The sequence below is a fragment of the Mycobacterium tuberculosis complex sp. N0072 genome (genome assembly GCF_030323725.1).
GTDB classification, from domain to species: domain Bacteria; phylum Actinomycetota; class Actinomycetes; order Mycobacteriales; family Mycobacteriaceae; genus Mycobacterium; species Mycobacterium tuberculosis.
In genome coordinates this window covers 2,356,728-2,414,398 of sequence record NZ_CP040689.1, presented here as the reverse complement: position 1 = coordinate 2,414,398, position 57,671 = coordinate 2,356,728, and the positions used below count along the sequence as shown (strand labels likewise).

The following is a 57,671-nucleotide window of genomic DNA, read 5'->3' as shown; positions in this document are numbered from 1 at the left end:
CGTTGACGGCTTCGCTCAGCCCGATCGAGCGTTCCTTCCGCAAGCGCTGCACGGCAGCGGCAACGTCGTCGGCGAGACTGACCGTGGTTCGCATCCCACTATTGTGCATCAAGATGCGAATTATAGAGCATCATGATGTGAAGCCCCATTGTCAAATGCCTGCGTTCAGCTCGGCGATACTGAAGTGGTGAGCCCTGCCGCACCTGATCTGACGGACGACCTGACTGACGCCGAGCTGGCCGCCGACCTGGCGGCGGACGCGGGAAAGCTGTTGCTCCAGGTGCGTGCGGAGATCGGTTTCGATCAGCCATGGACGCTCGGGGAAGCCGGTGACCGCCAGGCTAACTCGCTGCTGTTGCGACGGCTGCAGGCCGAACGGCCGGGTGACGCAGTGCTCAGTGAGGAGGCCCACGACGATCTGGCCCGGCTGAAATCCGATCGGGTGTGGATTATTGACCCGTTGGATGGCACCCGCGAGTTCTCCACACCGGGTCGCGACGACTGGGCGGTACACATTGCGCTGTGGCGGCGTTCCTCCAATGGCCAGCCCGAGATCACCGACGCCGCGGTGGCGTTGCCGGCCCGTGGCAACGTGGTGTACCGCACCGATACGGTGACTTCCGGCGCCGCGCCGGCCGGCGTTCCTGGCACCTTGCGGATTGCCGTCAGCGCCACCCGGCCACCGGCAGTCCTGCACCGCATCCGCCAGACGCTGGCGATCCAACCGGTGTCGATCGGTTCGGCGGGCGCCAAAGCGATGGCCGTCATTGACGGCTACGTCGACGCCTACCTGCACGCCGGAGGCCAATGGGAGTGGGATTCCGCGGCGCCGGCTGGGGTGATGTTGGCCGCCGGCATGCACGCGTCACGACTCGATGGCTCGCCGCTGCGATACAACCAACTGGACCCCTACCTGCCGGATCTGCTGATGTGTCGAGCCGAGGTGGCGCCGATCCTGCTCGGTGCCATCGCCGACGCGTGGCGCTGATCGGCGCGCGGGCTGCTCAGAAAGGCTGGAGTCACCGGGCCGTTTAGAGTCGAGGACATGCAGTCGTGGTATTGCCCACCGGTTCCGGTGTTGCCGGGACGAGGCCCGCAGCTACGGCTGTACGACAGCGCCGACCGGCAGGTCCGTCCGGTGGCGCCCGGATCTAAGGCCACCATGTACGTCTGCGGGATCACGCCCTACGACGCCACGCATCTGGGCCATGCTGCCACCTATGTGACGTTCGACCTGATCCATCGGCTGTGGCTGGATCTCGGTCATGAATTGCACTATGTCCAGAACATCACCGACATCGACGATCCACTATTTGAGCGCGCGGATCGCGACGGTGTCGACTGGCGTGACCTTGCCCAAGCCGAGGTCGCCCTGTTCTGTGAGGACATGGCGGCGCTGCGGGTGCTACCACCGCAAGACTACGTGGGGGCCACCGAAGCGATTGCTGAAATGGTCGAGCTCATCGAAAAAATGCTGGCGTGCGGGGCGGCCTATGTCATAGACCGGGAAATGGGAGAGTACCAGGACATCTACTTCCGCGCTGACGCCACCCTGCAGTTCGGCTACGAGTCAGGGTATGACCGTGACACCATGCTGCGGCTGTGCGAGGAACGTGGCGGCGATCCGCGGCGCCCCGGCAAGAGCGACGAACTCGACGCGTTGTTGTGGCGGGCCGCGCGGCCCGGTGAGCCCAGCTGGCCGTCCCCGTTCGGGCCTGGCCGGCCAGGCTGGCATGTCGAGTGCGCAGCCATCGCGCTCAGTCGTATCGGAAGCGGCCTCGACATCCAGGGCGGTGGTAGCGATCTGATCTTTCCGCACCACGAGTTCACCGCTGCGCACGCCGAATGTGTCAGCGGCGAACGGCGATTCGCGCGGCACTACGTGCATGCCGGGATGATCGGCTGGGACGGGCACAAGATGTCAAAGAGCCGCGGCAACCTCGTGCTGGTGTCGGCGCTGCGTGCGCAGGACGTTGAGCCATCGGCGGTTCGGCTGGGTTTGCTCGCCGGACACTACCGAGCCGATCGGTTCTGGAGCCAGCAGGTGCTTGACGAGGCGACCGCCCGGCTGCACCGTTGGCGCACCGCAACCGCACTTCCCGCCGGTCCGGCCGCAGTTGACGTTGTCGCTCGGGTGCGCCGCTACCTGGCCGACGATCTCGATACGCCCAAAGCGATTGCCGCACTGGATGGTTGGGTCACCGATGCGGTGGAGTACGGCGGCCACGATGCCGGGGCGCCGAAGTTGGTGGCGACGGCGATCGATGCCCTGCTCGGGGTGGACCTGTAGCCGGCGCGGCGGTACGTTTTCGGCCATGACATCGCTGCAAGGCAAGGTCGTCTTCATTACCGGTGCTGCCCGGGGAATCGGGGCTGAGGTCGCCCGTCGGCTGCACAACAAGGGCGCCAAACTGGTGCTGACCGACCTGAGCAAATCAGAGCTGGCGGTGATGGGCGCCGAACTCGGCGGCGACGACCGCCTACTCACCGTGGTAGCCGACGTGCGCGACCTGCCCGCCATGCAGGCCGCAGCCGAGACGGCCGTCGAACGATTCGGCGGCATCGACGTCGTCGTGGCCAACGCCGGCATCGCCAGCTACGGCTCCGTGCTGAAGGTCGACCCGCAGGCGTTCCGGCGGGTGTTGGACGTCAATTTGCTGGGTAACTTCCACACGGTGCGGGCGACGTTGCCCGCGCTGATCGACCGCCGCGGTTACGTATTGATCGTCTCGTCGCTTGCCGCGTTCGCGGCGCCGCCCGGGATGGCGCCCTACAACATGTCGAAGGCGGGTAACGAGCACTTCGCCAACGCGTTGCGACTCGAGGTCGCACACCTGGGCGTCAGCGTCGGCTCGGCGCACATGTCGTGGATCGACACCGCGTTGGTTCGCGATACCAAGGCCGACCTGCCTGCGTTCGCCGAATTGCTGGCGCGCCTCCCTTGGCCGTTGAACAAGACCACGTCGGTCAACAAGTGTGCGGCCGCATTCGTCAACGGCATTGAGGGCCGAAAAGATCGCGTGTACTGCCCGGGCTGGGTGGCCCTGTTCCGTTGGCTCAAGCCGTTGTTGTCCACCCGGGTAGGCCAACGTCCCATCCGCAACACCGTTGCCAAGCTGATGCCCCAGATGGATGCCGAGGTCGCCGCGCTCGGCCGCTTTGCCAGCGCCTACACCGAATCACTCGAGAATTCCTAGAGGTTCTGCCGCGCTCGATTCAGGACAGGTCGCGGAAGGCGAGTGCGAACCCGATCACTCCGATAATGGCAGCGGCGGCGTAACCGATGATCGACCACCAGCCCATGCGAAAGTACGCGGTCACGGCGACGACGGCCATGGCCAAGAAGACCATTGCCATTCCGTACAGTGGTGGCTTACTGGCGTAACGGTTGCGGATGATCGATTCACCTCTTCGAAGCATCAGTCTCTTGACCTCACGGGCGGGTTGGCGACCGCCGGAAATGGCCCGGTATGACCCAGCCTTTCGCGGGCGACGGCCATGACACGCTTGCGTACCAGGTACCAGCCTGCGGTCAGGGCCGGAATGACAATAATCAGTGTCGCCACCGTCCAGGTGCCGATCGGTTTGTCGGACGCCATCGTAACCAGCACGACAAGCAAGAAGAGCAAGGTGAGGTAGCCGCTGTAGGGGGAGAAGGGCATGCGGAACCGCGGCCGCTGCATGATCCCGGCGTTGGCCAGCTTGTGAAGTCGAAGCTGACACAGCACGATGGTGGCCCAACCCGCGATGATGCCCAGCGCGGACATGTTGAGCACAATCTCGAAGGCTTCACCGGGCTTGAAGGCGTTCAGCGCGACACCGAACAGGGTGATGACCGCGGTCAACACGATCCCGCCGTAGGGCACACCGCTTTTCGACATTCGCGCGGTGAACCTTGGGGCGCTGCCGCTCATCGCGATCGAATGCATGACGCGGCCGGTCGAATACAGCCCCGCGTTCAGGCTCGACAGCGCGGCGGTAAGCACAACGATGTTCATCAAGTCACCGGCACCGTGGAAACCGATTTTGGAAAAGAACGTGACGAACGGGCTCTCGCCGGCCTTGTAGGCGGTATACGGCAGCAACAGCGCTAGCAGGGCCACCGACCCGACATAAAAGATCGCGATGCGAGCGACCACCGAATTGATCGCCCGCGGCATGATCTTCTCCGGCTCGGCGGTCTCCCCGGCCGCCGTCCCTACCAATTCGACTGCTGAGTACGCGAACACCACTCCCGAGGTAACGATCAGCAGCGGCAGCCAGCTTGTCGGGAACAGCCCGCCATGGTTGTTCCACAAGCTCAATCCGGTGCTGTGGCCGTCGACGGGGTATCGCCCGGCCAAAAAAACGGTTCCCACCACTAGGAACGCCATCAGCGCGAGAACCTTGATCAGCGCGGCCCAAAACTCCAGCTCGCCGAACCATTCGACCGAAATCAGGTTCATCGACAACACCACCGTCAAGGCGATCAGGGCAAGAATCCATTGCGGGACCACCGTGAAGATCGTCCAACGCTGCAAGTAGGTGGCGATCGCGGTGGTGTCCACGATCGACGTCATCGCCCAGTGCAGGAAGTACATCCAGCCCACCGCGTAAGCGGCCTTCTCGCCGAAAAATTCACGTGCATACGACACAAACGAGCCTGACGACGGACGGTGCAGCACCAGCTCACCCAGCGCCCGCAGGATCAGGAAGACAAAAACCCCGCACACGCCGTACACCAAGAACAACCCAGGTCCGGCCTTGGCAAGCCGGCCGCCGGCGCCGAGGAACAGGCCGGTCCCAATCGCGCCGCCGATCCCGATCATCTGCAGTTGTCGGGGCTTGAGGCCTTTGTGATAGCCGGCCTCTTCGCCGAAGGCGTCGACACGCTGTGAGGCCGCGCTCAATTCAGGAGTCTCGGGCGGCTTCGTAATGGCGGTCCTATCGTTGTCCTACCGGCGCGGAATTTGCTCTTGCGATCCTCGCCCACTCTAGGGGTGGCGGCAACTCCACCGGAATCGTACCCGCACACACCGCAACGTCGGCTGGCGCCGTCGATGCTGCGGAGAAGATAAGAAAATCATTAGTGCTGCTTCCTAGTGTGGGGTCGCGCGAGTGCGGTCACGGTAGCGTTCGCGCTGTCGCCGCCTACTTAACGGTTCGTTAGGTCCTTGCCGGGCGGCCGTAAACGGTTGGAGACTACATGTCGTTCGTAATCGCGCAACCTTCTTTCTGACCGCGGCCGCCGCAGATGTGGCGGGGATCGGTTCGGCGATCAGCGCGGCCAATGCGCTCGTGGCAGGCCCGACGACGGCGTTGGCGGCCGACCGCCGCCGACGAGGTGTCGATGGCTATCGCGGCGCTGTTCGGCGCGAATGCGCAGGAATACCAACAGATCAGCGCGCAGGCGGCCGCGTATCTCGCGCAGTTTGTCGCGGCCCTAACCTCGGGTGGCGGGTGGTACGCGGCCGCCGAGACCGCCAACGCCACGTTGGCACACGAAGTGCTCAATGCCGTCAATGCGCCCACCCAGGCATTGTTGGCCGGCCGTTGATCGGCGACGGCGCTAACGGCGGGCCGGGCCAGCCCGGTGGGCCGGGTGGATTGCTGTATGGCAATGGCGGGCACGGTGGGGCGGGTGCCGCCGGTCAGGACCGTGGGGCCGGCAACAGTGCGGGATTGATCGGTAACGGCGGGGCCGGCGGCGCCGGTGGCAATGGCGGCATCGGAGGCGCCGGCGCTCCCGGCGGCCTCGGTGGCGACGGCGGGAAAGGTGGGTTCGCCGACGAGTTCACTGGGGGCTTTGCCCAAGGTGGCCGCGGTGGCTTCGGCGGCAACGGGAATACCGGAGCCTCTGGCGGCATGGGTGGTGCCGGCGGCGCGGGCGGGGCTGGCGGGGCCGGCGGGCTGCTGATCGGTGACGGCGGGGCTGGCGGTGCCGGCGGCATTGGCGGTGCCGGCGGTGTGGGCGGTGGGGGAGGGGCCGGCGGGACCGGTGGCGGCGGCGTTGCCAGCGCCTTTGGGGGTGGTAACGCCTTCGGTGGCCGCGGCGGTGACGGCGGCGATGGTGGCGATGGTGGCACCGGCGGCGCCGGAGGTGCCCGCGGTGCCGGTGGCGCGGGCGGGGCGGGCGGCTGGCTCAGTGGCCACTCGGGCGCCCACGGCGCCATGGGCAGCGGCGGCGAGGGCGGGGCCGGCGGCGGCGGCGGTGCGCGCGGCGAGGCTGGTGCCGGCGGTGGTACGTCGACAGGCACGAATCCCGGCAAAGCCGGCGCTCCGGGCACTCAGGGTGATTCCGGCGATCCTGGGCCGCCCGGCTGACACCGTCGTCCGCCGCAGCGCAACCTCCCTCTAGCGCCCGAACCCCGGGCGGCGCCGGCGCAGATAGCGCTCGAACTCGGCGGCCAGCGCGTCGCCGTCGATGTTGCCGAGAGCCTCGTTCATGTCCACCGCGGCGTCGCCGTGCTGTTCCAGCGTCTGCACGTACTCGGCCAGCTCGTGATCTTCGGCGATCGTCTCGGTGATCTCGCGCTCCCACGCTTCGGCCTGTGCGGGCAGGTCCGCCAACGGCACCTCGACGTCGAGCACGTCCTCGACCCGGCGCAGCAACGCAATCGTCGCCTTCGGGTTCGGTGGGTGCGACACATAGTGCGGCACCGCCGCCCAAAACGTCACCGCCGGGATGCCGGCCCCCACACAGGCAGATTGGAAGACGCCGGCGATGCCGGTGGGGCCCTCGTAGCGTGTTTCTTGAAGGCCGAACTGCCGCGCCGACGCCGCGGAGTAGGCCGCGCCCGAGACCGGCACCGGCCGGGTGTGTGGGGTGTCGGCCAGCAGCGCCCCCAGGATCACCACGGTGTCCACGTTGAGTTTGTCGATGACCGCCAGCAACTCGTCGCAAAACGTGCGCCAGCGCATATTCGGCTCCACCCCGCACATCAACACCACGTCGCGGTCGCTGCCGGGTGGGCGGCAGTGCGAGATCCGCATGGCCGGCCACTGCAGTTCCCGGGTAACCCCATCGACTTGGCGGATGACCGGCCGATTGACCTGGTAGTCGTAGTAGGCCTCGTCATCGATCTCGACAATCGGCAGTGCTTGCCAGCTGGCCGCCAGGTGTGCCACGGCATCGCTGGCCGCGTCGCCGGCGTCGTTCCAGCCCTCGAACGCAGCCACGACGACGGTGTTGTGCAGTTCGGGCAGCGGTGCGTTGCCCTCCGATGGGGTCACCTGGTCAGCCTACGGCGTCCACCCGGGCGACGATGCGAACCGTGCACGTCGTCTGAGGCGGCCCGGCTAGTAGCGATGGCCACGCTTTGTCGCGCTGAGGTGGGCACGTTGTGTGCCTGCCTCAGCTGAGACTCTTGTGGCAGCTGTGACCGATGCGACGTCGCGGTACCTGGCAGAGCGCTGTCAACGACTGAGGAAATTTCATAGGCCGACTATCCTTGCCATGTGACTGCGGCCGACAAGCACCTCTACGACACCGATCTGCTCGACGTCTTGTCGCAGCGAGTGATGGTCGGCGACGGTGCAATGGGAACCCAACTACAGGCCGCGGACCTCACGCTCGACGACTTCCGCGGCCTGGAGGGCTGCAACGAGATCCTCAACGAAACCCGCCCTGACGTGCTGGAAACCATTCACCGCAACTATTTCGAAGCGGGCGCCGACGCCGTCGAGACGAACACGTTTGGCTGCAACCTGTCCAACCTCGGCGACTACGACATCGCCGACAGGATCCGCGATCTATCACAGAAGGGCACCGCGATCGCACGCCGGGTGGCCGACGAGCTGGGCAGTCCCGACCGCAAGCGCTACGTGCTGGGGTCGATGGGGCCGGGCACCAAGCTGCCGACTCTGGGCCACACCGAATACGCGGTGATCCGCGACGCCTACACCGAGGCCGCGCTGGGCATGCTGGACGGCGGAGCCGACGCCATCCTGGTGGAAACCTGCCAGGACCTACTGCAGCTGAAGGCGGCGGTGTTGGGGTCGCGGCGGGCGATGACGCGGGCCGGGCGGCACATTCCGGTGTTTGCCCACGTCACCGTCGAGACCACCGGCACCATGCTGCTGGGCAGCGAGATCGGGGCGGCGTTGACCGCTGTCGAGCCGCTCGGTGTGGACATGATCGGCTTGAACTGCGCGACGGGTCCGGCCGAGATGAGCGAGCACCTGCGCCACCTGTCCCGGCACGCCCGCATCCCGGTGTCGGTGATGCCCAACGCCGGGTTGCCGGTGCTGGGCGCCAAGGGCGCCGAATATCCGTTGCTGCCCGACGAATTGGCCGAGGCGCTGGCCGGCTTCATCGCCGAGTTCGGGCTCTCGCTGGTCGGTGGCTGCTGCGGCACCACCCCGGCCCATATCCGCGAAGTGGCTGCCGCGGTTGCGAACATCAAGCGTCCCGAGCGACAGGTCAGCTACGAGCCGTCGGTGTCGTCGCTGTACACCGCAATCCCGTTCGCCCAGGACGCCTCGGTTCTGGTGATCGGGGAGCGAACGAACGCCAACGGCTCCAAGGGTTTTCGTGAGGCGATGATCGCCGAGGACTACCAGAAGTGCCTGGACATCGCCAAGGACCAGACCCGCGACGGCGCCCACCTGCTGGACCTGTGTGTGGACTACGTGGGCCGCGACGGTGTGGCCGACATGAAGGCGCTGGCCAGCCGGCTGGCCACGTCCTCGACGCTGCCGATCATGCTGGACTCCACCGAAACCGCGGTGCTGCAGGCGGGTTTGGAGCATCTGGGTGGCCGTTGCGCGATCAACTCGGTGAACTACGAGGACGGCGACGGCCCGGAATCGCGCTTTGCCAAGACCATGGCGCTGGTCGCCGAGCACGGCGCGGCGGTGGTCGCGCTGACCATCGACGAAGAGGGCCAGGCCCGCACCGCGCAGAAGAAGGTCGAGATCGCCGAGCGGCTGATCAACGACATCACCGGCAACTGGGGCGTCGACGAATCATCCATCCTCATCGACACCTTGACGTTCACCATCGCCACCGGTCAGGAGGAGTCCCGCCGCGACGGCATCGAGACCATCGAGGCGATCCGCGAACTGAAAAAGCGCCACCCGGATGTGCAGACCACACTTGGTCTGTCCAACATCTCGTTTGGTCTCAATCCCGCAGCGCGCCAGGTGCTCAACTCGGTGTTCCTGCACGAATGCCAAGAAGCGGGGCTGGATTCGGCGATCGTGCACGCGTCGAAGATCCTGCCGATGAACCGGATTCCCGAGGAGCAACGCAACGTCGCCCTGGATCTGGTCTACGACCGCCGCCGCGAGGACTACGATCCGCTGCAGGAGCTGATGCGGCTGTTCGAAGGCGTGTCGGCGGCCTCCTCGAAAGAGGACCGACTGGCTGAACTAGCTGGGCTGCCGCTGTTCGAACGGCTGGCCCAACGCATCGTCGACGGCGAGCGCAACGGCCTGGACGCCGATCTCGACGAGGCGATGACGCAAAAGCCGCCGCTTCAGATCATCAACGAACATCTGCTGGCCGGCATGAAGACGGTCGGCGAGCTCTTCGGCTCCGGCCAGATGCAGCTGCCGTTCGTGCTGCAGTCGGCGGAGGTAATGAAAGCCGCCGTCGCGTATCTGGAACCGCACATGGAGCGCTCGGACGACGATTCGGGCAAGGGACGCATCGTGCTGGCCACCGTCAAGGGCGACGTGCACGACATCGGCAAGAACCTGGTCGACATCATCTTGAGCAACAACGGCTACGAAGTGGTCAACATCGGCATCAAGCAGCCAATCGCCACCATCCTCGAAGTCGCCGAGGACAAGAGCGCCGACGTGGTCGGCATGTCGGGCCTGCTGGTGAAGTCGACCGTGGTGATGAAGGAAAACCTCGAGGAGATGAACACCCGGGGAGTCGCCGAAAAGTTCCCGGTGCTGCTCGGCGGCGCGGCGTTGACGCGCAGCTATGTCGAAAACGACCTGGCCGAGATCTACCAGGGCGAAGTGCATTACGCGCGAGACGCTTTCGAGGGCCTGAAGTTGATGGACACCATCATGAGCGCCAAGCGCGGCGAGGCGCCCGACGAAAACAGCCCGGAAGCCATTAAGGCGCGTGAGAAAGAAGCCGAACGTAAGGCCCGCCACCAGCGATCCAAACGCATTGCCGCACAGCGCAAAGCCGCCGAAGAACCAGTCGAGGTGCCCGAACGCTCCGATGTCGCGGCCGACATCGAGGTCCCGGCGCCGCCGTTCTGGGGTTCGCGGATCGTCAAGGGCCTGGCGGTGGCCGACTACACCGGTCTGCTCGATGAGCGCGCATTGTTTTTGGGCCAGTGGGGTTTACGCGGCCAGCGCGGCGGTGAGGGTCCGTCCTACGAAGATCTCGTCGAGACCGAGGGCCGGCCGCGGCTGCGGTACTGGTTGGACCGGCTGTCCACCGACGGCATCTTGGCGCACGCCGCCGTGGTGTACGGCTATTTCCCGGCGGTGTCCGAGGGCAACGACATCGTGGTGCTCACCGAGCCCAAGCCCGACGCCCCGGTGCGCTACCGGTTTCACTTCCCGCGCCAGCAGCGCGGTCGGTTTTTGTGCATTGCCGATTTAATCCGCTCGCGGGAGCTGGCCGCCGAGCGTGGCGAGGTTGACGTGCTGCCGTTCCAGCTGGTGACCATGGGTCAGCCGATCGCGGATTTCGCCAACGAGCTGTTCGCGTCCAACGCCTACCGCGACTACCTGGAGGTGCACGGTATCGGCGTGCAGCTCACCGAGGCGCTGGCCGAGTACTGGCACCGGCGGATCCGTGAGGAGCTCAAGTTCTCCGGGGATCGGGCGATGGCGGCCGAGGATCCGGAGGCGAAAGAAGACTATTTCAAGCTCGGCTACCGCGGTGCTCGCTTTGCCTTCGGCTACGGCGCATGCCCGGATCTGGAGGACCGCGCCAAGATGATGGCGCTGCTGGAGCCCGAACGCATCGGTGTGACGTTATCCGAGGAATTACAGCTGCATCCCGAACAGTCGACCGACGCGTTCGTCCTGCACCATCCGGAAGCCAAGTACTTCAACGTTTAATCTGACCCGTCCCACGTGTGCGGAAGCATCGGCTGCGACAGGACGTCGGCGAATCCGCCGCCTAGGTGAGTAAGCCCGGTCGCTGATCCGGGCGCCGATTTTGGGATCGTGCCGGCGAACCCCAGCGCATCCAATCCACGGTTGCCGGCGGCGACGTCTGCCATCTCCGGTGTGTTTGGCATGGTCAGGCGGCCGTCGTCGGCCAGAAACTCGAAGCGGTGTTGCCGGAGACGTCGCCGCAGTCTTGTTGCTTTGCTGGCGCTGCTCTGAGCTTGGTCGCCGGGCAGTTTGGCGGCAGGTGCGGCGGCATCGGTGGTAACACCGGCGAGTGCTGTCGTCTTGGCGATCGGGTTGAACCCTTCCCCGTCGGGACCACCGACCGCGTAAAGGCCTTGGGCGGCACTGGATCCGGGAGTCGACGGTGCCGTCGGTGCCGCGGACGTGGTCGGAGCGGGTGCGGGCGTGGTAACCAGGGCAGCCGGGTTGGTACCCACCAGGGTGACTCCGGTGGCCGCAGGCCAGCTTTGCCGGCTGGGACCATCGGAGTGCACACGTTCGACCATTGGTCCGGCCGGCCCCGATACCGCACCGAGCCCGGCAAGCCCGGTCAGCCCGGCAGGCAACAGGACCGGACTCGTCAGCGGGGCGAACGGTCCGAAATAGATCAGTGGGTCCAGCACCAGGTAGGCGAGAAACGTGAAGACTGGACCGGACACGAACGAGATGAACCAGTCCAACACCTGGGCGATGAGGTCGCCGAGCGGCCCCGGCAGCAGCTCAACAGCCAGATAGCGCAGCAGCTCCAGGAAATCCTTGAGTAGCTGCAGGATCAATTTGGTCGGGTCGGGGAAGCTGCTGCTAGCCGCCGAGCTGGCCGCACTGGTCACTATCTGCGGCGCCGGCGGCGTGCTGGGGGTCGCCGCCACGCTTTCGTGCGCGACGGCTTGATAGTGGCTCATGACGGTGGCGGCCTGGATCCACATGCGCAGGTAGTCGGCCTCGTTGAGGGCGATCGGGATGGTGTTGACACCGAAGAAGTTGGTGGTCACCAGAGCGCCGTGCATGGCATGGTTGGCCGCCAACTCGGCTAGCGTAGGCATGCCCCCCAATGCGGACGTATACCCGGCGGCGGCCGTTTCGTGCGCGGCGGCTGCTGCGGTGGCCACCGTGGCAGCGTGGGTTAGCCAATACCGGAACGGTTGATGGGCGACGACGAACCGGTCGGCGCTGGGCCCCTGCCACGAGCTTGCCTGCACCGCAGCGAGCACGCTTGCGAGTTCCGTTGCAATTTCGGTGTATTGCGCGGCCAGCGCGTGCCACGCCCTGGCCGCGGCCAGCAGCGGACCGGGGCCCATGCCGGTGGACAGCCATGCTGACGGCACTTCCGGCGGAACTGCGAACCACATCGGGAAGGTCACGTTCGGCTGCCTCCTTCGACCACAGGAATAACTAGGGTAGCCTAACCTATATTAGGATGCCCTAATGCGCGGCGCGGCGGTGGCGAACGTGTGGCGTCAAACCACCGTGACTTGGCTGGCTGACACGTGCAACAATCGCTGGCCGTGAAGACCTTCGAGGATCTGTTCGCCGAACTCGGCGATCGTGCCCGCACCCGGCCGGCCGACAGCACCACGGTGGCGGCATTGGACGGCGGGGTTCATGCTCTGGGTAAGAAGCTTCTCGAGGAGGCCGGCGAGGTGTGGCTGGCTGCCGAGCACGAATCCAACGACGCACTGGCGGAGGAGATCAGCCAGTTGCTGTACTGGACGCAGGTGCTGATGATCTCCCGTGGACTGTCCCTCGACGACGTCTATCGAAAGCTGTGAGCATGCTGCGGGTCGCGGTTCCCAACAAGGGTGCGCTGAGCGAGCCGGCCACCGAGATCCTCGCGGAGGCCGGCTACCGCCGCCGCACCGATTCCAAAGACTTGACCGTCATCGATCCGGTCAACAACGTCGAGTTCTTCTTCTTGCGGCCCAAAGACATTGCCATATATGTCGGTTCGGGAGAGCTCGACTTCGGGATCACCGGACGCGACCTGGTGTGCGATTCCGGTGCACAGGTTCGGGAACGCCTGGCGCTGGGCTTCGGGTCGTCCAGCTTCCGCTATGCCGCTCCCGCCGGGCGGAACTGGACGACTGCCGACCTAGCCGGGATGCGGATCGCCACCGCCTACCCGAATCTGGTCCGGAAAGATCTGGCCACCAAGGGAATCGAAGCAACGGTCATCAGACTTGATGGTGCCGTGGAGATCTCGGTGCAGCTCGGGGTGGCCGATGCCATCGCCGATGTGGTGGGGTCGGGTCGCACGCTGAGCCAGCACGACCTGGTGGCCTTTGGTGAGCCGCTGTGCGATTCGGAGGCGGTGCTCATCGAGCGGGCCGGTACGGACGGCCAAGACCAGACCGAGGCGCGCGATCAACTGGTCGCTCGGGTGCAGGGGGTGGTCTTCGGCCAGCAGTATCTGATGCTCGACTACGATTGCCCGCGCTCGGCGTTGAAGAAGGCCACGGCGATCACGCCGGGGCTGGAGTCACCGACCATCGCCCCGCTGGCCGACCCGGACTGGGTGGCAATCCGCGCCCTGGTGCCGCGCCGGGACGTCAACGGCATCATGGATGAGCTCGCTGCGATCGGGGCCAAAGCGATTCTGGCGTCGGACATCAGGTTCTGCCGATTCTGATCCTGTGGCGGGGCCCACGCTGTGTTAGCGTCCGCTGGGGCCTGATTGCCCATAACGTCTGTCTCAGGAGGGATCGCTGTGACGCATGTCCTTGTTCTGCTGCTGGCGCTGCTTATCGGTGTCGTCGCCGGGTTGCGTTCCCTGACGGCCCCGGCCGTGGTCTCCTGGGCCGCCTTTCTCGGCTGGATCAACCTGCATGGAACCTGGGCATCCTGGATGGGCAATTTCGTGACCGTGGTGATCGTCAGCGTTCTTGCGGTCGCCGAACTCGTTAACGACAAACGTCCCAAAACACCGCCGCGTACCGTGACGCCGGTGTTCGCTGTCCGGATCATTTTGGGCGCGTTCGCCGGCGCGGTCATCGGCACCGCGTGGGGCTACCGGTGGGGCGGGCTTGGCGCTGGGGTTATCGGCGCCGTGCTCGGCACCATGGGCGGCTATCAGGCACGTACGAGGCTGGTGGCTGCCCGTGGCGGCCACGACCTGCCGATCGCGCTGCTCGAGGATTCGGTCGCGGTGTTGGGCGGGTTTGCCATCGTCGCCGCCGCGGCGGCCCTATGACACCGCACTTCGACGCGATCGTTTATGCCGCCGGCTCGGTGGGCCACCCTGGATAGGGCGGTGGTGTTCCGCCGAAGGCCGGGCAGCGCTGTTGATGCGGGCACCAATCGCAGAGCCGCGATGGGTTGGGGCGGAAATCGCCTGTCTCGCCTGCGGATTGGATAGCACGCCAAATCGCCATCAACGTCTTTTCGAAACGCAATAGCTCGTCGCGGTCCGGTGAATAGTCGAGCAGCTGGCCGTCGGCCAGATAGATGAGCCGCAGCCGGGTGGGCGGCACGCCGCGCGACCGAAATAGCGCCACCGCGTAGAACTTCATCTGAAACATCGCCTTAAACTCCGCCAACGCCCGCGCCGCCGGCGGCGCCTTGCCAGTCTTGTAGTCGACCACCCGCAGCTCGCCGGTGGCGGCGACGTCAATGCGGTCGATGTAGCCGCGCAACAGAGTTCCGTCGGCCAGTTCGACCTCCACCCGCTGTTCGCAGCATTGCGGGTCGAACCGAGTCGGGTCTTCCAGCCGGTAGTAGCCGGACACCAACGCGCGGGCGTCCTCCAGCAGCTGGGTTGGTTGTCCGGGGTCCAGTTCGCCGGCCAGTTCGGGCTCCGCGGCGACCATCTGGTCCCAAGCGCGCTGCACCAGTGACCTCGCAGTATCCGGGCTGCGCAGCCCCGCGGGTAGCCCATAGAGCTGCTCAAGCGCGGCGTGCACCACCGAACCCCGTAACTGCGCCGCCGACGTCGCCTCGGGTAGCCGGTCGATCGCGCGAAACCGGTATAGCAGCGGGCATTGCTTGAAGTCCGTCGCCCGTGACGGTGATAACGCCGGCCGTGGTGTGGGCGGGTCCGGCTGGTCGGCCATGTCCGCAGCTTAGGGTTGGGCGCCGACAACCCCGAGCACCGATCGCGGCGAGTCGGCTGGCACGCTAGACGGCGTGTCAGCAACCGGCCCATTCAGCATCGGCGAACGTGTTCAGCTCACCGACGCTAAGGGGCGCCGCTACACCATGTCGCTGACTCCCGGTGCCGAATTCCACACTCATCGTGGCTCGATCGCCCACGACGCGGTGATCGGGTTGGAGCAAGGCAGCGTGGTCAAATCCAGCAACGGCGCCCTGTTCCTGGTGCTGCGCCCGCTGCTGGTCGACTACGTCATGTCGATGCCGCGCGGCCCGCAGGTGATCTATCCCAAAGATGCGGCCCAGATCGTGCATGAGGGCGACATATTTCCCGGCGCGCGGGTGCTGGAGGCAGGAGCCGGATCCGGTGCTCTGACCTTGTCTTTGCTGCGGGCGGTTGGGCCGGCCGGACAGGTGATCTCCTACGAACAGCGCGCCGATCATGCCGAACACGCCCGGCGCAATGTGAGCGGCTGCTACGGCCAGCCGCCGGACAACTGGCGACTGGTCGTCAGCGACCTCGCCGACTCCGAACTGCCCGACGGATCCGTTGATCGGGCCGTGCTCGACATGCTGGCGCCGTGGGAGGTGCTCGACGCGGTATCGCGGCTGCTGGTCGCCGGCGGAGTGCTGATGGTCTACGTGGCCACCGTCACTCAGCTGTCGAGGATCGTGGAGGCACTGCGGGCCAAGCAGTGCTGGACCGAACCGAGAGCCTGGGAGACGCTGCAGCGGGGCTGGAACGTCGTAGGGTTGGCGGTTCGGCCGCAGCATTCGATGCGCGGGCATACCGCGTTCCTGGTAGCAACGCGCCGGTTGGCGCCGGGGGCTGTGGCTCCGGCGCCGCTAGGTCGTAAGCGCGAGGGACGCGACGGGTAGCGGGAGACACAGCTGGGAGCCAGTCCACTTAGTCGTCAGTGCGGTGCAGGCCCCGGCGCACGGACAGCAACTCGAACTCCGGATGTGCGGCTACCAGACGTTCGGCGTTGTCGAGGACATCGACGGCGTGGCTGCGGTCACCGGACACCACGGCCACACCGATGCCCGCCCGCCGGTACAGATCATGCGAACCGGTCTCGGCGGCCGACACGCTGAATTTGCGCTGCAACTCGGCGACCAGGGGGCGGGTCACCGACCGCTTCTGCTTGAGTGAGCGCACGTCGCCCAGCAGCACGTCGAATTCCAGCCAGCCAATCCACATCGGGAGCTCAGCCAGGGGGAGTCGGTGATGGGGCCGGCGCCGGGCTGGTAGCCGACGGAGTCGAATCCGGTGAGTTACCCATGGCCAGCAGCATTTCCGCGGTCTGCCTAGACAATTGCCAGCCGCCCTTGAAGGACACGAATTCCATGGGAAACGTGAACTCGCGGTTGTCCGGATGGGCAGTGGTGACGACGACGGTGGCCATCACGTCGGACGGCTTGTTGTCCGACCATGCGATGTCGTTGGCCGCGAAGGTCATGGGCAAGTAGCTCCCGTCACGCAGTGCGGTGGTGAACCTGTCCAGGGCAGCGGCGTTTTCGGGGGTCGCGCCCTCGATGAGCTGCACCTTGTTGGTGCCCGGCACGGCCGGGTCGGCGAGCCGGGACAGCACATCGATCAGGGCTTCGGGTGCGGGCAGGGGCGTGATCGGCGCGGCCTCGAGCGGGCTCGACGTGACGGGCGGCAGTGACGGGGCAGGCGGCGACGAACGCTTGAACTCAGGGTGTGAACACCCGGAGAGCCCTAACGCCGCCACGATGGTGGCGGCGCCCAGGGTTACACGGATGTTTCGGCGCATCCAGCGACACGCTCGGCTACCGGCCGCTTGCGAATGCAGCAGAAGTCTCGGCGGCGGCCGCCGCACTGATCGCCGCGTCGCCCACTACGCCTGTGGCTAGGGATTTCGCGGTCACAGTGCTCCTCTCAAGGTCCGTTTGATCGGCCGGATTCGGGGCCGAGATTACCAGCGATACAAGTTGTTACTTTCCATCGGCATTCGACTGCCAACATGAAGCGCCGATCGCCGGTAGCGTTGGAGTATCCGCCGCGCGATTCCTGGCGTGGGAAAGGAGCGCAACATGGGTGAGTCAGAGCGTTCTGAGGCATTCGGCATCCCCCGGGATAGCCCGCTGTCCAGTGGTGATGCCGCCGAATTAGAACAGCTGCGGCGCGAGGCTGCGGTCCTGCGCGAGCAACTTGAGAACGCCGTCGGATCACATGCCCCGACGCGCTCTGCCCGCGATATACATCAACTCGAAGCCCGTATCGACTCACTTGCTGCCCGCAATTCCAAATTAATGGAAACTCTTAAAGAAGCCCGTCAACAACTGCTGGCGCTGCGCGAGGAAGTTGACCGGCTGGGGCAGCCGCCCAGTGGCTACGGCGTCCTGCTGGCCACGCACGACGACGACACGGTCGATGTGTTCACATCGGGTCGCAAGATGCGCCTGACGTGCTCACCGAATATTGACGCTGCATCGCTGAAGAAGGGGCAGACGGTCCGGCTCAACGAGGCCCTGACCGTCGTGGAGGCCGGCACATTCGAGGCGGTCGGCGAGATATCCACCTTGCGCGAGATCCTGGCCGACGGTCATCGGGCTCTGGTCGTCGGCCACGCCGACGAGGAACGCGTTGTTTGGCTGGCTGATCCCCTGATCGCCGAGGACCTGCCAGACGGCCTCCCTGAGGCCCTCAACGATGACACCCGGCCGCGCAAGCTGCGCCCCGGCGACTCGCTGCTGGTCGACACCAAAGCCGGCTATGCCTTCGAACGCATCCCCAAAGCCGAGGTAGAAGACCTGGTGCTGGAAGAGGTGCCGGACGTCAGCTACGCCGACATCGGCGGTCTGAGCCGCCAGATCGAGCAGATCCGCGACGCCGTGGAGCTGCCGTTCCTGCACAAGGAGTTGTACCGGGAGTACTCGCTGCGCCCGCCCAAGGGTGTGTTGCTCTATGGCCCACCCGGCTGTGGTAAGACGTTGATCGCCAAGGCTGTGGCCAACTCGTTGGCCAAGAAAATGGCCGAGGTCCGCGGCGACGATGCCCACGAGGCGAAGTCGTACTTCCTCAACATCAAGGGCCCCGAGCTGCTGAACAAATTCGTCGGGGAAACGGAACGCCACATCCGGCTGATCTTCCAACGGGCCCGCGAGAAGGCGTCGGAAGGCACTCCGGTGATCGTGTTTTTCGACGAGATGGACTCGATCTTTCGCACCCGTGGCACCGGCGTTTCCTCGGACGTCGAGACCACGGTGGTCCCGCAGCTGCTCAGCGAGATCGACGGGGTGGAGGGACTCGAGAATGTCATCGTGATCGGCGCCTCCAACCGAGAGGACATGATCGACCCTGCCATCCTGCGGCCCGGGCGCCTCGACGTGAAGATCAAGATCGAGCGGCCTGATGCCGAAGCGGCGCAGGACATCTACTCGAAGTACCTGACCGAGTTCTTGCCGGTGCACGCCGACGATCTCGCCGAGTTCGACGGTGACCGTTCGGCCTGCATCAAGGCGATGATCGAGAAGGTTGTCGACCGGATGTATGCCGAGATCGACGACAACCGGTTCCTGGAGGTCACCTATGCCAACGGCGACAAGGAAGTCATGTACTTCAAGGACTTCAACTCCGGGGCGATGATCCAGAACGTCGTCGACCGAGCCAAGAAGAACGCCATCAAATCGGTGCTGGAGACCGGCCAACCGGGACTGCGTATACAGCATCTGCTCGATTCGATCGTCGACGAGTTCGCCGAGAACGAGGATTTGCCCAACACCACCAACCCCGATGACTGGGCGCGGATCTCGGGCAAGAAGGGGGAGCGGATCGTCTACATCCGCACCCTGGTCACCGGAAAGAGTTCGTCGGCCAGCAGGGCTATTGATACCGAGTCCAACCTCGGCCAGTACCTGTAGGGCTCAGGCGGTCACCAGTGAGTAGCTGTTGGTGAGGTCGTCTTGCAGGACGCGGGCCTCCCGGTTGGTAGTGTCGACCCGCAACTCGCTGGTAAGCACGCGGGTATGATAGGACCACCCGGCTGGCAGGTTGAGCCGTTCACCCAGCTTGGGCAGGTCGGCTCGGGACAGGTTGGGGTCCACCACTTGACTCCACGTCTGCATCACCCAGCGCTGTCCCTTGGGGTCCTGCAGTTCGTAGACCTCTTCGCCGGCGTTGAACACAAAGACCGTGTTGCGGCTGACCTGGCTGACGGTGTATGGGGCAGGGTTCATCGATGACAGCAGCACCGTGGCCTGCTGGAGCATCTCGATCCCGCCGAAGGTCTTCGTCACCGGCGGGCCCTGGGGCGCCTTCTCGATGGCGTTCATCAACCAATAGCGCGGACCGTTGAGCAGGGCGGTGGCCGCTTTGTGTTCGGTGGCTAGGGCTTGCGGATCGAGCGCGGACCACAGCTCGGCCGGACAATCGTTAAGCGGGAAGCTGTTGTAAACGGTGGCCTGTGGACCGGCCTCCCCGGGTGTTACGAGAAGGACTTCCCCGTAACGTTGCCCGGACAAGCCGGTTACCCGTTCGGGAGCCGACATCAGGGTGAACCTAGTCATCGACGTGACCGGCGTCAACACCGGCGCACGGCGCGGTCACCACGTTGTTGCGGTAGCGGTTGCGCGCGAGCAGCGCGGTGTGCAGGTCGTCGATCAGAGGGTCGAGGAACATCGCGCGGTACTCGGCGTCGTCGACCGCGCGGGCGCTGATGTACATGAACGTCAGCGCGCCCAGGAAAAGACACATACGGATGAGCGAATCCGGCGCCGGGAACGTCATGCCGAGCACCGTCGTGGTCATCGAATCGTAGTGCGTCCATTCCCGAAGCAGCGGCGGAGTGAGAATGATCATGCCCAGAACGAGGTATATCGCGGCGCCGACCGACGCCACTACCAGGATCTCGACGAGTTGCGAGGCCGCCAGCAGGAAGACCACGTTGAGGCGTTCGGCCCGGGTGAGGGGGAAGCCGGGAGAGGGGTCGCCCATGGTCGCGAAGGGTGTGCCGGCCAGGCTTTGGCTGCCTTGGGGCATCACCGTCGTTGAGCGAAGCAGCGGACGCACCCGTTCCACCGTCTTGGACACGACGAACGCCCCGGCGATGGCGAGCAGAAAAACCATCGCCAGCGTCAGCCGCTCGCCGTTGATGTTGGCGGCCATCAGCCAGACATAGGTGTTGAAGAACACCAATGCCGTCAGTAGCACGATCGGCAGGGCCCGGACCGCCAGCGTGCCGACCGTCGCAAGGTGCTCCAGCGTCATCCGCACCGCCCAGCCAAGCACCGACCCGACGCCGCAGCCGGTCTGCAGCAGCACCAGGCCCACCACGACGGCGGTCCGCAACAGCTGGATCGGGCCGGATTCGATGACGTCGGATGCGGCCGCGAAGGCCACCGCCATGGTCGCCACCGCCGCTTGGCCACGCCCGCTTGATATCTGCGACACCAACCAGCCGACGAGGGAGGCCAGCGGAAGAGCAACCGCGAGCAGCGCCAGGATCACCCATTGCGCTGTCGTCGGCGTCGCGCTGATGAAGACTTCGCCGCCGTCGGTGACGAAGAAGACGGCCATGAGGCAGCCCTCGACCACCGCCCAGGCGGCCAACATCGGAGCCGACCGCGGCCACAGCCGACGGCACCGGCCCCGCATGGTCAGCACCGAGGGCAGACCACGCTTCAAGAACCAGCTTTCAGCCTCCACAATGGCCGCTGCTCGGGCCGCCGGGGGGCGACGGACGGAAAGGCTCATGCCGGCCTACCCTAGCGCCGGGCCCTGCTTGATTGTCCACCTCCTGCGCGGCCCGCTCCGATGTTCTGGGTCGGCGGGCCTTGCTTGATGCCCGCCTCCTCAGCGGCCCGCTGCGCGGCCCGCATCGTCGGCGGGCGTTGCTTGATGCCCGCCTCCTCAGCGGCCCGCTGCGCGGCCCGCATCGTCGGCGGGCCTAGGCTCTACGGCATGCAGCGGATTATCGGAACGGAGGTCGAGTACGGCATTTCCTCGCCGTCGGACCCGACCGCCAACCCGATCCTCACCTCGACGCAGGCGGTGCTGGCATACGCCGCCGCCGCCGGCATTCAGCGTGCCAAACGCACCCGTTGGGACTACGAGGTGGAATCGCCGCTGCGCGACGCCCGGGGCTTCGATTTGAGTCGCTCGGCCGGGCCGCCGCCGGTGGTCGACGCCGACGAGGTCGGCGCGGCCAACATGATCCTGACCAACGGGGCGCGGCTGTATGTCGACCACGCGCACCCGGAATACTCCGCGCCCGAATGCACCGACCCGCTGGACGCAGTGATCTGGGACAAGGCGGGCGAACGCGTGATGGAGGCCGCTGCCCGCCATGTCGCCAGCGTGCCCGGGGCCGCGAAACTGCAGCTGTACAAGAACAACGTCGACGGCAAGGGAGCCTCCTACGGGTCGCACGAGAACTACCTGATGTCGCGGCAGACACCGTTCTCGGCGATCATCACCGGGCTGACCCCCTTTCTGGTATCCCGGCAGGTGGTGACCGGCTCGGGCCGGGTCGGCATCGGGCCCTCGGGTGATGAGCCCGGCTTCCAGCTATCCCAGCGTTCGGACTACATCGAGGTCGAGGTAGGGCTGGAAACAACGCTCAAGCGCGGCATCATCAACACCCGCGACGAACCGCACGCCGACGCCGACAGGTACCGCCGGCTGCACGTCATCATCGGCGACGCCAACCTTGCCGAGACGTCGACCTATCTGAAGTTGGGTACCACGGCGCTGGTGCTCGACCTGATCGAAGAAGGACCAGCCCACGCAATAGATCTGACCGACCTGGCGCTGGCCCGCCCGGTACATGCGGTGCACGCAATCTCCCGCGATCCGTCGCTGCGAGCGACCGTTGCGCTGGCCGACGGCCGGGAACTGACCGGTCTTGCGCTGCAACGGATCTACCTGGACCGAGTGGCTAAGTTGGTGGATAGCCGCGACCCGGACCCGCGGGCGGCCGACATCGTGGAAACCTGGGCACACGTGCTGGATCAGCTCGAGCGTGACCCGATGGATTGCGCGGAGCTGCTGGACTGGCCGGCCAAACTGCGGCTGCTCGACGGTTTCCGGCAGCGGGAGAACCTGAGCTGGTCGGCGCCCCGGCTGCACCTCGTCGACCTGCAGTACTCCGATGTCCGGCTGGACAAGGGCCTGTACAACCGGCTGGTCGCGCGCGGCTCGATGAAGCGTTTAGTCACCGAACACCAGGTGCTGAGTGCGGTGGAGAACCCGCCGACCGACACCCGCGCGTATTTCCGCGGCGAATGCCTGCGCCGGTTCGGGGCTGATATCGCCGCGGCTAGCTGGGACTCGGTGATCTTCGACCTGGGCGGCGACTCGCTGGTTCGCATCCCGACGCTGGAGCCGTTGCGGGGTAGTAAGGCGCATGTTGGTGCGTTGCTGGATTCGGTGGACAGTGCCGTGGAGCTGGTAGAGCAACTGACCGCTGAGCCTCGCTAAGCCTGGTTAGGCCGGGAAACGTTGGTGTTGACCGGTAGGGTAGAGAAAGACAGCGGGCGTGTGACGCGCACCCGCGGCCTTTTGAAAGGCCATGAGGAAGCAGGAGGCGGCGATGGCGCAAGAGCAGACCAAGCGTGGCGGTGGCGGCGGCGATGATGACGACATCGCCGGCAGCACCGCCGCGGGCCAGGAGCGTCGCGAAAAGCTGACCGAGGAGACCGACGATCTGCTCGACGAAATCGACGACGTCCTCGAGGAGAACGCCGAGGACTTCGTCCGCGCATACGTCCAAAAGGGCGGACAGTGACCTGGCCGTTGCCCGATCGCCTGTCCATTAATTCACTCTCTGGAACACCCGCTGTAGACCTATCTTCTTTCACTGACTTCCTGCGCCGCCAGGCGCCGGAGTTGCTGCCGGCAAGCATCAGCGGCGGTGCGCCACTCGCAGGCGGCGATGCGCAACTGCCGCACGGCACCACCATTGTCGCGCTGAAATACCCCGGCGGTGTTGTCATGGCGGGTGACCGGCGTTCGACGCAGGGCAACATGATTTCTGGGCGTGATGTGCGCAAGGTGTATATCACCGATGACTACACCGCTACCGGCATCGCTGGCACGGCTGCGGTCGCGGTTGAGTTTGCCCGGCTGTATGCCGTGGAACTTGAGCACTACGAGAAGCTCGAGGGTGTGCCGCTGACGTTTGCCGGCAAAATCAACCGGCTGGCGATTATGGTGCGTGGCAATCTGGCGGCCGCGATGCAGGGTCTGCTGGCGTTGCCGTTGCTGGCGGGCTACGACATTCATGCGTCTGACCCGCAGAGCGCGGGTCGTATCGTTTCGTTCGACGCCGCCGGCGGTTGGAACATCGAGGAAGAGGGCTATCAGGCGGTGGGCTCGGGTTCGCTGTTCGCGAAGTCGTCGATGAAGAAGTTGTATTCGCAGGTTACCGACGGTGATTCGGGGCTGCGGGTGGCGGTCGAGGCGCTCTACGACGCCGCCGACGACGACTCCGCCACCGGCGGTCCGGACCTGGTGCGGGGCATCTTTCCGACGGCGGTGATCATCGACGCCGACGGGGCGGTTGACGTGCCGGAGAGCCGGATTGCCGAATTGGCCCGCGCGATCATCGAAAGCCGTTCGGGTGCGGATACTTTCGGCTCCGATGGCGGTGAGAAGTGAGTTTTCCGTATTTCATCTCGCCTGAGCAGGCGATGCGCGAGCGCAGCGAGTTGGCGCGTAAGGGCATTGCGCGGGCCAAAAGCGTGGTGGCGCTGGCCTATGCCGGTGGTGTGCTGTTCGTCGCGGAGAATCCGTCGCGGTCGCTGCAGAAGATCAGTGAGCTCTACGATCGGGTGGGTTTTGCGGCTGCGGGCAAGTTCAACGAGTTCGACAATTTGCGCCGCGGCGGGATCCAGTTCGCCGACACCCGCGGTTACGCCTATGACCGTCGTGACGTCACGGGTCGGCAGTTGGCCAATGTCTACGCGCAGACTCTAGGCACCATCTTCACCGAACAGGCCAAGCCCTACGAGGTTGAGTTGTGTGTGGCCGAGGTGGCGCATTACGGCGAGACGAAACCCCCTGAGTTGTATCGTATTACCTACGACGGGTCGATCGCCGACGAGCCGCATTTCGTGGTGATGGGCGGCACCACGGAGCCGATCGCCAACGCGCTCAAAGAGTCGTATGCCGAGAACGCCAGCCTGACCGACGCCCTGGGTATCGCGGTCGCTGCATTGCGGGCCGGCAGTGCCGACACCTCGGGTGGTGATCAACCCACCCTTGGCGTGGCCAGCTTAGAGGTGGCCGTTCTCGATGCCAACCGGCCACGGCGCGCGTTCCGGCGCATCACCGGCTCCGCCCTGCAAGCGTTGCTGGTAGACCAGGAAAGCCCGCAGTCTGACGGCGAATCGTCGGGCTGAGTCCGAAAGTCCGACGCGTGTCTGGGACCCCGCTGCGACGTTAACTGCGCCTAACCCCGGCTCGACGCGTCGCCGGCCGTCCTGACTTTTGTCACTGCGGCAGGTTCGGCGACTCTGCGGGGCTATGACCTGCGAAGTCGCATGGCGGCTGGTGCGGATTTGTGTACTAGATTCGTACCGCGCGTTGTGGCGATGTGCTCGGTACCAAAGCTGTCGACCGCGATCACCCACATGGTGATCCACGTAATCAATAATCACATCGGCCACGGGAGTACGGGAGCCGGCTGTTAGGCGATATCGCACATGGAACTCACCCTATTGGTCGGTCGCGCGACAGCCGGGACAATGAAATCTGTTGATACACAGCATGGTTAGCGGTGATGGGGGTGCACGCCTTGAGCCGAGGCGGGAAAATATATGCGCACTCTAGCCGGGTGTTGGGGATCGCACCGTGGGCCCTTCACTGTTGCCCTTGGGACTGCGGACACGTTGCGACGTCTCCAACGGCGACGCCCCCCGTTTCTTAGGATGTTCCCGAATCAAAACTTAGGATGTTCCTTGTATGAAAACGTGGGCTCCCCATCGTAGACGAGTCTGATGGTCCCCTCTTTGTCTACCTTGGTTACGAGTTCGATGGGCCCCCTCTCCTTGTTCACGTCGGGCACGAGATGGATGACCTCCTCTTTTGCGTTCTCGTTGTGATAGTCGAACACGGTGTTGAGCATCCAGGCCTCGTCGTAGTCGTCGGCCATCTCCGGTGGATCCTCAAAATGCGACGTCGACTGTATCGCCTCTTGCACGGCTTCCCAATAGTTCTCCATCACTAGCGCGTCTTGGAACCACATCTGTTCGTAGTCGGCCTCCTTGTCGGCGATCCTGGTGGAGAATTGCCCGAACCAGTTGATTGCCTTCAACACTGTGGTCTGCACGCGGTTCGCGCGCACCATCGCCGGCGGCACCATCGCCGCTCTAGCCTGCTCGTAGGCGTTCGCCGCTGCCGTGAGCTGGATCGCGGTCTTATGGGCGTGCTCGGCGGTCGTGGTCAGCCACTGCACATACGGCAAGGTCTGCTGTATCAAAGCCTGCGACGACTGACCCCTATACGACTCCAGCAACGTGTCGAGCGCTGACTACAACCCCACCTTCGTCTTTTCCAGCTCACTGGCCAGAGCGTTCCATCCCTGGGCGGCGGCCAGTATCGGGCCAGAACCCGGGCCGAGATATATCCGGGTGGAGTTGATCTCGGGCGGCAACGCCCAGAAATTGGGCATAATTCGTTACTCCCTTGTACTCGCTGGTAGCCACTCGTGCGTAACTGGCGACACGTTAGAAACCTTCGTTGTTGGCGATCTCGACTTCCTCATACGCAAGCGCGCCATTCGCCAGGGTCCGGACCAATTTTCGATGAAAGGCCGTGCCCCGAGCGGCTTGCACCTGGTACTGCTGCCCGTGGCTACTAAAGAACAGCGATAACTTTTTTGATACGTAGTCGGCGGCCGGGGGAGGAACCTTGGTGGTCACCGAGGCCACCGCGGCATTGCTTACCGCCATGTGGGAACCAAGGGACTCCAGTGTCGCAGCTGCCGCCAACATCCCAAATGGGTCTACATTCACAAAGGACATGTGGTTTCTCCTCCTCGAAACTCAAAGAACCCGAGCTACTGCACAGGGAAAGATCAAGCGACCTAGTCACCTGCGCTCTTCCTCATTGGCTGCTTGGTAATGGTGCGAACTGCTTAAATCCGCCGAATAACGGAATCGAAGGGTACAAAGTGCGCCCACCGGTGGCCGGTGGTGAGATCATCCCGATTTCTCCCACCCGAAGGTGCGAAATGCACACAATGTCCTCTGCGGAATACCGCGGGCTGTAGGACTTTAAAACTTCCTGGTCTCAACCACGGGGAACACGCCACTGGTGCTTACCACAGTCAAGCCATCGGGAGCTACCCGCACCGGAACCACGACTCTTCTATTTCTATGTCATCTTTTACTTTTGGATGAGTCATAGTACTCCCTCTTGAACGCTTAGTTGCGTGACAAAATCGTACACCGAATACGGAACGTGGAAGTGCGTGATGTGCACCATAGTGTGTTAGGTATTTCGTGTACAAAATGTGGACAAGTAGTGCATGTCAAAGGGTTTGACAAATTAATGATTGGTCGCCCGTGATGCGAAGTCGCTCATGACGCATTCCTTACGGGCGGCCCAATCGCGCGGCTACAAAAAAGCTTGTATCACTAGCTAGAGTGGAGTCGGTTTGCTCGACTTCTGGTCACGACGTCCGTCGAACGAGCCGTGTCCGTGCCGAAGTGTTACCCCGAGTAGTTCCGCCGCAAAGTGCTCGACTTGGTGGCTGCCGGCCGCCCAAGGCAGGCGCAAACGTTGCCAATGAGGGCATCCGCGAGTTGAAGACCTGAAGTGGCGATCCTCAAAAAGGTCCCGTGAGCTGTTGCGAGAGCCGCACGGACTAGAAGGCAGTAAGCGGCCATAGCAACGATGGCCGCAGAAGGACTTCCCGTGCAGAAGGCGTGTCGACTGCTCGAGGTCGCCGAGTCGGGCTACCGCGAATGACGTTCACGACCGTGGTGCTCAACCCACCCCTGGCCACCCTGGAGGTGGCCGTGCTCGACGCCGACCGGCTACGGCGCGCGTTTCGGCGCATCGCGGGTGCCGCGTTGGGAAAACGGCTGCGGGAACTGGATCGCAAAGATGCCAAGGGACACAAAGGGGTTCCACGGGCGCCAAAGACTCCCAGTCCGACGGCGAATCGCCGGATTAGTGACGGGCCCGCGCGCCGATTGACGAGATGCTGTCGACAATCTTGATGCTATGCTATCAAAATGCGGACGACTGTCACATTGGATGACGACGTCGAGCAGTTGGTAAGGCGCCGGATGGCCGAGCGGCAAGTGTCCTTCAAGAAGGCCCTCAACGACGCGATTCGCGACGGCGCCTCCGGGCGACCTGCGCCGAGTCACTTCAGCACCCGCACGGCAGACTTGGGCGTCCCTGCGGTCAACCTCGACCGGGCCTTGCAGCTTGCGGCCGACCTCGAGGACGAAGAGCTTGTGCGCCGTCAACGCCGCGGGTCATAGCGGTTGATGAAGATCGTCGACGCGAACGTCTTGCTCTACGCCGTGAACACCACAAGTGAGCACCACAAGCCGTCGCTGCGCTGGCTTGACGGTGCGCTGTCGGGCGCCGACCGCGTCGGGTTCGCCTGGGTGCCGTTGTTGGCGTTCGTGCGATTGGCGACCAAGGTGGGGTTGTTCCCCCGTCCGCTTCCGCGGGAGGCGGCCATCACCCAGGTCGCGGATTGGCTAGCCGCACCCAGCGCCGTCTTGGTGAATCCGACCGTCCGGCACGCCGATATCCTGGCGAGAATGCTGACGTACGTGGGAACCGGTGCCAACCTGGTCAACGACGCGCATCTGGCCGCGCTTGCCGTCGAGCATCGCGCCAGCATCGTGTCCTACGACAGTGACTTCGGCCGATTCGAAGGGGTGCGCTGGGATCAGCCGCCCGCGCTGTTGTGATGGTGCGTCAGGGCGTGATAGGCGGGTCGCAGGAGCTCGGTCAGCGGCCGTCCGCGGGCGCTGAGTCCGGTGTCGGGCAGCTGGTCGAGCAATGCCGTCGATGGGGTTGCCGGCGGGCTGGGGACATTGATGTCGGCCTGCCGGGCGTAATAGCGGTCTAGGCAGTCGGTGAGCGGCTGGGCCACTTGTTCGGCGTGGTCGGCGGCCGGTGCCGCTCCGTCGGCGCGGGCAGCGGCCAGGTTGGCCAGCAGATCCTCCCGCTCGCGGCCACGCCACGCCAGGATGGCGAACGGATCCTCGTCGAAGGACTCGGCCAGCAAGTAGAAGGTGGCGGCCAGGTGCTTGCATGGGACCGCGTAGTCGGGGCAGGAGCAGTCCAGTGATAGCTCTCGGGCGGTGCCGGGGAATAGCGACAGGCCCAGGCCGGCGAAGACGTCCTCGATGTCTTCGGGCATTTCGCCGGACAGCAATTTTGCTGCGTACCAAGCGTTTTCGGCCAGGGTTCGCTCGACGTGCGCCCATTGCGACTTGCCGAACGCCGGAATCCCGATGCGGATCCGGTACGGCCGGGCCCGGCTGCCCTGCACCAGCGCGGTGACCAAGCCGGCATCCACCTGCAGCGAGATCACCTGCCCCTTGCGCGCATAGCTGCGGCCACGCTGCAGCCGGTTACCCAGGCCGATGTCCTCCAGCACCGCAATGAACCGCTCCGACCACCAGGTCTGCGCGATCGCGCCGCGGGTGCTGCGCGCCTTGATCCCACCCTCGACCGGACGGGGCCGGGACGGTGGTGGATACCAGGTGCTACTCACCGACGGCGCCTTCGGACAGCGCGAACACCTCGCGCAGATCGCGGGTGGACAGTTCGGTCAGCCAGCCTTCGCCGTCGGTGACCACCAAGTCGGCCAGCGCCTTTTTCTCCTCGATCATTTCGTCGATCTTCTCCTCGAGGGTGCCGGTGCAGATGAACTTGCGGACCTGCACCGTGCGCCGCTGCCCGATCCGAAACGCCCGGTCCGTCGCCTGGTTCTCGACCGCCGGGTTCCACCAGCGGTCCAGGTGCACAACATGATTGGCGGCGGTGAGGTTCAGCCCGGTACCGCCCGCCTTCAACGACAGCAGAAAAATGGGCGGGCCGTCACCGGACTGGAACCGGGCCACCATCTCGTCACGCCGCTTCCTCGGGGTGCCACCGTGCAGGTAGGCAATGTCTCGGGCGGCACGGCCGAAGCGTGCGGCCAGGTGCGGCACCAGCAGCTCGGCGAACTCGGTGAACTGGGTAAAACACAGCACCCGGTCGCCCTCGGCCAGGATCTCTTCCAGGATCTCCTCGAGCCGGATCACCTTCCCGGACCGCCGACCGACCGGGGAGCGATCGTGCAGCAGCTGGGCGGGGTGGTTGCACACCTGTTTGAGCTTGGCCATCGCGGCCAGCACGTTGCCGCGCCGCTCGATCCCTTCGGTGTTTTCGATCTTTTCCATCATGTCGGCGACGACGGCCTGATACAGCGACGCCTGCTCGGTGGTGAGTTGGCAGTACTGCTTGATCTCGATCTTCTCCGGCAGATCGTCGATGATCGCCGGGTCGGTCTTGAGCCGGCGCAGGATGTAGGGCCGCGTCGATGCGCGCAGCCGTTCGGCCGGTTCGGTGTGCCCGTGCCGCTCGATCGGGATCGCGTAGCGGGTGCGGAAGCGTTCGGAGGATCCGAGCAGGCCCGGGTTGAGGAAGTCCATGATCGACCACAGCTCGGCGAGCCGGTTCTCCATCGGTGTCCCGGTCAGCGCGACCCGGTGCGCCGCGCGTAGCCGTCGCACCGCCTTGGCCGCCCGGGACAGGCTGTTCTTCACCGCCTGGGCCTCGTCCAGCACCACCCGGTTCCATTCGTATTCCGCCAGCTCGTCGATGTCGCGGGTGGCGGTGGTATAGGTGCTCACGACCAGGTCGGTGCGCTCGAGGTGGTCGCGCAACGCCTCGCCGTGCAGCCGGGCGCCCCCGTGGTGGGCGTACACCCGCAGGTTGGGTGCAAACCTGGCCGCTTCCTGCTGCCAGTTGCCCACCAACGACATCGGGCACAGTAGCAGTGTGGGTCCGACGCCGCGATCCTGGTGGCGCTGAACGGATTCCAAGGTTTCCAGGGCCAATAGCTGCACCGTCTTGCCCAGGCCCATGTCGTCGGCCAGGCAGCTGCCCAAACCGAGCGAGGACAAAAACGCCAGCCACGCCAGACCGCGCTGCTGGTAGGGACGCAGCGTCGCGGTGAATCCGTCGGGCGGGTCCAACGGCTGCAGCGACGCCGCGGCGGCCCCGGCGAGCAGGTCCCCGAGCCAGCCGTCGGCGCGTACGGCGGTGACCTCGAGCGGGGTGTCCACGTCGTCGGGGTGGCTGGCGGCCAGCGCGAGGATCTCGGCGGTGGTCTTGCGGCCGGTTGGCTTACGCTCCAAAAACTCCAGCCCGCGGCGCAGCTGTTCGGTATCGAGCGCCACCCACTGGCCACGCAGCCGGATCAGCGGGGACTTGGTTTCGGTCAGCGCCGCGATCTCCTCCTCGCTGAGCGGATCGTCGCCCACGGCCAGCTCCCAGCGGAACTCGACGAGCTGCTCGCGGCCGAACTTGCTGGCCTTGCCCACCACGCCGTCGACCGGGGTATATGCGGACAGGACCAAGCCCAGCTTGCGGCGGCGGTCCCACCAGGACGGCAGCAGCACGCCAAACCCAGCCTCGTCGAGCACCGCGGCCGTACCCGACAGGAATCGGTAGGCGCCGTCGGCGTCGAGCTCAAGCCCGGACGGGCACGCGGTGCGCAGCGCCGGGACGAGCTCGGGGAAAATCCGAGAGGCCCGGCCCAGTTCGGTCAGCAGCAGCTCCTGCGGCCGGTCCAGCCAGCGGCGCAGGCTGCCGTCGTCGTTCCATGCCTGCTCGGCGGGGACCAGCAGGCTGGGGTCCTGCGTCGACTGCAATAAGAACTCCAGCCTCCACAACGAGCCCGCGGGCGTCTCCTCGTTTTCGGTCTCGACTTCGGACAGCCGAAACGTCGCCCGCGCCGGGCCGACGGTGCCGATACCGACGTCGTCCCATGGCCGCAACGCCTCGGCCAGCGCGTCGAGTTCGTCGGGCTCCGCGTCGAACCGGCCGTCCGGGCAGGTCAACGCGGTCAGCCAAGCCTCCACGGCCCGATGCCGTTTGGAGCGACCCCGTCGCGGGGGCAGCAGGTCCATCGGTGACAGCGCCGCGCGCACGGCGGCGTCGACCATCGCGTCCAGAGCCGAGGTTGCCAGTTCGTGCGGGTCGTGCCCACCAACTTCGGCGCGGCAGACCGGCGGCATCGCCGAGACCAGCGAGGTCATCGCGACCACGTCGCGTCCCTGCAACACCGGACGCCAGCAGGCGGCCGCGCCGTGGGTGTCGCGGCGCAGCTGGGGCAGCACGCGACCACGCTCGACCAACTCGCGCGCGAAAACGGCCAGCTCGGCCAGGTAGTCGACGGACGCGCCGTAGCGGACGTCGGGGGCGGGCTGGTCGAAGGCGGCCAACGCCGCGGTGGGGTCCAGGTCCACCACCGGTACCGTCCACGCCAACAGCATCGGATCGGTTCGCGCGGCCGGGCGCGGGGCGAGCCGGATCAGCTCCGGCGAGTCCAGCGGCGCCGATCGCAACGACGGCAACAGCAAAACGGCGGTTGCGGGTTTGCCCGGATGTATGCCGGCGATCAGGTCAGCGGGCGCCGCGAACGGGTGTGGCCGCGCGGAGCGCAGCGCCTGACTCGGGCTCTTCACCAGCAGATCGGAGTCCTCCGCCCACAGCCGCATCCCGCCGGAGTTGGACCAGAAGCCGTGCAAAACCAGCATGCAGTCCTTCTCTCTTGTCGACGGAGCGGCCGGCACGTTTCGCGGTTCTCCTGCGTCGACTGCGGCGCCGCGACATCGACCGATCGTAGCGGTTGGTCTTCTTGGATAGGTGCGGCGACACGAGAACTCGTCGGTGGTGTCCAGAAGGGGCGTGACATCCAGAAGGGGTGTTTGACATGAGGTGGGAATAGCCGCCCATCAGAACGATGGTGGCTTGTTGCGTTCGGCCATGTACGCGTCGTTGAGGGCGCGTTCGGCGTTGATGCGGTGGGCCAGCTCGGCGGCTCGGGTCCGGCGCCGTCGCGGCATCATCAGGCCGCGTGCGTCGACGTTGACTGCTGCCGTTGATGTTTGGGGTAGTTCGGCGGTGGTGGTGTGCCAGGTGGGAAAGAAGATGCGGCTGCCGGGATGGGTAGTGTAGGTGTGGCCGTTGGGCGCGGTCCAGATGACCGTGCCATCGGGTAACTGCACATCCCGCCAGCCCGTCCAGAAAGTTTTCAAAAGGTGGTGTTTTCTACACGCGCACTTCAGATTTGATGGATGCGTCGGCCCCAACGGCCAGGGCGCCGAATGGTCGATATCACAAAACTCGGCGGGCACGTCACACCCGGGAAACCGGCACGTCAAATCCCGCATCCGGACGAATTCAGCCAGCTTGGCCGACGGCCGGTAGTGCGGCTCTGCTGCGAGATCGCCGGGATGGCGCACTTGGCTGATGGTGGCCCCACCCCGGATGAGTTCGGCCAGCAGCGGCGCGGGCACCACACCGCCGCCGGTGGTGATCAGCTCGGCCGGCGCGTGGGTGGCGGGGGGATCGGGTTCGGGGTCGGGTGTCAACGCCTCGAACAGGGTCGTCTCCGGGGTGAGGGGCCGCGAAGGGGGTTCGTCGCCGGATAGGTGTGGGTCGGGTTGTGCGTCAAGTGCTGAGGCGTCGGCGACGACGTGGATGACCACACCGGCGGCCCGCTCGTCGTTGCCGGCACCGGAGGGGCAGTCGGGCTTGCCGCAGCCGCACGCCAGGTGGTCGGCGCCGGCGGCCAGCGCGCCCAGCGCGTCGGCGCGGCGCTGGGCCAGGGTGCGCGGGTCATCCTCGCACACGCCGTGGGCCATCTCGGTGAGCCGGCGATCCAGCATCGCGGCGTCGGTGGCATACAGCCGGCCCCACAGCGCGGCGGTGCCGGCGTCCTCATCGGGATCACCGATGCATAGGTCGCGGGTGCGGGCCGAGATACGGCTGCGCCGCAGCGCCCCGGGATCGTAGCGATCGATCCAGGAGTCGATGGCCTTTTCCAGTTTGGGGGCCGACAGCGGCCCCCACGCGCCGGCGTGTTCGGCCAGGGCGGCATCGAGCAGACTCAGTGCGTGCGGGTCGCGAACGAGGTAGGTCCGCCAGGCGATGATCGAGAAAAGCCGCGCACCAAGATGCCCGGCCAAAAACAACGCCGCCACCTGGGGCAGCCGGTTCAGGGCAAGGCTCAGATGCATTTGTCCGGAGGCTTTGCCGTGGCTGATAGTCAACGCCGCAGCCACCTCCGCGGCCGCGCAGTCCCAGAAGTCACACGCCCAGTCGGCCCGCTGGTCCGCGCCGGTGCGCCGGCCGGTCAGCTCGGCGATCGCCGACAACCGCCGGGCGCTCGCAGCCGCCTCCACACGAGCGCAGTCCTCGATCGCGGCCACCAGCGCGCCATCATCGGATCGGCACAGCTCCGTCGGGTCCGGCAGCGATATCTCGAACATGTGTGCGATACTAGTAGCGGCCACCGACAGCACGACGGTTCGCGTCACGGGTCGTCTGAGAAGCCCCGCTGGGTGCGCTGCGGCGAACGACGGTTCGAACAGTGCCCCGGCCATCACCTTCGACCACTCGCGTTAACCACCAGCCATCGCCAATGCTGGCGCCGGCGCAGCGCTGAGCTGCGACGAATCTGGCGAACACCCCGACTGAGGGTGGGGGATCGCAATACGATATTCCTGCCATACGCATCGACGGTTCCGGCGCAGCCGGGTTATCGCGGGTTGGTGGGAGGTGCGCAATGTCGTTTGTGATTGCGAGCCCGGAGGCATTGCTGGCTGCGGCCACGGATTTAGCGGCCATCCGTTCGACCATCAGGGCAGCGAACGCGGCGGCGGCGGTCCCGACGACGGGGGCGTTGGCGCCCGCCGCCGATGAGGTGTCGGCGGGCATAGCGGCGCTATTTGGCGCCCAGGCCCAGAGCTATCAAGCGGTCAGCGCCCAGGCGGCGGCGTTTCATGACCGGTTCGTCCAACTGCTTAACGCCGGTGGAGGTTCATATGCGAGCGCCGAGATTGCCAACGCGCAGCAGAACCTGCTGAACGCGGTGAACGCGCCCACCCAGACGCTGCTGGGGCGTCCGCTGGTCGGCGACGGCGCCGACGGGGCCAGTGGTCCGGTGGGACAGCCCGGCGGGGACGGCGGCATCTTGTGGGGCAACGGCGGCAACGGTGGCGACAGCACGAGCCCCGGGGTTGCCGGGGGAGCCGGCGGGTCAGCGGGGCTGATCGGCAACGGCGGCAGGGGCGGCAACGGTGCGCCCGGCGGTGCAGGAGGCAATGGCGGCCTGGGCGGATTGCTGCTGGGCAACGGGGGTGCCGGGGGAGTCGGCGGTACCGGTGACAACGGTGTGGGAGACCTCGGTGCTGGCGGCGGGGGAGGCGATGGCGGTTTGGGTGGACGGGCGGGGCTGATCGGTCACGGCGGTGCCGGCGGAAACGGTGGGGACGGTGGGCACGGCGGGAGCGGCAAGGCCGGCGGCAGTGGCGGCAGTGGCGGCTTCGGCCAGTTCGGTGGCGCCGGCGGGCTGCTGTACGGCAATGGAGGGGCGGCCGGTTCCGGCGGCAACGGTGGCGATGCAGGTACCGGCGTCTCCAGCGACGGTTTCGCCGGGTTGGGCGGCAGCGGTGGCCGGGGCGGCGACGCGGGGCTGATTGGTGTCGGCGGCGGCGGCGGCAACGGCGGCGACCCAGGGCTCGGTGCGCGCCTGTTCCAGGTAGGTAGTCGCGGCGGCGACGGTGGGGTCGGCGGGTGGCTGTACGGCGATGGCGGCGGCGGCGGCGACGGCGGTAATGGGGGGCTGCCATTTATTGGCTCCACCAACGCCGGCAACGGCGGCAGCGCGCGGCTCATCGGCAACGGTGGTGCCGGCGGTAGCGGCGGGAGCGGCGCGCCTGGCTCGGTCAGCAGCGGTGGCGTCGGGGGCGCGGGCAACCCCGGCGGCAGCGGTGGCAACGGCGGCGTGTGGTACGGCAACGGTGGCGCCGGCGGGGCCGCCGGCCAAGGGGGGCCCGGCATGAACACCACCTCGCCCGGCGGGCCGGGCGGTGTCGGCGGGCACGGCGGCACCGCCATCTTGTTCGGCGACGGTGGCGCCGGTGGGGCTGGCGCCGCCGGCGGACCCGGTACTCCGGACGGGGCCGCGGGGCCCGGCGGCAGCGGCGGCACCGGCGGGCTGCTGTTCGGAGTCCCCGGCCCGTCCGGCCCGGACGGGTAACGGGCGTGGCTATCGCGCCGCCGCCAACCAACAACCAGTACCCTCAAATACGTGCAGCGTCGAATCATGGGCATCGAAACCGAGTTCGGTGTCACCTGCACATTTCACGGTCACCGTCGGCTGTCCCCGGACGAGGTGGCCCGCTACCTGTTTCGCCGTGTGGTGTCCTGGGGCCGCAGCTCCAACGTCTTCCTGCGTAACGGTGCGCGCCTGTATCTCGACGTGGGCAGTCATCCCGAGTACGCCACCGCCGAATGCGACAGCCTGGTGCAGCTGGTCACCCATGACCGGGCCGGTGAATGGGTGCTGGAAGACCTGCTCGTTGACGCCGAGCAGCGGCTGGCCGACGAGGGCATCGGCGGCGACATCTACCTGTTCAAGAACAACACCGATTCGGCGGGCAACTCCTACGGCTGCCACGAAAACTACCTGATCGTGCGGGCCGGTGAGTTCTCCCGGATCTCCGACGTGCTGCTGCCCTTCCTGGTCACCCGCCAGCTGATCTGCGGGGCCGGCAAGGTGCTGCAGACCCCCAAGGCCGCCACCTACTGCTTAAGCCAACGCGCCGAACACATTTGGGAGGGCGTCTCTAGCGCCACGACCCGATCCCGCCCCATTATCAACACCCGCGACGAGCCACATGCCGACGCCGAGAAGTACCGGCGGCTGCACGTCATCGTCGGCGACTCCAACATGTCCGAGACCACCACCATGCTCAAGGTGGGCACCGCGGCGCTCGTGCTGGAAATGATCGAAAGTGGAGTCGCCTTCCGTGATTTTTCCCTGGATAACCCGATCCGCGCCATCCGTGAGGTTAGCCATGATGTCACCGGTCGCCGGCCGGTGCGGTTGGCGGGAGGCCGTCAGGCCAGCGCGCTGGACATCCAGCGGGAGTACTACACCCGCGCAGTCGAGCACTTGCAGACTCGGGAGCCCAACGCGCAGATCGAGCAGGTCGTCGACCTGTGGGGCCGCCAACTCGATGCCGTCGAAAGCCAGGATTTCGCCAAGGTCGACACCGAAATCGACTGGGTGATCAAACGCAAGCTGTTTCAGCGTTATCAGGACCGCTATGACATGGAGTTGTCCCACCCGAAGATCGCTCAGCTGGATCTGGCCTACCACGACATCAAGCGCGGACGCGGGATCTTTGATCTCCTGCAGCGCAAAGGGTTGGCCGCGCGCGTCACCACCGACGAAGAAATCGCGGAGGCCGTCGATCAGCCCCCACAGACCACCCGGGCCCGGCTGCGCGGTGAGTTCATCAGCGCCGCGCAGGAGGCGGGACGTGATTTCACCGTCGACTGGGTACATCTCAAACTCAACGACCAGGCGCAGCGCACCGTGCTGTGCAAAGACCCGTTCCGGGCGGTCGATGAGCGGGTTAAGCGGCTGATCGCGAGCATGTAGCACCACCAATGGCGACCTCGAAAGTCGAACGGCTGGTCAATCTCGTCATAGCCTTGCTGTCCACTCGTGGCTACATCACTGCGGAGAAGATCAGGTCCAGCGTGGCAGGCTATTCGGACAGCCCCAGCGTTGAGGCGTTCTCCCGGATGTTCGAGCGCGACAAGAACGAGCTGCGTGACCTCGGCATTCCGCTCGAGGTCGGCAGGGTCTCGGCGTTGGAGCCCACCGAGGGCTATCGCATCAACCGCGACGCCTACGCCCTGTCGCCTGTCGAGCTGACCCCGGATGAGGCGGCCGCGGTAGCCGTCGCCACCCAGCTGTGGGAGTCACCGGAGTTGATCACCGCGACCCAGGGCGCGTTGCTGAAGCTGCGGGCCGCCGGGGTGGACGTCGATCCCTTGGATACCGGGGCACCGGTGGCCATCGCGTCGGCGGCGGCCGTTTCGGGACTGCGCGGCTCTGAGGACGTTCTCGGAATCTTGTTGTCGGCCATCGATTCCGGGCAGGTGGTGCAGTTCTCTCATCGATCGTCGCGCGCAGAGCCGTACACCGTTCGGACCGTCGAGCCGTGGGGTGTGGTTACCGAGAAGGGCCGCTGGTATCTGGTCGGCCACGACCGCGACCGGGATGCAACCCGCGTCTTCCGGCTGTCCCGGATCGGAGCGCAGGTGACGCCAATCGGGCCGGCCGGCGCAACCACCGTGCCTGCCGGTGTGGACCTACGCAGCATCGTGGCGCAGAAGGTGACGGAGGTGCCGACCGGTGAGCAAGCCACGGTATGGGTAGCCGAGGGTCGGGCCACCGCGTTGCGACGTGCCGGGCGGTCCGCCGGGCCGCGACAACTTGGTGGTCGCGATGGCGAGGTGATCGAGCTTGAGATTCGATCCAGCGACCGGCTGGCGCGTGAGATCACCGGCTATGGGGCCGACGCAATCGTGCTGCAGCCCGGGTCTCTGCGCGACGATGTGCTGGCCCGACTACGCGCGCAAGCCGGAGCACTGGCATGAGCGCCCTGTCCACCCGGCTGGTGCGGCTGCTCAACATGGTGCCGTACTTCCAGGCCAACCCCCGGATCACCCGCGCCGAGGCCGCCGCCGAGCTGGGTGTCACCGCCAAGCAGCTGGAGGAGGACCTCAACCAGCTGTGGATGTGCGGCCTTCCGGGCTATTCCCCGGGTGACCTCATCGACTTCGAATTCTGCGGTGACACCATCGAGGTGACGTTCTCGGCGGGCATCGACCGGCCGTTAAAGCTCACATCGCCGGAGGCCACCGGGCTGCTGGTGGCGTTGCGGGCGCTAGCGGACATTCCCGGCGTGGTTGACCCGCAGGCGGCGCGCAGCGCCATCGCCAAGATCGCCGCCGCGGCCGGCGCGGTGGCCGCCGTTGCCGAACAGGCACCCACAGAAAGCCCGGCCGCCGCGGCCGTACGGGCCGCGGTGCGGAACAGTCGGGCGCTGACCATCGACTATTACGCCGCGTCGCATGACACCCTCACCACTCGGATCGTGGATCCCATCCGGGTGCTGTTGATCGGCGGGCACAGCTATTTGGAGGCCTGGTCGCGTGAGGCCGAAGGGGTTCGCCTGTTCCGTTTCGACCGGATTGTCGATGCCGCCGAGTTGGGCGAGCCCGCGGTTCCGCCGGAATCGGCACGGCAGGCGCCACCGGACACGTCGCTGTTCGACGGTGACCTATCGCTGCCGTCGGCGACGTTGCGGGTGGCACCGTCGGCCTCGTGGATGCTGGAGTACTACCCGATTCGGGAGCTACGACAGCTGCCGGACGGCTCCTGTGAGGTGGCCATGACCTACGCCTCTGAGGATTGGATGACGCGCCTATTGCTGGGCTTCGGTTCGGACGTGCGCGTTCTGGCGCCGGAGTCGCTCGCTCAGCGGGTTCGCGACGCCGCGACGGCCGCGCTGGATGCATACCAGGCAGCTGCGCCGCCGTGACGGCGCGAAATCTCCGGGTGCCGCGGCCGCTGCGGTAGCATCGGGTCAACGTCTGGAGGTAATCAAAGTGGGCAGTCTGAGTCCGTGGCATTGGGCGATCCTCGCTGTCGTGGTGATCGTGTTGTTCGGTGCCAAGAAGCTCCCCGATGCGGCGCGCTCGTTGGGCAAGTCATTGCGAATCTTTAAGTCCGAGGTCCGTGAACTGCAGAACGAGAACAAAGCGGAAGCGTCTATCGAGACCCCCACGCCGGTGCAATCGCAGCGTGTCGACCCCTCAGCGGCGTCTGGTCAAGACAGCACCGAGGCTCGGCCGGCTTAGCTCGGGCGTCGCTTCAGTGCGCGCCGCCGGTCTTCTCAAACGGCTCAACCCACGTAACAGGCGCAGCCGCGTCAATCCTGACGCGACGATGTCGCTGGTCGACCACCTGACCGAGTTACGCACCAGGTTGCTGATCTCCCTGGCCGCGATCTTGGTCACCACAATCTTCGGGTTCGTCTGGTATTCGCATTCGATTTTCGGGTTGGACAGCCTCGGAGAGTGGCTGCGGCATCCCTACTGTGCCCTGCCGCAGTCGGCCCGGGCGGATATCAGCGCCGACGGAGAGTGCCGTTTGTTGGCCACCGCGCCGTTCGACCAGTTCATGTTGCGGCTCAAGGTCGGGATGGCCGCCGGCATTGTGCTGGCTTGCCCGGTGTGGTTCTACCAGCTGTGGGCGTTCATCACGCCTGGTCTCTACCAGAGGGAGCGCCGCTTCGCGGTGGCCTTCGTGATCCCAGCAGCGGTGCTGTTCGTCGCCGGTGCCGTACTGGCCTACCTGGTGTTGTCCAAGGCGTTGGGCTTTTTGTTGACCGTCGGCAGCGACGTGCAGGTGACCGCGCTGTCTGGCGACCGCTACTTTGGCTTTCTGCTCAACCTGCTGGTGGTGTTCGGGGTCAGCTTCGAATTCCCCCTGCTGATCGTGATGCTGAACCTGGCGGGCCTGCTGACCTATGAGCGGCTCAAGTCTTGGCGGCGCGGGTTGATCTTTGCGATGTTCGTCTTCGCGGCGATCTTCACGCCCGGATCCGATCCGTTCTCGATGACCGCGCTCGGTGCGGCGTTGACCGTGCTGCTAGAGCTCGCCATTCAGATCGCCCGCGTGCATGACAAGCGAAAAGCCAAGCGCGAAGCCGCGATTCCCGACGACGAAGCTTCGGTCATCGACCCGCCCTCGCCGGTGCCGGCGCCATCGGTCATCGGATCTCATGACGACGTCACGTAGGCCCGCTAGCCGCGAGCGGGCGCGGTCAACTGGCGAGCAGACGCAAAATCCCCCGACACGCCGGGCGTGCGGGGGATTTTGCGTCTGCTCGCCAGCCCAGGCGAGGCGGCGGCGACGTGACTGAGCTGGCCGAGCTGGACCGGTTCACCGCGGAACTACCGTTCTCGCTCGACGACTTTCAGCAGCGGGCTTGCAGCGCGCTGGAACGCGGCCACGGTGTGCTGGTGTGCGCGCCGACCGGCGCTGGCAAGACGGTGGTCGGCGAGTTCGCCGTGCACCTGGCGCTGGCGGCCGGCAGTAAATGTTTCTACACCACGCCGCTGAAAGCCCTGAGCAACCAAAAGCACACCGATCTCACAGCACGCTACGGCCGTGACCAGATCGGGCTGCTGACCGGTGACCTGTCGGTCAACGGCAACGCGCCGGTGGTGGTGATGACCACCGAAGTGCTGCGCAACATGCTCTACGCGGATTCGCCTGCGCTGCAGGGGCTTTCCTATGTGGTGATGGATGAGGTGCATTTCCTCGCCGACCGGATGCGGGGTCCGGTGTGGGAGGAGGTGATCCTGCAACTGCCCGACGACGTGCGGGTGGTCAGCCTGTCGGCGACGGTGAGCAACGCCGAGGAGTTCGGCGGTTGGATCCAGACGGTGCGGGGCGACACCACGGTGGTGGTCGACGAGCATCGGCCGGTGCCGTTGTGGCAACACGTCTTGGTGGGCAAGCGCATGTTCGACCTGTTCGATTACCGGATCGGCGAAGCCGAAGGGCAGCCCCAAGTCAACCGCGAGTTGCTGCGCCACATCGCGCATCGCCGTGAGGCCGACCGGATGGCCGATTGGCAGCCTCGGCGCCGAGGCTCGGGCCGGCCCGGCTTCTACCGGCCACCCGGCCGACCCGAGGTGATCGCCAAACTCGACGCTGAAGGGCTGTTGCCGGCGATCACCTTCGTGTTCTCCCGGGCCGGTTGTGACGCCGCGGTCACCCAATGCCTGCGGTCACCGCTGCGGTTGACCAGCGAAGAGGAGCGCGCACGGATCGCCGAGGTGATCGACCACCGCTGCGGTGACCTGGCCGACTCCGACCTGGCGGTACTCGGCTACTACGAATGGCGGGAAGGGTTACTGCGCGGTCTGGCCGCCCACCACGCGGGCATGTTGCCGGCCTTCCGGCACACGGTGGAGGAGCTGTTCACCGCCGGTTTGGTCAAGGCTGTATTCGCCACCGAGACTCTGGCGCTCGGTATCAACATGCCGGCCCGCACGGTGGTGCTGGAGCGGCTGGTGAAGTTCAACGGTGAGCAGCACATGCCGCTGACGCCGGGGGAGTACACCCAACTGACCGGTCGCGCCGGCCGGCGCGGTATCGACGTCGAGGGTCACGCGGTGGTGATCTGGCACCCGGAAATTGAACCGTCCGAGGTGGCGGGCCTGGCCTCCACCCGCACCTTTCCGCTGCGCAGCTCGTTTGCCCCGTCGTACAACATGACGATCAACCTGGTGCACCGGATGGGTCCGCAACAGGCGCACCGACTGCTCGAGCAGTCGTTCGCCCAATATCAGGCCGACCGATCCGTGGTCGGACTGGTCCGCGGAATTGAGCGGGGCAACAGGATACTCGGCGAGATCGCAGCCGAACTGGGCGGATCTGATGCGCCCATCCTCGAATACGCTCGATTGCGCGCGCGGGTGTCCGAGCTGGAACGTGCGCAGGCCCGCGCGTCGCGGTTACAGCGACGGCAGGCGGCCACCGATGCGCTGGCCGCGCTGCGCCGCGGTGACATCATCACCATCACCCACGGCCGCCGCGGTGGTCTGGCCGTCGTCCTGGAATCAGCCCGCGACCGCGACGACCCGCGTCCGCTGGTGCTAACCGAACACCGATGGGCGGGACGGATCTCCTCGGCCGACTACTCGGGCACGACGCCGGTGGGGTCGATGACGCTGCCCAAGCGGGTGGAGCACCGCCAGCCGCGGGTCCGGCGCGACCTGGCCTCGGCGCTGCGATCGGCAGCCGCGGGTCTGGTTATTCCAGCCGCCCGGCGCGTCAGCGAGGCCGGCGGGTTTCACGATCCGGAGCTGGAGTCGTCGCGCGAACAATTGCGCCGTCATCCGGTGCATACCTCGCCCGGGCTCGAGGACCAGATCCGCCAGGCCGAGCGTTACTTACGCATCGAACGCGACAACGCGCAATTAGAGAGGAAGGTCGCCGCCGCCACCAACTCGTTGGCCCGCACGTTCGACCGATTCGTCGGGCTGCTCACCGAACGGGAGTTCATCGATGGCCCGGCCACTGATCCCGTGGTCACCGACGACGGCCGGCTGCTGGCGCGGATTTACAGCGAGAGCGACCTGTTGGTGGCCGAGTGCCTACGTACAGGTGCGTGGGAGGGTTTAAAGCCGGCCGAATTGGCGGGGGTGGTGTCGGCGGTGGTCTACGAGACGCGCGGTGGTGACGGCCAGGGCGCCCCGTTCGGAGCCGATGTGCCCACACCGCGGTTACGGCAGGCTCTGACTCAGACATCAAGGCTGTCCACAACATTGCGCGCCGACGAGCAGGCACACCGCATCACCCCGAGTCGCGAACCCGACGATGGCTTTGTCAGAGTCATCTACCGCTGGTCGCGAACCGGTGATCTAGCGGCGGCATTGGCCGCTGCCGACGTGAACGGCAGCGGATCACCGTTATTGGCAGGGGATTTCGTGCGTTGGTGCCGTCAGGTGCTCGATCTGCTGGACCAAGTTCGTAACGCTGCGCCCAACCCCGAACTGCGGGCTACCGCAAAGCGCGCTATCGGTGACATTCGGCGCGGCGTCGTCGCGGTTGACGCCGGGTAGGCTGGGCCAGAGTTACGGTTAACACAGACTGAGGAGAAGCGATGAGCGGACCGCAGGGATCGGACCCAAGGCAGCCGTGGCAGCCGCCCGGCCAGGGCGCCGACCATTCCTCGGACCCCACCGTGGCCGCGGGATATCCCTGGCAGCAGCAGCCGACCCAGGAGGCGACGTGGCAGGCCCCGGCGTACACACCGCAGTACCAACAGCCGGCTGACCCGGCGTACCCGCAGCAGTACCCGCAGCCCACACCCGGCTATGCGCAGCCCGAACAGTTCGGTGCACAGCCCACCCAGCTCGGCGTGCCCGGTCAGTACGGCCAATACCAGCAGCCGGGCCAATATGGCCAGCCGGGACAGTACGGCCAGCCCGGCCAGTACGCACCGCCCGGTCAGTACCCCGGGCAATACGGCCCGTATGGCCAGTCGGGTCAGGGGTCGAAGCGTTCGGTTGCGGTGATCGGCGGCGTGATCGCCGTGATGGCCGTGCTGTTCATCGGCGCGGTTCTAATACTCGGCTTCTGGGCACCCGGATTCTTCGTCACCACCAAGCTGGACGTCATTAAGGCGCAGGCCGGTGTGCAGCAGGTTCTCACCGATGAGACCACGGGGTACGGCGCCAAGAACGTCAAAGACGTCAAGTGCAACAACGGTTCAGACCCCACGGTCAAAAAGGGCGCCACCTTCGAATGCACGGTGAGCATCGACGGCACCTCAAAGCGCGTGACCGTGACCTTCCAGGACAACAAGGGCACCTACGAGGTCGGCCGGCCACAGTAATCGTCATCCGGGCAGCGTGTCGAGCGCTTTTTGTAGTCGCGCGATCGAGGATTCAACCCCGAATCGGGTCGCCAGATCGGCGGTGCGCTCCGGGTCAGCTGCGACCAGCGGCAACCTGTCGGTGGGTGTCGACAGCGTGACCGGTGCGTCGGTGGCGACCCGCACCACCCGGTCGGCGGCCTTGATGTAGGCCGACGCGGCAAGCAGTTTGGTACGTAGGCCCTTGGCCATCGTGGTCTTGCGGTCGTCGGCGGCCGCCATGATCTGATCTAGCGAGCCGTGTCGGGCCAGTAGGGTAGCGGCGGTCTTCTCGCCGACGCCTGGCACGCCGGGTAGGCCGTCGGACGGATCGCCACGCAGCAGCGCGAGTTCGGCGTAGGCCGCGCCGGCGCGATGTGCCGGCAACCCGTAGCGCTCGGCGACCTCGGCCGGTCCGAACAAGGTGGCCTTGGCAAGGCCGCGGCCCAGGTAGAGCACCCGGACCGGGACCGGATCGTCGGCGACCACTTGCAGCAGGTCGCGGTCTCCGCTGACCACGATTACCGGGTCGCGGCGCTCCCGGGTTGCCAGCGTGCCCAGCACGTCGTCGGCTTCGAATCCCGGGGCGCCTGCCATCGCGATCCCGAACGCGTCCAGTAACTCCATGATCATGTCGACCTGCGGGGTCAGCTCGTCGGGCACCTCCTCGACGTCGGGCTGGCCGTTGGGCTCAGGCTCAGCCACCCGGTGTGCCTTGTATGACGGGATCAGGTCCACCCGGAACTGCGGGCGCCAATCCAAGTCGAGGCAGACCGCCAGCCGGTTTGGCCGCTGCTGTGTGATCACCACCGCCATGGAGTCGATGAAGCCGCGTACGGCGTTGACCGGCCGGCCATCCGGAGCGGTGATCGATGATGGCACACCGAAGAACGAGCGGAACCACATGCTGGCGCCGTCCAGTAGCACCAGTGGCGATCGCAAGCGCGGCGGAGCCGGGTGCAGCGGGTCGCCACTTGTTGGGTCCAGTGGCGATCGCAAGCGCGGCGGAGCCGGGTGCAGCGGGTCGCCACTTGTTGGGTCCAGTGGCGATCGCAAGCGCGGCGGAGCCGGGTGCGGCGGGTCGCCACGCATCGGATCGGGTGCGGGCATGCGGGCTATCTTGCCAGCGCTCGCGAACGCGCGGTTAACCTGGCTGACATGGGTTCTCGCCGATTCGACGCCGAGGTTTATGCACGGCGGCTGGCTTTAGCGGCGGCCGCGACGGCGGACGCCGGTCTGGCGGGTCTGGTGATAACTCCCGGCTACGACCTGTGTTACCTCATCGGGTCGCGAGCGGAGACGTTCGAGCGGCTCACCGCGTTGGTGTTGCCGGCCGCCGGTGCGCCGGCGGTTGTGCTGCCGCGGCTGGAGCTCGCCGCCCTCAAGCAATCCGCCGCAGCGGAATTGGGTCTGCGCGTGTGCGATTGGGTCGACGGTGACGACCCCTACGGGTTGGTGAGTGCCGTGTTGGGCGGAGCTCCGGTAGCGACCGCGGTCACCGATTCCATGCCGGCGTTGCACATGTTGCCGCTGGCCGACGCACTGGGTGTGCTGCCGGTATTGGCCACCGACGTGCTGCGCAGGCTGCGGATGGTCAAGGAGGAAACCGAGATCGACGCGCTGCGTAAGGCCGGCGCGGCGATCGATCGAGTGCATGCCCGAGTGCCGGAGTTTCTGGTCCCGGGCCGAACGGAAGCCGACGTAGCCGCCGACATCGCCGAAGCAATTGTCGCCGAAGGGCATTCGGAGGTAGCGTTCGTCATCGTGGGTTCCGGGCCGCACGGCGCCGACCCGCATCACGGATATTCGGACCGCGAATTGCGGGAGGGTGACATCGTTGTCGTCGACATCGGCGGCACGTATGGGCCTGGATACCACTCCGACTCCACCCGAACCTACAGCATCGGCGAGCCTGATTCTGATGTAGCGCAGTCATATTCGATGTTGCAGCGAGCCCAGCGGGCGGCGTTCGAGGCCATCCGCCCAGGGGTGACAGCGGAGCAGGTGGACGCCGCCGCGCGTGACGTGCTCGCCGAGGCCGGGCTCGCGGAGTATTTTGTGCACCGCACCGGGCACGGCATCGGGCTGTGCGTGCACGAGGAGCCCTATATCGTCGCCGGCAATGACCTGGTGTTGGTTCCCGGCATGGCGTTTTCCATCGAGCCGGGAATCTATTTCCCGGGCCGGTGGGGCGCCCGCATCGAGGACATCGTGATCGTGACCGAGGACGGTGCTGTGTCTGTCAACAACTGCCCGCACGAGTTGATCGTGGTGCCGGTGTCCTAGGCCAATGGTGTCGCGCTCAGCCGGGTATCTTGGCGAGGATGTAGTTGGTGATGCCGATGACCGCCTGCTGGCCGCGGCTGGTGTCGGGCGTCATGATGTCGACATCGACAAGCACATTATTCTTCGCGGCGATCGCATGGTCTTCGCGGACTCGTAGCACCGGTCCCTGCGCCGTCAACACCATGGTGGTGATGCCATCAACGACTTCGGGAACGCTCGTCGACAGTTCAACGGGCCTTCGCCACTCACTACGGAAGAGTGTTACGGTTCGACCCCCGCATCGGCGCCAGATCGACGCCAAATCGGCCAAATGCCTTTGGGCTGTGGCCGCGTCGCGAAAGGCCACGATCAGTTGCCCCACTTGATTTGGGGCAGTCCCGGTGGGCGGCTCGTCGATTGTCAACCCGTAAAAGCCGATGACGGTCCCCAGGTCGTAGGCGCTAGGAACGCCACCCCCAACCGCCGGCCAGCACTCCGCGGGGTTGATTGACCCGTTGGGAGTCTGGGGTTGAAGCATTGGCTCATGGGCGACCAGGTTCTGGATGCCCACGAAGTTTTTGACGTCATCAAGGGGCGGCAACAACCCGGGTAGGCGCGACCTTGTCACGATCGGTGGTTGCGGTGGTGTTGTGCTGGACGAGGTGGGAGAAAGGGCTGCAGCGCTTGGCGGCGTCGCGGTCCGCGGTTGGTGCGATGTCATGGTCACCGCGGTGACGGCCGCGGCGGCCACCACCATCACGGCCGCCACCGCCGCCACGCCCCGACGGTAGCGGCGCGGTCGTCTCGGCAGCGGCGGCAGGCCTGGCGGCCAACCGTGACCGGGCGGCGTGGCCAACGCGGTCACTGACCCGACCGGATGCTGCCACCACGGCGAACCTGGCACGGCGCCTTGCGATATGACGTGCGGCGCGGGGCTCGGCGGCACCCATCCGTCGGTGGCTCCCCCGTACAGGGCTGCGGCGGCGGCATGTGCGAATTCACCCGCTGAGGTGAACCGACGCATGGGATCCTTGGCCATCGCAGTGGCGATCACCGCATCCATCGCCGCCGACAGCCCTGGCACGCGATCGCTGACCGTCGGCGGCGGTTGGTGCAGATGACCCGCCACCACTGCCACCGCCGCTCCAGCACCGGCGGCAAACGGCGCCTCACCGGTTAGTAGCCGAAATAGGGCACACCCCAACGAATACAAATCGGCCCGGCCATCAAAACCTTGCCCTGCAAGAACTTCCGGCGCAGCATAGGCCAACGTGGCCAGCACCGAACCGGTGGACGTCAGTCCCGTGTCGCCGAGCGCACGCGCGATCCCAAAATCGCTTAGCAGCACTCGTTCATCGCCGCCAGCGGCTCGCGACAACAAGAAGTTCGCCGGCTTGATATCGCGATGTATCACGCCTTGTTGGTGCGCATAGTCGAGCGCCTTGGCGACCTCGCCGATCACGTACACCGCCCGCGCTGTGGTCATGGTCGCCGCCCGCAGCGCATCCTCAGCGTTCCCGCCATCGACGAACTGCATCGCAATCCATAGCCGACCCTCGAACTGGCCGCGCTGATGAACCGCCACGATGTTGGGATGATCCAACCCCGCGGCCACATCGGCTTCGCGGACAAACCGTGCCCGAAAATCGAGGTCACGCGACAACTCCGCAGCAAGGACTTTCAAGGCTTCGCTACGCGGCAGATCGGGATTACGCGCCAGATATACGGTGCCCATTCCGCCGGCACCTAGCATCCGCTCTATCCGGTACCCGGCAAAAACCGAACCCGCACTCAACTCGTGGGCCACCAGCTACCATCCATCAACCGCAAAACCGCACCCCACTTGCGCCCGGCGCAACCGTCGGCAAGCCCCCAAGCGCAAGTAATCACCAAACCACGATAGCCAACTCACCAGTTCCAGGTGATCGCGTGCACCCGTGGTATCGGCCCGCGCATACGCTAAGCCGATCGCGTCGTGAAACGCTTCCGCTCACTACGCAGGTTGAAGCCTCCCGGGTATTCGCACACCTTGTTGTGTGTGACAGGTGTGCTCCACCCACGCCGAGGCGATGTCTTCCAGGTCAGCCAGGGTGCGGATCGGCCCGCTACGAAACGGGCTGCCGTGGCTGCATTCGGTCCTGTGGGGCCCTGTCGTGGTTTCACATAAGGCGTTGTCGAGGGCGTCGCCAACAATGCCTATCGACGGCCGCAGCCCGGCTAGCATCGGTGTCTTGCCGAAATATATTGCAGTATACTGACTTCCGGCGTCGCGATGATGAATAGCTCCGCCAAACGGGTGACCTAGGTGAGTCTGGAAGGCCGTGGCGTAATGCGCGTTCGACGAACGCTGCGTCTTTGGTCAGCGAGCATTCCCAGCCCGCGATCACACCGGCGTAGGCGTCGACCACGAACGCGGTGTAGCCGGAACTCCACGTCATCGGCGCGTAGGTGAAGTCGGCCGCTTCCAGCAGGTTCGTTGCTAAAGCCCGCCATTGCCGACCCGCCAGGTCTAGGGCCTGGGCCGCGGCCGGGTCTGGTTCGGTGGTGTGTGATGTGCGCTGCGAGGGGCACTCCGCGCCAACCGTTGGCCCGCATGATCGTCTTCACCGTGGCAGAGGGCCACCGGAAGCCCTGGCGCTGCAGGTGCGCCCACATCTTCAGGCTGCCGTACAGGCATTCCGGTGGGCGTTTGCCCTCGGCGTCGGGTTCGTAGTAGCCGGCCAGGATTTCGGTGATTGTGGTGTCCCACAGTGCGCGTTTCGAAGGCGCTGCCGCGCGATCCGCGAAATAGGTGCGCGAGGCGATCTGCACGCCGTGCACGGCCAGTGCCCGACAGATCGGTGTGACCCCGTAGGTGTGCTTGTGCTTGTCGCCGAACGCACAGATCAGCGGTGTCGCGGGTCGCACTTCCGCGCGAAGAAACTCGTTGCGACCTTGAGTATTTCGATGGTTTGCTCAAGCTCGCTGGTCTTTACGCTCCCACTTCTGCTGGCGGACACGCCGGCCACCACACCGCTATCGACCTCGGCTTGACCTGCCCACCGGCGCAGCGTCTCCGCGCTGATCCCCAGAGACCAACCGCACCGCCGAGCGTGAACTGGGGGGCCAGATTCCGGGCTCGGCCGAAATCTCGCCCTCAGAACACGCTCGGCGGCGCCAACGAACGACACCACGTCGCACATGTCGCTCACGTCCCATACTCACCTACAGTGACGCGGCCGCCCCCAAACCCAGTGCCGGTCAACAATCAAGGCGGCGGAAAGCGGTCATGTGTCAGCACAGGCCAAGCCCGCACCACCGGCGGCGATGGACGCGTCGAGGTCTTCCTGATGGGTGTAGGGAACCTCCATCATCGGAAGGCGTCGACTCCCGCCCCGGCAACGACGCGCCGATCTCCTCTACACCCTCAACTGCCAAAGGGTCGCCTATTGGTGTATGCCAACCGATTGCAACGCGTGGAGCGCATCGGCGGCCGCGCGATGTACCGCGTCGCGCTGGGCGTCGAGGCCCATTGCGTCGCCGCGAATCTTGGCGACGACCGCCGCCGCCATCGCCCGCCGTTCCGCTCGTGTGTACGCCTGTTGAATGGTTGCGGCCGTGCGCATCTCACGCAAAATGCTGTCCAGATCGGTCAGCAGCGTGCGAGCGTCGCGCAGGTCGACGTCACCGTCGGTAACAGCCCGGCGCGCTTGCCATAGCTGAACCAGGCGTCGATAGACCGATTTACGGGCCGCATTTCCCCCCTCGTGGAGTGGGCCGTAACTGAGCTCGCCCCTGGGCATGGGGTCCAGCAAGTGTCGCGCCGCTATCACCAGTTCGCCGGCCCCGACAACGTCGGTCGCCACCTCGCCATGCATGCGGCGAGTAACGTCGGCGTGTATCACATCAACCGGCGGGAGGCAGTCGGCATCCTCGGTAGCCCCTGTGCGGTGCGCCAGCGCGTGGATCGCCTCGGCGGCGGCTCGGCATACGGAATTGCACTGCAGCTCGACACCCAACGCGTCCCGGTAATTCTTGGCGACAACCGCGGCGGCCATCGCCCGCCGCTCCGCGCACGCGTATGCCCGTTCCACGCCTGCGGCGGTAATGGCCGCCAACAACACGTTCAGCACATCGATCAGCAGTGCGCGCACATCGCGCTGACCCGTCGGCCGTAGCTGCCATCGCTCATCGAGCACCTCACAGCGCGCGTGTCGCAGCTGTATCAGGCGTCCGTACACCTGTGCGCGGGCCGCTTTGACGGCCTGAAACAGCGGTCCATGCACGATGACAAGTGGCCGCGGCTGGGTATCGAGCTGATACCGCACGGTGAGTAGTAATTCGGATGCTGCTGCGGCATCCATGAGCAGCTCGCCGCCGCGCAACTGGCGTTCGATCTCGGCGCAAATCAGATCGAACGCCGACGACGAATCGTCACTCACCGGCATCGGTCTTCTCGTCGGGAGCTATGCGTCCGAAGTCCTTGTGCTCGGGCAGCAGGATGCGCCTGCGAACTACGGGCTTGCCGTCGGTGGGTTTCGTGGTCGGTGCGCTCGGGGGCACCGTCAGGCGGCCCTTGACCGGCTGGCCATTGGGGACCGCAGGCGCGGTCACGCGCTTTTCGACCGGCTTTTCTTGGCCGCTCCCTTCGCCCCGGGCGCCCATCGCGCCCGGCGGCACCATCGGCATCCCGGCCGCACCCATGTGCGCTGAGGCAGGTGAAGCGCCGCCGGGCGGGGGCATCGTCGCCGACTTGGTCGGTGCCCCCGCGGGAGTCGTCGGCGGTGACGACGTCGGTACGGGTGGTGGACCCAGATAGCCGGTGGGGGTAGTGCCGCCAGCGCCCCCGCCCCCGACGTCACCGCCACCTGCACCGCTGCCAAGACCGGGCTCGCCCCCGATGCTGTCCAGCAGCCGCGCCCCGTCCACGGCCGCCAGTCCGTCAGCGCCTTGGGCCTGTTGCATTGCACTCATCAGCGGCTGCATGGCGCCCTGCCCGGCTTGCATCGCCTGTTGCGGGAGCTGGGTCAGCGGCCCCATGACGCCGCCGAGCGCGCCGCTGAGCGCTCCGCCGATGCCTGACGCCATCTGCGCCATTCCCTGCGCGCCCACCCCCTGCATCTGCTCCGCCGCATTGGCCTCGTTCGCCGAGAACTTGCGCGCGGCATCGGCCGCATGTGCCCGCCGATCGGTGTCATCTCCCTCGATGTCGGCGTTCGTGCCTCCCAGATCGGCGTTCGTGGACAAGCCAAACAGCGCCATCAGCAGGTCGATCAGCGTCGGTCCACCGGGATGAACGGGTCCCAGCGCCAGCGGCACCGGCCCTGGCCTGCCGGCCGCCGCCCAATATTGTTCGGGATGCGATTCGATTGACGTCATCTGGATCTCCTCGTTGATATCGCGGCGATCGCCCAGGCAAGGTGATAGTTCGCCCCCGACTGGTCGCCTGCGATCAGTGCGTTGATCGCCGCCAACAGCATCCAATCGACCACCGTGGCGATGTCGTGGTTGGGGTAGGTGGTCAGTACGGCTTGGTGGATCTCGGTGGTTTTGTGGTGTAGGAGGTCGGTTTCGTTGTCGGGGACGCCGTAGTTGCGGGTGGCGGCCACTACTACGGCTTGGGCGATGCGGGGCAGTGTGTCGTGGCGGCGTACCGTTTCGACCAGGGTGGGTCCGAGTTCGTCGATTGTGGGTGCGATGCGTGCTGTGCGGTCGCCGGTGAGTGCGGGTGTGTCGGGGTCGGGTTGGCTGAGGTAGCCGTGGGGGTGGTGTGCCGCGGCTACGGTGGTGGTGCCCAGTAGGTCGGTGACGGTGGCGTGGCGGCGTCGGGGGGCCGGTTCGAGCAGGGTGATGTGGGCGGGTAGGCGAATGTGTGGGGGGATCCAGCCGCTGGCGAGGTCGGTGACCAGCAGGGTGGTTTGGCCGTTGTCGCGTAGCCCGGCAGCCCACGATAATCCGGGTTCTTGGCGGGCGACGGTGTCGAGGATGCGGCGTAGGCGTTGTTGTTCGGCGGCTCGGCGGGAGGTGTCTCCGGCTGCGGCGCCGGTGGTGGCGGCCGCGGTGGCGCTGGCTAGCGGTGGTGTTGGGTTGCTGGGTTGGGCCTGGGTGGTGGCTGGTGCGGTGGATTTGTTGACGACGGGTGACATTAGTGAGCCGCCTGCTGCGGGTGAGGAGGGTGTGACCGCGGCACCGGAGATGGGTCCGGTTGGGGTGGGTGGCGTGGCAGGGGGTGTGGTTACCGGTGGGCGCAGGTCGGCGCCGTAGGCGGGCAGTGGCCCCGCGGGGGCGGCGGCCGGGGGGGCCGGGGATGCTGGCGGGCCATTAGCGACCATGGGCGCGATGGGTGTCATGGCGCTGGCGTTGTCGGTGGTTGGTGGCGCGATCGGTGCCGGGCTGGGGGTCGGCGCGCTGTCGGGGATGTGGGGAATCCCGGCCGTGGTGGCGGTCGCGACTGTCGGTGTGGTGACCGTGGGTGTCGTCGGGGGTGGCGCCGGTGGCGGCAGGGGTTCGGTTGCCGCGTGCACCACGCCCGCCGACAGCGCCTGTGCACCGGCCGCGGCCGGCGTGCCCGTCGTCATCCCGGTGGTGAACGACTGGCCCAACGACTGTGGGGATAACGGCGCTGTTGCCGCCGCCGCTGCTGGTGGCATGCCAGCGGCCGGTACTGACGGGCCACCAACACCAACGGCGGGGGCGCTGGGGGGTAGGGGTGGTGAGACGGTACCCGGTGGGGGTGGGCCGGGCGGCATGGGAGCAGTGCCGAATGGTGATGTTGGTGTTGGAGCTGTCGGCGGGCCGCTACTTGTTGAAGATGAACTTAGCACCATGGGAGCAGTGCCGAATGGTGATGTTGGTGTTGGAGCTGTCGGCGGGCCGCTGGTTGTCGTCGAATGACTGGGCGCAGACGGAGCAGCACCGAATGGGGATCCTGCAGGCGAGTTCGCCGTCATAGAAGTCATGTCTTCAGCGGTCACTGGGCGTGGCCGCGCGGGAGCGTCGAGGCTTACACCGTGGTCACGCAACCAGGTGTGGGCGTCACCACCGATGGTCTCGTCGAACACTCGTTGCGTCGCGTCGATAATGTTGGACATCGCGGTTGCTCCCACATGGTCGGCCATGGCATTCGACTGCTCGATGACGGCGTTCACCGCGGCAACTTTGGCCTCTATCGGCCCTTTGCCGGCCAGGATTTGGTTGATTTGCTGATTGCCGGATTGTGCGATCTCGGTCAGCCGATCCCGCAAATAGTTCACCGCATCCGCGACTTGCTCGCTTTGGTCGCTTTTGACCTCGCACTGATGCGCGATGGTGGCTAGTCGCTGTTCGCCGCGCCAATATCGCTCCAACAAATCGTCGGCGGTGCGCCCTTGGTTTACCGCTAACAGGGATCGCTCGTTGCGCAGGTCGTTGGCCTCGTTGCGCTTGAGCTGGGCCGCCTTACGCCAATACGTCACCCCGGCCATCGGCGCATCGGGCCGCGCCGGCCACCACGCACCCACCAAGAGCGCCGACCACCGACCGGGTGGCAGATCACCCGCCACCGCAGATGGCCTTCATGCGCGCATCCTTGGCATTGACATCATTGGCTGCTGACTGCCACGCTGGATGGTCTTGCTCCATCGCAAAGGCTGTAGCTTGGCCATATGCTTCTGCTAGTGCAAGTGCATCGGTGCGCTCGCCGGGCACGAGCGCCGGGGTCGTATTCAGTGTCTGCTGAAGCATCACCGCACCATTGACTGTGGCAATGTTTGCGAACGCCGGGTTGTCGCCGTTTGTCGCGATTTGGACCGCCCGCGCTGCCAGTTTGTACACCTCGCATAACTTTTGGTGCGCGGCGGCGGTTTCTGCTGCGGTGTATGTCGGCTCGGCGGTCGTTCCAGCGGCGGTGGCTGGACCGCTGTTCGTCGGGCGCGTCAGTGCCACGATTAAAGCTGCGGCACCCAGCACAACCGCGGCAATCGCGACGCTGGCCACCGCCGCCAACGGCCAATTGCGTGAACGCGGCGGCGCTGGGGGGTGGGTTGGTGTCCATTGTCCTGTGGTGGGTGGGGGGGTGTTGGTCACCCGCGTAAGGCTATTGCAGCTGCCGTGTCTGTGCACTCCACCTGCATGCCAGCAGCGTTTGGTGGCCACCTTGGCCTGGGCGACCGCAGTAGGTCGGTTTCGTTGTCGGGGACGCCGTAGTTGCGGGTGGCGGCCACTACTACGGCTTGGGCGATGCGGGGCAGTGCGTCGCGGCGGCGTACCGTTTCGACCAGGGTGGGTCCGAGTTCCTCGATACCTGGTGCGATGCGGGCTCGCCGGTCGCCGGTCGCCACGTGCCACACGGGTTGGTGATCACTGACATCGATGTGGGAACAGTGAAGGCACCCGACGCCTTCATGGCTGAACGAGTTGGTTGGTGATGTTGGTGGTCTCGTCGTCATGGTGGTGGTCGGTCGTATTGCGGCACTCACCATCAAGGATCATCTCTCCGTAACTGTGGTCCAACGCTAAGCTCATGTTCGCGGTCACTCCGTTCTTGTGCAGGGTTATGCCGTGGAAGTACTGTCCCGGTGGGGGGCCGTCGATCCAGCCGTGCGACAGCATGGCGGCACGGACGTGCTGAAAGTACGCGTCGTGATCGCCCTGCAACAGAAAGGCCATCCTGACGGTGCCCTGATAAGGCGGATCGCCTTGGTCGTTACACGAGGTGAACGAGAATCCCGCTCTGACAGCCTGCAGGTCGGCGGCGGCGACGATCTGTTTGGCTGGCTCGACGACTTGGGCCATGGCCTGATCGTCGGTGAGCGGGTGCGCGGAATCATCCCAGGGATTAGACGAACCCGCGGAATGGGGTTTGTGCATCACCAGCGCACATCCTGCTAGCAACGGCACCACGGCCGCGGCGAGCAAAGCCTGCCGCGTCAGCCGAAGCCGTCGATCAGCGGTGGAGTGGGGCATCGAAAACATGGTCGTCGGTGATAGATCCCGGAGGGCGGCTCCACTCTGGGTCAATGCTGGCCGGCGTGCCCGGTATGTCAATTTCCACCGACCCAAGACCTGGAATGTCGATCTCGACGCCGGGTTGGTGACGTGGTTGGGCCAGCATGCCATCGGATGCTAGCGCGTCGCCGTGACCGGAGGCGATGTCGGCCATGCTGCGCAACGCCTCGCTGCCCCGGTGGTAGTAATAGGAGTGGTCGTGGGGGTTGATGCCATCAGAGTTGGGCACCTCAGCGCGAAACCTCACCGAACCGAATCCGTCGCCGGCGGGGTCGGTGCCCAGGCCGACGGCTAAACCTTGCAGCTGACCCGCAAGGTTGCCACGGTTCACATACTGGCTGAGGCTGTCGAGCTGCCCGAGCATGCTGATCGGATCCGTAGAGGCCGCACCCACATACACCCGGCCTCCGTCCAGGTGAAAGCTCGCGGCGCTGTGGGCCAGGTCGGTTCCCGGGCAGCCCAGTAGCACCGCATCGTTGGCATGCATGCCGCCCAAGGCGAACGCGTCGGCCACGGTGGTCGAGCCGTACGAGTGGCCCAACACGGTGACATTCTGGCCGACGCCGAGATGCGTTACCCACAAACCGTTGACGTCCTCGGCCAGTGCCGCACCACCGATTCGGGCCAGCATCGGAGTGGCGATACGCGGGTCGGTGAAGTCGTTCGGGGCGTCATATCCCATCCAGGCGATCACCGCGGTCGGATTATTCGGGTCGGCGGCCTTGGCCTGGTTAAAGAGGTTCAGCGCGTCGTCGTGATTGTCATGCAACCAGCCGCCTTTCACGCTGCTGCTGGTGCCGGGCACAATCACGGCGGTGTGTTTTGCGGTGTCGGGGTTGCCGATAGCGATCGCGGCTCGTCCCTTACCGCCGAATGCCATTGGATCGTAGGCGAACAGGTATACCGGGGAGGGGTTCCGGGGATCATTACGGGCGTTATGGTCGAGGCCTTTCTTGGTCTCATCGGCGTTGCGGTAGCGGGTGATATCGCCGGCGGACAGACCGTATTTCGCCGGATCACCCAGGACGTCGTCAACCGACGTGCGGTACCGAGTGGCGATGTCACGTACCCGATTCAGGTCCCGCGTCATCACCGCGATGTTGGCATCGCTGCGCGCGCTGACCGGAACGCCGTTGAGATTGCCGATCTGTTCCGGGTGCTCGGCGATCAGACGCTGCCGTTCCTCAGACGTCAGCGACGTCCACCACCGATGCACCTCTGGTGCCCCGGTGCCTGGTGGCGGAATCTGAATCGGCTCTTCGGGTTTCACCGGCGATTGCGGTGCGTCCAATCCCTGCAGCCCCGCCCCGTCGTAGCCATCGGCACGCAACATGGCCAGCGATTGCTGCAGGTGATCCGAGTATCCGGCGCGTATCGATTGCAGCTGGCCCAGTGCTGACGCCGTGTCGTCGATGGCATCTTGCTCAAGGCAGGTGATCAGCGCATCAAGTTCGGATCTTTCGGCCGCGGCCAGTCGGGGGTCGTGCTCGAGTTCCAGCGCTTGGTCAAGCTGATCGTCGATCCGCTGCAGTTGACTTTCGAGCGTCGCAATCCGCCCGGCCGCAGCCCGTTGCGCCTCGGCGAGGTCGGCCGCAATGTTCTCCAAATCGACACCGATCTTGGGCAATTGCAAAGACTGCACACCCAGCGCCGCGGTCACGCGCTGCACTTCGGCGGAGTCGTTGATCGGGTGCTCGCCGTTTTCTCGATTCCAGGACGCTTCGAAGCGGCGACGGGCTTCCTCGAAGGCCGCGTTGGCCTCGACGGTGCATCGACCCGCCGCGTGAAACGCCTCCGCCAGCTCGGCAATCTGGGCCGGCCGACCCGCGTGCAGGCTGTGCTCGATCGCCCAGGGATCGCCGCCGGCCTCGGCGATCAGCGCCCGGATGTTTATGTGGCGCAGCTGCATACCACAGCTTTCAACTCAGCGGCGTTGCCGTCGTCCATGTCGGTGAACCCCGTCGCGGCATGGCGCGCTTTCTCGCCCACCGTGATCAACGCCTGCCGGTGAGCGTGCAGGTTTCGCATCTGCTGTGCGTGGGCCGCGCCGACCGCGTCGTGAAAAGTCTGGGCGACAGGAAATGTACCGAACATCCCCGACAGCAGGGGTCCCCGCGACAGCTGATCAGCACCACCGTGGGCGTGCTCACCGGCGTAGTGAGACTCGTTTGCCCCCGAATGCAAAAGTCCAACATCGACAAACACCGCTACTCCCTTCGGACTTGGTGTAAGGCTACTGTCGTGGATTTGACGATCAAGTCACCCTGCGGTCGGCTCGAAGGTATAACCGGAGACCACGGTCACGCACCTCACCGGGCGCCACCGCGATGGCGTCATTGGATCCAATGCTTTGACGACCGCGGTGAGCGCAGCGGCGCGGCAGTCCTCATGATGCGCACGACTGGTCCGTGATGCTGAAACTCGTTGCCGTTGTGGCGTGCCGGCCCGTCATCTCCTCGGCGCGGTTGTCGATAACGGGGATGGGAACACCGCACGCGGCGGCCGCCAACAGGCCGAACACACCGTTCGCCCGCATACGTGGTGACGGATCTTCGCAAGCACCTGTGTGATCGTTCCTGTCTCATCGGCCCGCGGGTGGTGTCGTTTCTTCGACGGCTTTGAATCGGCGTGAATAGCCCTCTGCGTGGTCTCGATTTAGACTCCCGCGGGTGGGGTCGAATGAACTACAGGTTGTACTTGGTCAGCTTGAGGTTGCGGCCAGTCAATCGCAGGGCCTTGGCGCCCAGTTCGCCGCCTCGGCAACGCCGCCA

The 57,671-nt window shown here is 65.9% G+C and carries 50 protein-coding genes and 5 pseudogenes (2 of these 55 cut by a window edge); 29 read left to right on the top strand and 26 right to left on the bottom strand.

Annotated elements, in window-relative coordinates; translation table 11 throughout:
* Positions 1 to 94, bottom strand: partial view of a ribbon-helix-helix protein, CopG family gene (locus tag FF952_RS11290; RefSeq protein ID WP_003411099.1) — the 5' portion only. The gene continues 137 nt to the left of window position 1, outside the view; only the first 94 of its 231 coding nucleotides appear in the window; its start codon is at positions 92 to 94; its stop codon lies off the left edge, out of view.
* Between the two features lie 90 nt (positions 95 to 184).
* Here FF952_RS11290 and cysQ point away from each other — a divergent pair, with 90 nt between their 5' ends.
* The 3 genes from cysQ to FF952_RS11275 are packed head-to-tail and all read left to right on the top strand — an operon-like array spanning position 185 to position 3,197.
* Positions 185 to 988: a 3'(2'),5'-bisphosphate nucleotidase CysQ gene (gene cysQ / locus FF952_RS11285; protein WP_003411096.1), complete on the top strand. Its 804-nt coding sequence runs from the start codon at positions 185 to 187 to the stop codon at positions 986 to 988.
* Positions 989 to 1,045: 57 nt separating this feature from the next.
* On the top strand, positions 1,046 to 2,290 hold the full coding sequence (gene mshC / locus FF952_RS11280) for a cysteine--1-D-myo-inosityl 2-amino-2-deoxy-alpha-D-glucopyranoside ligase (protein ID WP_003411091.1): 1,245 nt from the start codon (positions 1,046 to 1,048) through the stop codon (positions 2,288 to 2,290).
* A gap of 25 nt (positions 2,291 to 2,315) precedes the next feature.
* A complete protein-coding gene (locus FF952_RS11275) occupies positions 2,316 to 3,197 on the top strand; it encodes an SDR family oxidoreductase (RefSeq protein ID WP_003411086.1) in 882 nt (293 codons plus the stop codon).
* A 19-nt stretch (positions 3,198 to 3,216) separates the two neighbouring features.
* Here FF952_RS11275 and FF952_RS11270 read toward each other — a convergent pair whose 3' ends face one another.
* Together FF952_RS11270 and FF952_RS11265 are read right to left on the bottom strand one after the other, a co-directional pair.
* Positions 3,217 to 3,420 (bottom strand): hypothetical protein, encoded by a 204-nt coding sequence (locus FF952_RS11270; protein ID WP_003411082.1) that lies wholly within the window; start codon positions 3,418 to 3,420, stop codon positions 3,217 to 3,219.
* Positions 3,420 to 4,889 carry an amino acid permease gene (locus FF952_RS11265; protein ID WP_003411072.1) on the bottom strand — a complete coding sequence of 490 codons (1,470 nt, stop codon included), beginning with the start codon at positions 4,887 to 4,889 and terminating at the stop codon, positions 3,420 to 3,422. Before FF952_RS11265 ends, FF952_RS11270 begins: the two co-directional genes overlap by 1 nt.
* 380 nt (positions 4,890 to 5,269) lie before the next feature.
* Between FF952_RS11265 and FF952_RS11260 the strand changes: the two genes are divergently transcribed.
* On the top strand, positions 5,270 to 5,536 hold the full coding sequence (locus FF952_RS11260; protein WP_003411067.1) for a PE family protein: 267 nt from the start codon (positions 5,270 to 5,272) through the stop codon (positions 5,534 to 5,536).
* On the top strand, positions 5,533 to 6,303 hold the full coding sequence (locus tag FF952_RS11255) for a PGRS repeat-containing protein (RefSeq protein ID WP_003411064.1): 771 nt from the start codon (positions 5,533 to 5,535) through the stop codon (positions 6,301 to 6,303). Before FF952_RS11260 ends, FF952_RS11255 begins: the two co-directional genes overlap by 4 nt.
* A gap of 30 nt (positions 6,304 to 6,333) precedes the next feature.
* Here FF952_RS11255 and FF952_RS11250 read toward each other — a convergent pair whose 3' ends face one another.
* Positions 6,334 to 7,212 (bottom strand): PAC2 family protein, encoded by an 879-nt coding sequence (locus tag FF952_RS11250; RefSeq protein ID WP_003411060.1) that lies wholly within the window; start codon positions 7,210 to 7,212, stop codon positions 6,334 to 6,336.
* 225 nt (positions 7,213 to 7,437) lie between these two features.
* On the opposite strand from FF952_RS11250, the gene metH reads away from it, so the two are divergent.
* Positions 7,438 to 11,016, top strand: coding sequence for a methionine synthase (gene metH, locus FF952_RS11245; protein WP_031653886.1), 3,579 nt, complete (start codon positions 7,438 to 7,440; stop codon positions 11,014 to 11,016).
* Here metH and ppe37 read toward each other — a convergent pair.
* Positions 11,013 to 12,434, bottom strand: a complete 1,422-nt coding sequence (ppe37, locus tag FF952_RS11240; protein WP_003411053.1) for a heme-iron acquisition protein PPE37 — start codon at positions 12,432 to 12,434, stop codon at positions 11,013 to 11,015. The two genes, metH and ppe37, sit on opposite strands and share 4 nt — an antisense overlap.
* Before the next feature lie 126 nt (positions 12,435 to 12,560).
* Between ppe37 and FF952_RS11235 the strand changes: the two genes are divergently transcribed.
* From FF952_RS11235 to FF952_RS11225, 3 genes are all read left to right on the top strand, one after another.
* Positions 12,561 to 12,842 (top strand): phosphoribosyl-ATP diphosphatase, encoded by a 282-nt coding sequence (locus FF952_RS11235; protein ID WP_003899180.1) that lies wholly within the window; start codon positions 12,561 to 12,563, stop codon positions 12,840 to 12,842.
* Between the two features lie 2 nt (positions 12,843 to 12,844).
* Complete coding sequence (gene hisG, locus FF952_RS11230) at positions 12,845 to 13,699, top strand: ATP phosphoribosyltransferase (RefSeq protein ID WP_003411047.1); 855 nt, start codon at positions 12,845 to 12,847, stop codon at positions 13,697 to 13,699.
* Between the two features lie 78 nt (positions 13,700 to 13,777).
* Positions 13,778 to 14,260, top strand: coding sequence for a glycine zipper 2TM domain-containing protein (locus tag FF952_RS11225; protein WP_003900471.1), 483 nt, complete (start codon positions 13,778 to 13,780; stop codon positions 14,258 to 14,260).
* A gap of 22 nt (positions 14,261 to 14,282) precedes the next feature.
* Here the strand turns inward: FF952_RS11225 and FF952_RS11220 are convergent, their stop codons facing one another.
* Positions 14,283 to 15,119, bottom strand: coding sequence for a RecB family exonuclease (locus tag FF952_RS11220; RefSeq protein ID WP_003899178.1), 837 nt, complete (start codon positions 15,117 to 15,119; stop codon positions 14,283 to 14,285).
* Between the two features lie 73 nt (positions 15,120 to 15,192).
* On the opposite strand from FF952_RS11220, the gene trmI reads away from it, so the two are divergent.
* Complete coding sequence (gene trmI, locus FF952_RS11215) at positions 15,193 to 16,035, top strand: tRNA (adenine(58)-N(1))-methyltransferase TrmI (RefSeq protein ID WP_003411041.1); 843 nt, start codon at positions 15,193 to 15,195, stop codon at positions 16,033 to 16,035.
* A gap of 28 nt (positions 16,036 to 16,063) precedes the next feature.
* Here the strand turns inward: trmI and FF952_RS11210 are convergent, their stop codons facing one another.
* The gene (locus FF952_RS11210) at positions 16,064 to 16,357 is read right to left on the bottom strand and encodes a DUF503 domain-containing protein (RefSeq protein WP_003411038.1); all 294 of its coding nucleotides are present in this window, start codon (positions 16,355 to 16,357) and stop codon (positions 16,064 to 16,066) included.
* Between the two features lie 7 nt (positions 16,358 to 16,364).
* Entirely contained in the window at positions 16,365 to 16,934 is a 570-nt protein-coding gene (gene lppK / locus FF952_RS11205) for a lipoprotein LppK (RefSeq protein WP_003900470.1), read from the bottom strand.
* 280 nt (positions 16,935 to 17,214) lie between these two features.
* Between lppK and arc the strand changes: the two genes are divergently transcribed.
* Positions 17,215 to 19,044 (top strand): proteasome ATPase, encoded by a 1,830-nt coding sequence (gene arc, locus FF952_RS11200; RefSeq protein WP_003411035.1) that lies wholly within the window; start codon positions 17,215 to 17,217, stop codon positions 19,042 to 19,044.
* A gap of 3 nt (positions 19,045 to 19,047) precedes the next feature.
* Here the strand turns inward: arc and FF952_RS11195 are convergent, their stop codons facing one another.
* Complete coding sequence (locus FF952_RS11195; protein WP_003411033.1) at positions 19,048 to 19,671, bottom strand: hypothetical protein; 624 nt, start codon at positions 19,669 to 19,671, stop codon at positions 19,048 to 19,050.
* Between the two features lie 10 nt (positions 19,672 to 19,681).
* Complete coding sequence (locus FF952_RS11190; RefSeq protein WP_003411031.1) at positions 19,682 to 20,875, bottom strand: integral membrane protein; 1,194 nt, start codon at positions 20,873 to 20,875, stop codon at positions 19,682 to 19,684.
* A gap of 207 nt (positions 20,876 to 21,082) precedes the next feature.
* Between FF952_RS11190 and dop the strand changes: the two genes are divergently transcribed.
* The 4 genes from dop to prcA all read left to right on the top strand — a co-directional run bounded on the left by dop (position 21,083) and on the right by prcA (position 24,522).
* Complete coding sequence (dop, locus tag FF952_RS11185; RefSeq protein WP_003411029.1) at positions 21,083 to 22,600, top strand: pup deamidase/depupylase; 1,518 nt, start codon at positions 21,083 to 21,085, stop codon at positions 22,598 to 22,600.
* A gap of 112 nt (positions 22,601 to 22,712) precedes the next feature.
* A complete protein-coding gene (locus FF952_RS11180) occupies positions 22,713 to 22,907 on the top strand; it encodes a ubiquitin-like protein Pup (protein ID WP_003411026.1) in 195 nt (64 codons plus the stop codon).
* Positions 22,904 to 23,779, top strand: a complete 876-nt coding sequence (prcB, locus tag FF952_RS11175; RefSeq protein WP_003411023.1) for a proteasome subunit beta — start codon at positions 22,904 to 22,906, stop codon at positions 23,777 to 23,779. The genes FF952_RS11180 and prcB overlap by 4 nt, the downstream gene beginning before the upstream one ends.
* Positions 23,776 to 24,522 (top strand): proteasome subunit alpha, encoded by a 747-nt coding sequence (prcA, locus tag FF952_RS11170; protein WP_003901330.1) that lies wholly within the window; start codon positions 23,776 to 23,778, stop codon positions 24,520 to 24,522. The genes prcB and prcA overlap by 4 nt, the downstream gene beginning before the upstream one ends.
* Before the next feature lie 539 nt (positions 24,523 to 25,061).
* On the opposite strand, the pseudogene FF952_RS11165 reads toward prcA, so the two are convergent.
* A pseudogene (locus FF952_RS11165) lies at positions 25,062 to 25,793 on the bottom strand (PPE family protein).
* A gap of 55 nt (positions 25,794 to 25,848) precedes the next feature.
* Positions 25,849 to 26,145, bottom strand: a complete 297-nt coding sequence (locus FF952_RS11160; RefSeq protein ID WP_003410820.1) for a PE family protein — start codon at positions 26,143 to 26,145, stop codon at positions 25,849 to 25,851.
* A gap of 945 nt (positions 26,146 to 27,090) precedes the next feature.
* Here FF952_RS11160 and FF952_RS11155 point away from each other — a divergent pair.
* Genes FF952_RS11155 through FF952_RS11145 form a run of 3 tightly spaced genes read left to right on the top strand, consistent with a single transcriptional unit; the run spans position 27,091 to position 28,059 of the window.
* Complete coding sequence (locus FF952_RS11155) at positions 27,091 to 27,348, top strand: hypothetical protein (protein WP_003410816.1); 258 nt, start codon at positions 27,091 to 27,093, stop codon at positions 27,346 to 27,348.
* A 15-nt stretch (positions 27,349 to 27,363) separates the two neighbouring features.
* Positions 27,364 to 27,618, top strand: coding sequence for an antitoxin (locus FF952_RS11150; RefSeq protein ID WP_003410814.1), 255 nt, complete (start codon positions 27,364 to 27,366; stop codon positions 27,616 to 27,618).
* A gap of 6 nt (positions 27,619 to 27,624) precedes the next feature.
* Positions 27,625 to 28,059 (top strand): type II toxin-antitoxin system VapC family toxin, encoded by a 435-nt coding sequence (locus FF952_RS11145; RefSeq protein WP_003410811.1) that lies wholly within the window; start codon positions 27,625 to 27,627, stop codon positions 28,057 to 28,059.
* On the opposite strand, the gene FF952_RS11140 is transcribed toward FF952_RS11145, so the two are convergent.
* From FF952_RS11140 to FF952_RS11130, 3 genes are all read right to left on the bottom strand, one after another.
* Positions 28,038 to 28,871 (bottom strand): SWIM zinc finger family protein, encoded by an 834-nt coding sequence (locus FF952_RS11140; protein ID WP_003899172.1) that lies wholly within the window; start codon positions 28,869 to 28,871, stop codon positions 28,038 to 28,040. The two genes, FF952_RS11145 and FF952_RS11140, sit on opposite strands and share 22 nt — an antisense overlap.
* Positions 28,864 to 31,905 carry a DEAD/DEAH box helicase gene (locus tag FF952_RS11135; protein WP_003899171.1) on the bottom strand — a complete coding sequence of 1,014 codons (3,042 nt, stop codon included), beginning with the start codon at positions 31,903 to 31,905 and terminating at the stop codon, positions 28,864 to 28,866. Before FF952_RS11135 ends, FF952_RS11140 begins: the two co-directional genes overlap by 8 nt.
* Positions 31,906 to 32,103: 198 nt before the next feature.
* Positions 32,104 to 33,642 carry an HNH endonuclease signature motif containing protein gene (locus FF952_RS11130; RefSeq protein ID WP_023637436.1) on the bottom strand — a complete coding sequence of 513 codons (1,539 nt, stop codon included), beginning with the start codon at positions 33,640 to 33,642 and terminating at the stop codon, positions 32,104 to 32,106.
* A gap of 296 nt (positions 33,643 to 33,938) precedes the next feature.
* On the opposite strand from FF952_RS11130, the gene FF952_RS11125 reads away from it, so the two are divergent.
* From FF952_RS11125 to FF952_RS11090, 8 genes are all read left to right on the top strand, one after another.
* Complete coding sequence (locus tag FF952_RS11125) at positions 33,939 to 35,414, top strand: PE family protein (protein WP_003410786.1); 1,476 nt, start codon at positions 33,939 to 33,941, stop codon at positions 35,412 to 35,414.
* Positions 35,415 to 35,465: 51 nt separating this feature from the next.
* The gene (gene pafA, locus FF952_RS11120; protein ID WP_003410781.1) at positions 35,466 to 36,824 is read left to right on the top strand and encodes a Pup--protein ligase; all 1,359 of its coding nucleotides are present in this window, start codon (positions 35,466 to 35,468) and stop codon (positions 36,822 to 36,824) included.
* 8 nt (positions 36,825 to 36,832) lie between these two features.
* Entirely contained in the window at positions 36,833 to 37,831 is a 999-nt protein-coding gene (locus tag FF952_RS11115; RefSeq protein ID WP_003410775.1) for a helix-turn-helix transcriptional regulator, read from the top strand.
* Entirely contained in the window at positions 37,828 to 38,778 is a 951-nt protein-coding gene (locus FF952_RS11110) for a helix-turn-helix transcriptional regulator (RefSeq protein WP_003410772.1), read from the top strand. The genes FF952_RS11115 and FF952_RS11110 overlap by 4 nt, the downstream gene beginning before the upstream one ends.
* A gap of 67 nt (positions 38,779 to 38,845) precedes the next feature.
* Positions 38,846 to 39,097 carry a Sec-independent protein translocase subunit TatA gene (gene tatA / locus FF952_RS11105; protein ID WP_003410768.1) on the top strand — a complete coding sequence of 84 codons (252 nt, stop codon included), beginning with the start codon at positions 38,846 to 38,848 and terminating at the stop codon, positions 39,095 to 39,097.
* Between the two features lie 16 nt (positions 39,098 to 39,113).
* Positions 39,114 to 40,040, top strand: a complete 927-nt coding sequence (tatC, locus tag FF952_RS11100; protein WP_003410764.1) for a twin-arginine translocase subunit TatC — start codon at positions 39,114 to 39,116, stop codon at positions 40,038 to 40,040.
* 116 nt (positions 40,041 to 40,156) lie between these two features.
* The gene (locus FF952_RS11095) at positions 40,157 to 42,877 is read left to right on the top strand and encodes a DEAD/DEAH box helicase (RefSeq protein ID WP_003899167.1); all 2,721 of its coding nucleotides are present in this window, start codon (positions 40,157 to 40,159) and stop codon (positions 42,875 to 42,877) included.
* A gap of 41 nt (positions 42,878 to 42,918) precedes the next feature.
* On the top strand, positions 42,919 to 43,653 hold the full coding sequence (locus FF952_RS11090; protein ID WP_003410762.1) for a DUF4333 domain-containing protein: 735 nt from the start codon (positions 42,919 to 42,921) through the stop codon (positions 43,651 to 43,653).
* A 3-nt stretch (positions 43,654 to 43,656) separates the two neighbouring features.
* On the opposite strand, the gene FF952_RS11085 is transcribed toward FF952_RS11090, so the two are convergent.
* On the bottom strand, positions 43,657 to 44,613 hold the full coding sequence (locus tag FF952_RS11085) for a 5'-3' exonuclease (protein WP_014588488.1): 957 nt from the start codon (positions 44,611 to 44,613) through the stop codon (positions 43,657 to 43,659).
* 216 nt (positions 44,614 to 44,829) lie between these two features.
* Between FF952_RS11085 and FF952_RS11080 the strand changes: the two genes are divergently transcribed.
* Positions 44,830 to 45,957, top strand: a complete 1,128-nt coding sequence (locus tag FF952_RS11080; RefSeq protein ID WP_003410743.1) for a M24 family metallopeptidase — start codon at positions 44,830 to 44,832, stop codon at positions 45,955 to 45,957.
* Positions 45,958 to 45,973: 16 nt separating this feature from the next.
* Here FF952_RS11080 and pknJ read toward each other — a convergent pair whose 3' ends face one another.
* The 6 genes and pseudogenes from pknJ to FF952_RS11050 all read right to left on the bottom strand — a co-directional run bounded on the left by pknJ (position 45,974) and on the right by FF952_RS11050 (position 53,838).
* Positions 45,974 to 47,743 carry a serine/threonine protein kinase PknJ gene (pknJ, locus tag FF952_RS11075; RefSeq protein ID WP_003410735.1) on the bottom strand — a complete coding sequence of 590 codons (1,770 nt, stop codon included), beginning with the start codon at positions 47,741 to 47,743 and terminating at the stop codon, positions 45,974 to 45,976.
* Between the two features lie 186 nt (positions 47,744 to 47,929).
* A pseudogene (locus tag FF952_RS11070) lies at positions 47,930 to 49,007 on the bottom strand (transposase family protein); the annotation flags it as partial.
* A 202-nt stretch (positions 49,008 to 49,209) separates the two neighbouring features.
* Positions 49,210 to 50,357, bottom strand: a pseudogene (locus FF952_RS11065) (hypothetical protein).
* A complete protein-coding gene (locus tag FF952_RS11060; RefSeq protein WP_003903746.1) occupies positions 50,350 to 51,294 on the bottom strand; it encodes a hypothetical protein in 945 nt (314 codons plus the stop codon). The pseudogene FF952_RS11065 and the gene FF952_RS11060 overlap by 8 nt, the downstream one beginning before the upstream one ends.
* The gene (locus FF952_RS11055; RefSeq protein ID WP_003904775.1) at positions 51,291 to 53,456 is read right to left on the bottom strand and encodes a DUF5631 domain-containing protein; all 2,166 of its coding nucleotides are present in this window, start codon (positions 53,454 to 53,456) and stop codon (positions 51,291 to 51,293) included. The genes FF952_RS11060 and FF952_RS11055 overlap by 4 nt, the downstream gene beginning before the upstream one ends.
* Complete coding sequence (locus FF952_RS11050) at positions 53,446 to 53,838, bottom strand: hypothetical protein (RefSeq protein ID WP_223695514.1); 393 nt, start codon at positions 53,836 to 53,838, stop codon at positions 53,446 to 53,448. Before FF952_RS11050 ends, FF952_RS11055 begins: the two co-directional genes overlap by 11 nt.
* Here FF952_RS11050 and FF952_RS11045 point away from each other — a divergent pair.
* Positions 53,720 to 54,099, top strand: a pseudogene (locus FF952_RS11045) (hypothetical protein). The gene FF952_RS11050 and the pseudogene FF952_RS11045 sit on opposite strands and share 119 nt — an antisense overlap.
* On the opposite strand, the pseudogene FF952_RS11040 reads toward FF952_RS11045, so the two are convergent.
* From FF952_RS11040 to FF952_RS11025, 4 genes and pseudogenes are all read right to left on the bottom strand, one after another.
* A pseudogene (locus tag FF952_RS11040) lies at positions 54,066 to 54,230 on the bottom strand (DUF5631 domain-containing protein); the annotation flags it as partial. The pseudogenes FF952_RS11045 and FF952_RS11040 overlap by 34 nt on opposite strands.
* Before the next feature lie 64 nt (positions 54,231 to 54,294).
* Positions 54,295 to 54,858, bottom strand: a complete 564-nt coding sequence (locus tag FF952_RS11035) for a lipoprotein LppJ family protein (protein ID WP_003899161.1) — start codon at positions 54,856 to 54,858, stop codon at positions 54,295 to 54,297.
* On the bottom strand, positions 54,839 to 56,809 hold the full coding sequence (locus tag FF952_RS11030) for a putative alpha/beta hydrolase (protein ID WP_003904773.1): 1,971 nt from the start codon (positions 56,807 to 56,809) through the stop codon (positions 54,839 to 54,841). The genes FF952_RS11035 and FF952_RS11030 overlap by 20 nt, the downstream gene beginning before the upstream one ends.
* Positions 56,791 to 57,105: a DUF2563 family protein gene (locus FF952_RS11025; protein ID WP_003410700.1), complete on the bottom strand. Its 315-nt coding sequence runs from the start codon at positions 57,103 to 57,105 to the stop codon at positions 56,791 to 56,793. Before FF952_RS11025 ends, FF952_RS11030 begins: the two co-directional genes overlap by 19 nt.
* A gap of 464 nt (positions 57,106 to 57,569) precedes the next feature.
* Between FF952_RS11025 and FF952_RS11020 the strand changes: the two genes are divergently transcribed.
* Positions 57,570 to 57,671, top strand: the 5' end (the start) of a protein-coding gene (locus FF952_RS11020) for a hypothetical protein (protein ID WP_003410695.1). 198 nt of this gene lie beyond the right edge of the window; the window shows 102 of its 300 coding nt (coding positions 1–102); the start codon lies at positions 57,570 to 57,572; its stop codon lies off the right edge, out of view.

Bases quoted from the DNA above. Each gene is read 5' to 3' on its own strand.
- mshC (WP_003411091.1), top strand. From the start codon at position 1,046: ATGCAGTCGTGGTATTGCCCACCGGTTCCGGTGTTGCCGGGACGAGGC.
- FF952_RS11275 (WP_003411086.1), top strand. From the start codon at position 2,316: ATGACATCGCTGCAAGGCAAGGTCGTCTTCATTACCGGTGCTGCCCGG.
- FF952_RS11270 (WP_003411082.1), bottom strand. From the start codon at position 3,420: ATGCTTCGAAGAGGTGAATCGATCATCCGCAACCGTTACGCCAGTAAG.
- FF952_RS11260 (WP_003411067.1), top strand. From the start codon at position 5,270: ATGCGCTCGTGGCAGGCCCGACGACGGCGTTGGCGGCCGACCGCCGCC.
- hisG (WP_003411047.1), top strand. From the start codon at position 12,845: ATGCTGCGGGTCGCGGTTCCCAACAAGGGTGCGCTGAGCGAGCCGGCC.
- FF952_RS11220 (WP_003899178.1), bottom strand. From the start codon at position 15,119: ATGGCCGACCAGCCGGACCCGCCCACACCACGGCCGGCGTTATCACCG.
- FF952_RS11210 (WP_003411038.1), bottom strand. From the start codon at position 16,357: ATGTGGATTGGCTGGCTGGAATTCGACGTGCTGCTGGGCGACGTGCGC.
- lppK (WP_003900470.1), bottom strand. From the start codon at position 16,934: ATGCGCCGAAACATCCGTGTAACCCTGGGCGCCGCCACCATCGTGGCG.
- arc (WP_003411035.1), top strand. From the start codon at position 17,215: ATGGGTGAGTCAGAGCGTTCTGAGGCATTCGGCATCCCCCGGGATAGC.
- FF952_RS11195 (WP_003411033.1), bottom strand. From the start codon at position 19,671: ATGTCGGCTCCCGAACGGGTAACCGGCTTGTCCGGGCAACGTTACGGG.
- FF952_RS11190 (WP_003411031.1), bottom strand. From the start codon at position 20,875: ATGAGCCTTTCCGTCCGTCGCCCCCCGGCGGCCCGAGCAGCGGCCATT.
- dop (WP_003411029.1), top strand. From the start codon at position 21,083: ATGCAGCGGATTATCGGAACGGAGGTCGAGTACGGCATTTCCTCGCCG.
- FF952_RS11180 (WP_003411026.1), top strand. From the start codon at position 22,713: ATGGCGCAAGAGCAGACCAAGCGTGGCGGTGGCGGCGGCGATGATGAC.
- FF952_RS11160 (WP_003410820.1), bottom strand. From the start codon at position 26,145: ATGTCCTTTGTGAATGTAGACCCATTTGGGATGTTGGCGGCAGCTGCG.
- FF952_RS11155 (WP_003410816.1), top strand. From the start codon at position 27,091: ATGACGTTCACGACCGTGGTGCTCAACCCACCCCTGGCCACCCTGGAG.
- FF952_RS11150 (WP_003410814.1), top strand. From the start codon at position 27,364: ATGCGGACGACTGTCACATTGGATGACGACGTCGAGCAGTTGGTAAGG.
- FF952_RS11145 (WP_003410811.1), top strand. From the start codon at position 27,625: ATGAAGATCGTCGACGCGAACGTCTTGCTCTACGCCGTGAACACCACA.
- FF952_RS11135 (WP_003899171.1), bottom strand. From the start codon at position 31,905: ATGCTGGTTTTGCACGGCTTCTGGTCCAACTCCGGCGGGATGCGGCTG.
- FF952_RS11130 (WP_023637436.1), bottom strand. From the start codon at position 33,642: ATGTTCGAGATATCGCTGCCGGACCCGACGGAGCTGTGCCGATCCGAT.
- FF952_RS11125 (WP_003410786.1), top strand. From the start codon at position 33,939: ATGTCGTTTGTGATTGCGAGCCCGGAGGCATTGCTGGCTGCGGCCACG.
- FF952_RS11115 (WP_003410775.1), top strand. From the start codon at position 36,833: ATGGCGACCTCGAAAGTCGAACGGCTGGTCAATCTCGTCATAGCCTTG.
- FF952_RS11110 (WP_003410772.1), top strand. From the start codon at position 37,828: ATGAGCGCCCTGTCCACCCGGCTGGTGCGGCTGCTCAACATGGTGCCG.
- FF952_RS11090 (WP_003410762.1), top strand. From the start codon at position 42,919: ATGAGCGGACCGCAGGGATCGGACCCAAGGCAGCCGTGGCAGCCGCCC.
- FF952_RS11080 (WP_003410743.1), top strand. From the start codon at position 44,830: ATGGGTTCTCGCCGATTCGACGCCGAGGTTTATGCACGGCGGCTGGCT.
- FF952_RS11060 (WP_003903746.1), bottom strand. From the start codon at position 51,294: ATGACGTCAATCGAATCGCATCCCGAACAATATTGGGCGGCGGCCGGC.
- FF952_RS11035 (WP_003899161.1), bottom strand. From the start codon at position 54,858: ATGCCCCACTCCACCGCTGATCGACGGCTTCGGCTGACGCGGCAGGCT.
- FF952_RS11030 (WP_003904773.1), bottom strand. From the start codon at position 56,809: ATGCAGCTGCGCCACATAAACATCCGGGCGCTGATCGCCGAGGCCGGC.